The 57,671-nt window shown below is 66.9% G+C and carries 47 protein-coding genes and 1 pseudogene (2 of these 48 cut by a window edge); 26 read left to right on the top strand and 22 right to left on the bottom strand.

Annotation, left to right across the window (positions count from 1 at the left end; all coding sequences use genetic code 11):
- From KA383_03745 to KA383_03755, 3 genes are all read left to right on the top strand, one after another.
- Nucleotides 1–504: the final stretch of a cytochrome C gene (locus KA383_03745; GenBank protein ID MBP7745220.1), read on the top strand. It extends 666 nt beyond the left edge of the window; the window shows 504 of its 1,170 coding nt (coding positions 667–1,170); the start codon falls outside the window, past its left edge; its stop codon occupies nucleotides 502–504.
- Nucleotides 505–778: 274 nt separating this feature from the next.
- Complete coding sequence (locus KA383_03750; protein ID MBP7745221.1) at nucleotides 779–3,802, top strand: hypothetical protein; 3,024 nt, start codon at nucleotides 779–781, stop codon at nucleotides 3,800–3,802.
- 99 nt (nucleotides 3,803–3,901) lie between these two features.
- The gene (locus KA383_03755) at nucleotides 3,902–6,106 is read left to right on the top strand and encodes a GreA/GreB family elongation factor (protein MBP7745222.1); all 2,205 of its coding nucleotides are present in this window, start codon (nucleotides 3,902–3,904) and stop codon (nucleotides 6,104–6,106) included.
- Between the two features lie 15 nt (nucleotides 6,107–6,121).
- Here the strand turns inward: KA383_03755 and KA383_03760 are convergent, their stop codons facing one another.
- A complete protein-coding gene (locus KA383_03760) occupies nucleotides 6,122–7,069 on the bottom strand; it encodes a calcium/sodium antiporter (GenBank protein ID MBP7745223.1) in 948 nt (315 codons plus the stop codon).
- Nucleotides 7,070–7,266: 197 nt separating this feature from the next.
- On the opposite strand from KA383_03760, the pseudogene KA383_03765 reads away from it, so the two are divergent.
- The 3 genes and pseudogenes from KA383_03765 (at nucleotide 7,267) to KA383_03775 (ending at nucleotide 11,496) form a co-directional block, all read left to right on the top strand.
- A pseudogene (locus tag KA383_03765) lies at nucleotides 7,267–7,449 on the top strand (sodium:proton antiporter).
- Between the two features lie 1,505 nt (nucleotides 7,450–8,954).
- Nucleotides 8,955–11,018 carry a hypothetical protein gene (locus KA383_03770; protein ID MBP7745224.1) on the top strand — a complete coding sequence of 688 codons (2,064 nt, stop codon included), beginning with the start codon at nucleotides 8,955–8,957 and terminating at the stop codon, nucleotides 11,016–11,018.
- A gap of 121 nt (nucleotides 11,019–11,139) precedes the next feature.
- Nucleotides 11,140–11,496 (top strand): hypothetical protein, encoded by a 357-nt coding sequence (locus tag KA383_03775; GenBank protein MBP7745225.1) that lies wholly within the window; start codon nucleotides 11,140–11,142, stop codon nucleotides 11,494–11,496.
- A 90-nt stretch (nucleotides 11,497–11,586) separates the two neighbouring features.
- Here KA383_03775 and KA383_03780 read toward each other — a convergent pair whose 3' ends face one another.
- Both KA383_03780 and KA383_03785 read right to left on the bottom strand, forming a co-directional pair.
- Nucleotides 11,587–12,984 (bottom strand): hypothetical protein, encoded by a 1,398-nt coding sequence (locus KA383_03780; protein MBP7745226.1) that lies wholly within the window; start codon nucleotides 12,982–12,984, stop codon nucleotides 11,587–11,589.
- Nucleotides 12,985–13,175: 191 nt separating this feature from the next.
- Complete coding sequence (locus tag KA383_03785) at nucleotides 13,176–13,358, bottom strand: hypothetical protein (protein ID MBP7745227.1); 183 nt, start codon at nucleotides 13,356–13,358, stop codon at nucleotides 13,176–13,178.
- 285 nt (nucleotides 13,359–13,643) lie between these two features.
- Here KA383_03785 and KA383_03790 point away from each other — a divergent pair, with 285 nt between their 5' ends.
- The 4 genes from KA383_03790 (at nucleotide 13,644) to KA383_03805 (ending at nucleotide 17,096) form a co-directional block, all read left to right on the top strand.
- Nucleotides 13,644–14,006 carry a hypothetical protein gene (locus KA383_03790; protein ID MBP7745228.1) on the top strand — a complete coding sequence of 121 codons (363 nt, stop codon included), beginning with the start codon at nucleotides 13,644–13,646 and terminating at the stop codon, nucleotides 14,004–14,006.
- Entirely contained in the window at nucleotides 13,963–15,021 is a 1,059-nt protein-coding gene (locus KA383_03795; protein ID MBP7745229.1) for a hypothetical protein, read from the top strand. Before KA383_03790 ends, KA383_03795 begins: the two co-directional genes overlap by 44 nt.
- A 187-nt stretch (nucleotides 15,022–15,208) precedes the next feature.
- A complete protein-coding gene (locus KA383_03800) occupies nucleotides 15,209–15,766 on the top strand; it encodes a response regulator (GenBank protein ID MBP7745230.1) in 558 nt (185 codons plus the stop codon).
- Between the two features lie 313 nt (nucleotides 15,767–16,079).
- On the top strand, nucleotides 16,080–17,096 hold the full coding sequence (locus KA383_03805) for a hypothetical protein (protein MBP7745231.1): 1,017 nt from the start codon (nucleotides 16,080–16,082) through the stop codon (nucleotides 17,094–17,096).
- A 305-nt stretch (nucleotides 17,097–17,401) separates the two neighbouring features.
- On the opposite strand, the gene trxA is transcribed toward KA383_03805, so the two are convergent.
- From trxA to rpsB, 5 genes are all read right to left on the bottom strand, one after another.
- Complete coding sequence (gene trxA / locus KA383_03810; GenBank protein ID MBP7745232.1) at nucleotides 17,402–17,737, bottom strand: thioredoxin; 336 nt, start codon at nucleotides 17,735–17,737, stop codon at nucleotides 17,402–17,404.
- Between the two features lie 95 nt (nucleotides 17,738–17,832).
- Entirely contained in the window at nucleotides 17,833–19,560 is a 1,728-nt protein-coding gene (locus KA383_03815; protein ID MBP7745233.1) for a radical SAM protein, read from the bottom strand.
- A 135-nt stretch (nucleotides 19,561–19,695) separates the two neighbouring features.
- Nucleotides 19,696–20,910 carry a ribonuclease D gene (locus KA383_03820; GenBank protein MBP7745234.1) on the bottom strand — a complete coding sequence of 405 codons (1,215 nt, stop codon included), beginning with the start codon at nucleotides 20,908–20,910 and terminating at the stop codon, nucleotides 19,696–19,698.
- A 522-nt stretch (nucleotides 20,911–21,432) separates the two neighbouring features.
- The gene (gene tsf / locus KA383_03825; GenBank protein MBP7745235.1) at nucleotides 21,433–22,260 is read right to left on the bottom strand and encodes a translation elongation factor Ts; all 828 of its coding nucleotides are present in this window, start codon (nucleotides 22,258–22,260) and stop codon (nucleotides 21,433–21,435) included.
- A gap of 102 nt (nucleotides 22,261–22,362) precedes the next feature.
- Nucleotides 22,363–23,238, bottom strand: coding sequence for a 30S ribosomal protein S2 (gene rpsB, locus KA383_03830; protein ID MBP7745236.1), 876 nt, complete (start codon nucleotides 23,236–23,238; stop codon nucleotides 22,363–22,365).
- A 436-nt stretch (nucleotides 23,239–23,674) separates the two neighbouring features.
- On the opposite strand from rpsB, the gene fliM reads away from it, so the two are divergent.
- Both fliM and KA383_03840 read left to right on the top strand, forming a co-directional pair.
- On the top strand, nucleotides 23,675–24,709 hold the full coding sequence (gene fliM, locus KA383_03835) for a flagellar motor switch protein FliM (protein ID MBP7745237.1): 1,035 nt from the start codon (nucleotides 23,675–23,677) through the stop codon (nucleotides 24,707–24,709).
- Between the two features lie 143 nt (nucleotides 24,710–24,852).
- Nucleotides 24,853–25,422 (top strand): nitroreductase family protein, encoded by a 570-nt coding sequence (locus tag KA383_03840; GenBank protein MBP7745238.1) that lies wholly within the window; start codon nucleotides 24,853–24,855, stop codon nucleotides 25,420–25,422.
- 145 nt (nucleotides 25,423–25,567) lie between these two features.
- Here the strand turns inward: KA383_03840 and KA383_03845 are convergent, their stop codons facing one another.
- Together KA383_03845 and KA383_03850 are read right to left on the bottom strand one after the other, a co-directional pair.
- A complete protein-coding gene (locus KA383_03845; protein ID MBP7745239.1) occupies nucleotides 25,568–26,803 on the bottom strand; it encodes an insulinase family protein in 1,236 nt (411 codons plus the stop codon).
- 109 nt (nucleotides 26,804–26,912) lie between these two features.
- Nucleotides 26,913–27,308, bottom strand: a complete 396-nt coding sequence (locus KA383_03850; protein ID MBP7745240.1) for a PilZ domain-containing protein — start codon at nucleotides 27,306–27,308, stop codon at nucleotides 26,913–26,915.
- Between the two features lie 301 nt (nucleotides 27,309–27,609).
- On the opposite strand from KA383_03850, the gene KA383_03855 reads away from it, so the two are divergent.
- Together KA383_03855 and KA383_03860 are read left to right on the top strand one after the other, a co-directional pair.
- Complete coding sequence (locus tag KA383_03855; protein ID MBP7745241.1) at nucleotides 27,610–28,815, top strand: matrixin family metalloprotease; 1,206 nt, start codon at nucleotides 27,610–27,612, stop codon at nucleotides 28,813–28,815.
- Nucleotides 28,816–28,827: 12 nt separating this feature from the next.
- Entirely contained in the window at nucleotides 28,828–29,958 is a 1,131-nt protein-coding gene (locus tag KA383_03860) for a hypothetical protein (GenBank protein ID MBP7745242.1), read from the top strand.
- A gap of 10 nt (nucleotides 29,959–29,968) precedes the next feature.
- Here KA383_03860 and trpA read toward each other — a convergent pair whose 3' ends face one another.
- The 4 genes from trpA to KA383_03880 all read right to left on the bottom strand — a co-directional run bounded on the left by trpA (nucleotide 29,969) and on the right by KA383_03880 (nucleotide 35,533).
- Nucleotides 29,969–30,778, bottom strand: coding sequence for a tryptophan synthase subunit alpha (trpA, locus tag KA383_03865; protein MBP7745243.1), 810 nt, complete (start codon nucleotides 30,776–30,778; stop codon nucleotides 29,969–29,971).
- Between the two features lie 36 nt (nucleotides 30,779–30,814).
- Complete coding sequence (locus tag KA383_03870) at nucleotides 30,815–31,588, bottom strand: TVP38/TMEM64 family protein (protein MBP7745244.1); 774 nt, start codon at nucleotides 31,586–31,588, stop codon at nucleotides 30,815–30,817.
- A gap of 2 nt (nucleotides 31,589–31,590) precedes the next feature.
- Nucleotides 31,591–32,907, bottom strand: coding sequence for a HAMP domain-containing histidine kinase (locus tag KA383_03875; protein ID MBP7745245.1), 1,317 nt, complete (start codon nucleotides 32,905–32,907; stop codon nucleotides 31,591–31,593).
- Between the two features lie 160 nt (nucleotides 32,908–33,067).
- A complete protein-coding gene (locus KA383_03880; protein MBP7745246.1) occupies nucleotides 33,068–35,533 on the bottom strand; it encodes a VWA domain-containing protein in 2,466 nt (821 codons plus the stop codon).
- Between the two features lie 652 nt (nucleotides 35,534–36,185).
- On the opposite strand from KA383_03880, the gene KA383_03885 reads away from it, so the two are divergent.
- The 4 genes from KA383_03885 (at nucleotide 36,186) to KA383_03900 (ending at nucleotide 40,205) form a co-directional block, all read left to right on the top strand.
- Nucleotides 36,186–36,971, top strand: a complete 786-nt coding sequence (locus KA383_03885) for an ATP-binding cassette domain-containing protein (GenBank protein MBP7745247.1) — start codon at nucleotides 36,186–36,188, stop codon at nucleotides 36,969–36,971.
- Nucleotides 36,968–37,669 carry a cobalamin biosynthesis protein gene (locus KA383_03890; protein MBP7745248.1) on the top strand — a complete coding sequence of 234 codons (702 nt, stop codon included), beginning with the start codon at nucleotides 36,968–36,970 and terminating at the stop codon, nucleotides 37,667–37,669. The genes KA383_03885 and KA383_03890 overlap by 4 nt, the downstream gene beginning before the upstream one ends.
- A 2-nt stretch (nucleotides 37,670–37,671) precedes the next feature.
- Nucleotides 37,672–38,346, top strand: a complete 675-nt coding sequence (locus tag KA383_03895) for a Fe-S cluster protein (GenBank protein MBP7745249.1) — start codon at nucleotides 37,672–37,674, stop codon at nucleotides 38,344–38,346.
- A gap of 143 nt (nucleotides 38,347–38,489) precedes the next feature.
- A complete protein-coding gene (locus tag KA383_03900) occupies nucleotides 38,490–40,205 on the top strand; it encodes an NAD-dependent malic enzyme (protein ID MBP7745250.1) in 1,716 nt (571 codons plus the stop codon).
- A gap of 61 nt (nucleotides 40,206–40,266) precedes the next feature.
- On the opposite strand, the gene KA383_03905 is transcribed toward KA383_03900, so the two are convergent.
- Nucleotides 40,267–40,689: a hypothetical protein gene (locus KA383_03905; protein ID MBP7745251.1), complete on the bottom strand. Its 423-nt coding sequence runs from the start codon at nucleotides 40,687–40,689 to the stop codon at nucleotides 40,267–40,269.
- Between the two features lie 206 nt (nucleotides 40,690–40,895).
- Here KA383_03905 and KA383_03910 point away from each other — a divergent pair, with 206 nt between their 5' ends.
- The gene (locus KA383_03910) at nucleotides 40,896–42,125 is read left to right on the top strand and encodes a hypothetical protein (GenBank protein MBP7745252.1); all 1,230 of its coding nucleotides are present in this window, start codon (nucleotides 40,896–40,898) and stop codon (nucleotides 42,123–42,125) included.
- Nucleotides 42,100–43,473 carry a sigma-54-dependent Fis family transcriptional regulator gene (locus tag KA383_03915; protein MBP7745253.1) on the top strand — a complete coding sequence of 458 codons (1,374 nt, stop codon included), beginning with the start codon at nucleotides 42,100–42,102 and terminating at the stop codon, nucleotides 43,471–43,473. The genes KA383_03910 and KA383_03915 overlap by 26 nt, the downstream gene beginning before the upstream one ends.
- 659 nt (nucleotides 43,474–44,132) lie before the next feature.
- Here KA383_03915 and KA383_03920 read toward each other — a convergent pair.
- The 6 genes from KA383_03920 to KA383_03945 form a co-directional block, all read right to left on the bottom strand.
- On the bottom strand, nucleotides 44,133–44,738 hold the full coding sequence (locus tag KA383_03920) for a hypothetical protein (protein MBP7745254.1): 606 nt from the start codon (nucleotides 44,736–44,738) through the stop codon (nucleotides 44,133–44,135).
- 8 nt (nucleotides 44,739–44,746) lie between these two features.
- Nucleotides 44,747–45,439 (bottom strand): hypothetical protein, encoded by a 693-nt coding sequence (locus KA383_03925; GenBank protein ID MBP7745255.1) that lies wholly within the window; start codon nucleotides 45,437–45,439, stop codon nucleotides 44,747–44,749.
- Nucleotides 45,440–46,333: 894 nt separating this feature from the next.
- Nucleotides 46,334–47,371 carry an ornithine carbamoyltransferase gene (gene argF / locus KA383_03930; GenBank protein MBP7745256.1) on the bottom strand — a complete coding sequence of 346 codons (1,038 nt, stop codon included), beginning with the start codon at nucleotides 47,369–47,371 and terminating at the stop codon, nucleotides 46,334–46,336.
- Between the two features lie 228 nt (nucleotides 47,372–47,599).
- Nucleotides 47,600–48,718, bottom strand: coding sequence for an STN domain-containing protein (locus KA383_03935; GenBank protein ID MBP7745257.1), 1,119 nt, complete (start codon nucleotides 48,716–48,718; stop codon nucleotides 47,600–47,602).
- 10 nt (nucleotides 48,719–48,728) lie between these two features.
- Nucleotides 48,729–49,385 carry a hypothetical protein gene (locus KA383_03940; protein MBP7745258.1) on the bottom strand — a complete coding sequence of 219 codons (657 nt, stop codon included), beginning with the start codon at nucleotides 49,383–49,385 and terminating at the stop codon, nucleotides 48,729–48,731.
- Between the two features lie 40 nt (nucleotides 49,386–49,425).
- Nucleotides 49,426–50,022, bottom strand: coding sequence for an RNA polymerase sigma factor (locus KA383_03945; GenBank protein MBP7745259.1), 597 nt, complete (start codon nucleotides 50,020–50,022; stop codon nucleotides 49,426–49,428).
- A 559-nt stretch (nucleotides 50,023–50,581) separates the two neighbouring features.
- Between KA383_03945 and KA383_03950 the strand changes: the two genes are divergently transcribed.
- Nucleotides 50,582–51,499, top strand: coding sequence for a hypothetical protein (locus KA383_03950; protein MBP7745260.1), 918 nt, complete (start codon nucleotides 50,582–50,584; stop codon nucleotides 51,497–51,499).
- Between the two features lie 22 nt (nucleotides 51,500–51,521).
- On the opposite strand, the gene KA383_03955 is transcribed toward KA383_03950, so the two are convergent.
- Nucleotides 51,522–52,604 carry a hypothetical protein gene (locus KA383_03955; GenBank protein MBP7745261.1) on the bottom strand — a complete coding sequence of 361 codons (1,083 nt, stop codon included), beginning with the start codon at nucleotides 52,602–52,604 and terminating at the stop codon, nucleotides 51,522–51,524.
- A 68-nt stretch (nucleotides 52,605–52,672) separates the two neighbouring features.
- On the opposite strand from KA383_03955, the gene KA383_03960 reads away from it, so the two are divergent.
- The 5 genes from KA383_03960 to KA383_03980 all read left to right on the top strand — a co-directional run.
- Complete coding sequence (locus KA383_03960) at nucleotides 52,673–53,680, top strand: amidohydrolase family protein (protein MBP7745262.1); 1,008 nt, start codon at nucleotides 52,673–52,675, stop codon at nucleotides 53,678–53,680.
- 83 nt (nucleotides 53,681–53,763) lie between these two features.
- Nucleotides 53,764–55,923 carry a S9 family peptidase gene (locus KA383_03965; protein ID MBP7745263.1) on the top strand — a complete coding sequence of 720 codons (2,160 nt, stop codon included), beginning with the start codon at nucleotides 53,764–53,766 and terminating at the stop codon, nucleotides 55,921–55,923.
- Between the two features lie 169 nt (nucleotides 55,924–56,092).
- Complete coding sequence (locus tag KA383_03970) at nucleotides 56,093–56,770, top strand: hypothetical protein (protein ID MBP7745264.1); 678 nt, start codon at nucleotides 56,093–56,095, stop codon at nucleotides 56,768–56,770.
- A gap of 35 nt (nucleotides 56,771–56,805) precedes the next feature.
- On the top strand, nucleotides 56,806–57,411 hold the full coding sequence (locus tag KA383_03975) for a hypothetical protein (protein ID MBP7745265.1): 606 nt from the start codon (nucleotides 56,806–56,808) through the stop codon (nucleotides 57,409–57,411).
- A 217-nt stretch (nucleotides 57,412–57,628) separates the two neighbouring features.
- Nucleotides 57,629–57,671 carry the start of an aldo/keto reductase gene (locus KA383_03980; protein MBP7745266.1) on the top strand. 944 nt of this gene lie beyond the right edge of the window, so the window shows 43 of its 987 coding nt (coding positions 1–43); the start codon lies at nucleotides 57,629–57,631; its stop codon lies off the right edge, out of view.

Here is a 57,671-nt window from a genome sequence, read left to right on the forward strand (position 1 = left end):
TTCAACACAACGGGCAAGTGTGCGCTCTGCCACCTCAGTGATGGCCCGGCACCCTTGTTCACCGACTTCACGTATGACAACCTCGGCGTTCCGCGCAACGGCGAGAATCCGTTCTATACCATGCCGCGGCGCTGGAACCCCGACGGCTGGCTGTGGGTGGACATGGGCCTGGGCGGGTTCCTCGAAGCGGCCGGCTATCCGCCGGAGATGTTCGAACCCGAGCTCGGCAAGCACAAGGTGCCGACGCTCCGCAACGTCGACCTGCGGCCCTACCCTGACTTCGTGAAGGCGTTCGGGCACAACGGCTACTTCAAGTCGCTCGAAGAGATCGTGCACTTCTACAATACGCGTGACGTCGAGCCCTGGCCGGAGCCGGAAGTGCCGATGAACGTCAATAGCGACGAGCTCGGCAACCTCGGACTGACGCAGGACGAAGAGGCCGCGATCGTCGCGTTCATGCGGACCCTCTCGGACGGGTATGTGGAGACACGCCTGGCAGAATGACGCCTGGCACGCTCCGCGGGGTGGCAGCCAACCGGCTGTCTGGCGCGTGGATCGTGTATCGACGGGGTGCGTAGCGGCGGCGGTGAGTCGGCGCCTTGGGCGCCGCGAACCGTCGCCGCCCGTTTTGCCGCGCGAAAAAAGTCCTGTCGCACAGCGGGGCCCGCTGGTTGTCTGCGGGCCGCGCCAGCAGGTCGGGACATGCCGTGTACGCCATGCGCCGGCGACCGTTTCGTGCCGGCCGGGTTCATGCTAAAGTCTCCATAGCGAGGCCGCGATGTACCTGTTGGCGCTGTTGCGCTTTGAGACCCCCGGCTATCTCGCCCTGCTGGCGGTGCTGCCGCTGCTGGTCGTGTGGTCGTATCGTTCGCTGGCCGGGCTGGGGCCGGTGCGCCGCGTGCTGGCGATTGTCGCCCGCTGCGTGGTGGTGGTGGTCATGGTGCTGGCGCTGGCCGGCGCCCAGCGCACGCAACGCATCGACGACCTCTCCGTCATCTTCCTCGTTGATCGGTCCAAGAGCATCCCGCCCGACCTGCAACGCCGGGCGTTTGAGTACCTGCAGCAGGTGGGCGCGAAACGCGCGGGTGACGACCGCATCGGCGTGATTGCGTTCGACGGGTCGGCCGATGTCGAGCAGTTGCCGATGGCCGCGTTCGCCGTGGATACCCCCGGCGCACCCGTAGATCCGGACCAGACGAACTTGGCCGCCGCGGCGCGCATGGCCTTGGCGCTGCTCCCCTCGGACACCGCCGGCCGGCTGGTGCTGATCACCGATGGCAACGAGAACGCGGGCGACGTGCTGGCCGAGGTGGGCCGGCTGGCGGCCACAGGCATTCCGATCGACGTGTTGCCGATCTACTACGATCATACCCACGAGGTCGTCTTCGAAAGCCTCAAGGCACCGCCCACCGCGACCGCCGAGGAGACGATCAACCTGCAGATGGTGCTGCGCGCCCAGCAGCCGACCGCCGGCAAGGTGCTCCTGTGGCACAACGAGACGCTCGTCGATCTCAACGGCCCCGCAGCCGGCACGGGCTACCCGGTGGAATTGACGGCGGGGCCAAACCGGCTGGCGATTCCCGTGCCACTGCGGGTGGCGGGCGCGCATCGCTTCCGCGCGCAGTTCGTGCCGGACGTCGCGGAGGCCGACGCGATTGAGGACAACAACACCGGCCAGGCCTTCACGGTCGTATCGGGGCAGGGCAAGATCCTGATCCTGACGACCACGAAGGACCTGAGCAGCGCCCAGCCTTCGGCCGAGATACTGCAGCGCGCCCTGGAGTCGGAAAAGCTGGTCTGCGACATCGCGGTGGCCGGCCAGAGCGTGCTCGACCAGGTGCGGCTGCTGGAGTATTCGGCCGTAATTCTGTCAAACGTGCCGGCCGGCGACCTGCGGGACGATGAGAAGACCGCGCTGGCGGTGTACGTACGCGACCTGGGCGGCGGCCTCGTGATGGTGGGTGGCGACGATTCCTTCGGGGCCGGCGGCTGGCTGGGCAGCGCGGTCGAAGAGGTCATGCCCGTCAGCTTCGACATCAAGCACAAGCGGCAGTTCCTGAAAGGCGCGCTGGTGCTGGTGATGCACGCCTGCGAGATCGAACAGGGCAACTACATCGGCGAGCGCTGCGCGATCGAATCGGTGAAGACGCTCAGCAGCCGCGACCTGGTCGGCGTGCTGGCGTGGCAGTGGCTGGGCGATCAGCAGGGTCACTGGGCGGTGCCGCTGCAGGAGGTCGGGGCGCGGACGCCGGTGATCAACGCCATCAAGAAAATGAGCATGGGCGACCTGCCCGACCTTGACGCGGTCATGCGGCCCGGCGTGGAGGCCCTGCTGGGGCGCAGGGACGTCGGCCCGAAGCACATGATCGTCATCTCCGACTTTGACCCGTCGGCGCCGCGCGACGACCTGCTGAAGGCGATGAAGGACAACGGCATCACCTGCTCGACGGTGGCCATCGGCTATGGCGGGCACTTCGTCGACGACGCCAAGGCGGACGGAATCGCGCGGGCGACCGGCGGGCGCTTCTACCGCGCCAATGACTTCAGCAAGCTCCCACAGATCTTCATCAAGGAGTCACGCGAAGTCCGGCGTTCGCTGGTGCAGGAGACGCCCTTTCAGCCGCAACTGGTGAACCCGCTGTCGCCGGTGGTGCCAGGGCTGGCGGGGGATGGCGTGCCGGAACTGGGCGGGTTCGTGCTGACGACGGCCAAGCCGCTGGCGGACGTGCCGCTGGTGCGCAAGGCGGAGGAAGGCAGCGACCCGGTGCTGGCGCACTGGCAGGTGGGACTGGGCAAGACCGTCGCGTTCACGAGCGGCCTGTGGGCCCAGTGGGGGGCGAACTGGGCCGAATGGCCGAAGTTCAGCAAGTTCTGGGCGCAGGTGGCGCGCTGGACGTCGCGGCAGTCCGAGGCGGCGGCGTTCGACGTCACCACGACCGTGCATGGCGGCAAGGCGCGACTGCGGATTGACGCCCTCGACAAGAACGCGGACGCGATCAACTTCATGGAAGTCGCGGGCAGCCTGGTGGACCCGGGGCAGCGGGCCCAGCCCCTGCGGCTCGTGCAGACCGGGCCGGGACGGTACGAGGCGGAGTTCGATGCCCGTGATCGGGGCAACTACATCGTCAACCTGGCGTACCGGATCGGACAGGGCGCGCAGACGCAAAGCGGCTCACTGCGTACGGGCGTCTCGGTGGCCTATTCGCCGGAATACAGCCGGTTGCAGCCCAACCTCGCGCTGCTGGACGAGATTCGCACACGCACGAAGGGTCGCCAGCTCGGCGTGGAGGACGCCGCGACCGTTTTCGACCGGGCGGGGCTGACGCGGACGGAGGCGCGCCACGCGCTCTGGGAGACACTCGTCCAGTGGATGCTGGTCCTGTTCATTCTGGATGTCGCCATCCGGCGGATCGCCATCAACCCGCTGGAGGTTTACCGCCACGCGCGGCGGTTCCTGGCGGAGCTGGCGGGCCGGGGGCGCCCGGCGAGCGAGGCGGCGGCCGTGCTCTCGACGTTAAAGGGGGCGCGGGACCGCGTGCGCGAGGAGCAGCGCGCGACACAGGCCGGCGCGGAAGGCGGCGGCCCGGCGCCCGGCACGCGCTACGAGGCGCGCACCCCGGATACCAAGGCCACGGAGGATCTGAGCCGCGCGCTGGGCGGGGCCACCCAGCAGGATGCCCCGGTCGTGGCGCGTCCCACGGGCAGGAAACCCGCCGTTTCGGAGGGTGAATACACGTCCCGGCTGCTGAAGGCGAAACGGCGGGCCCGCGAGGACATGGACAAGCGGGACGATCAGGGGTAGGGTGCGGAGCTTTTCCGGCGAGGCCGGCTCGGTCAGCAGGGGGCGGGCGCCGCCAGCCCCGAGGCGTTGGGATTTTGTGTCCGACGAGGTACGGTGTTTATGCCTGTCTCGGAATTGTTGGAATTGGCCCGCTCGGGCGGCTACGACCGTTTCGAGAGCCGCTGTCTGGAGTTGCTGGAGAGCGGCACGCTGACGCTGGGGCAGCTTGTCGGGCCGTTCGAGGAACTGGAGCGGGCCGGCCAGGCGGAGCGGCTGGCAACGTTGACCCAGATGGTGCTGGAGAACGCGGACGCGACGCGCGATCCGGCGGCCGCACTGGCTCTGGTGCGCGTCGCCCTGATCGCCGCGCCGAAGAACGACGACCTGCGCCGCACGACGATCGAGCTGTATCGCCGGCTCTATGGCCAAACGCCCGGGTTCGAGGTGGTGCTGGCGGCATCCGGCATCAACGGCGGGCGACCGGTGCGCAATGCGCTCAAGCTGCTCGACCTGTGTTTGTCGCTGCAGCCGGGGGACACGCTGATCAGCCGCATGGACGACCGCGTGGTCGAGGTGGCCGAAATCGATCGTGAAAAGGGCCTGTTCACGCTGCGGCGCGAGGGACGAACGACGACCGTCCCGGCGCCCGAGGTGACGCGCGAGTATGACCGCATCGCCCCCGACGACTTCCGCGTGCTGCGCCAGCTGCGACCGGAGCAGCTCACCAGCAAGATCGAGGACGACCCCGTGGGCGTGGTCATCGGGCTGATCCGTGCCCACGACGGACACATTGACGCTGATCTGCTGAAGCACGAACTCGTGCCGAAGTACATCGAGACACGCGACTGGTCGCGCTGGTGGACCAAGGCCCGCGGACTGCTGAAGCGTTCGCCCCACGTCGTCATCGAGGGCCGCGCACCGGTCATTCTGTCGTACTGCGCGGCAGGCCAGACGCACGAGGAGGAGACCTGGGACGCCCTGCAGGGCCAGAACGACCCCATCGAGTGGATGAGCACGATTGAGAGCTATCTGCGCGAAAAGGCGTCACGCCACGAACCGCCGGACGAGGCTTTCCTGCGCCGTTTCCACGAGCACGTGATCAAGTACATCGCGGCCGTGGAGAGCCGGCGACCGGCCGAGGCGTTGGCCGGTGCCCTGGTGGTGGAGCGACTCAGCGAGAAGGGGCTACCGAGTGACGACGCGTCGCGCGGGCGGGCGGTGGCCATGCTGCGGGCCGCGGCCGATCCGGGCTTGCTGCTGCGCGGCGTGGAGCACGAAGGACTGCGCGAGCGCGGGCTCGATGCACTGCGGGCCGCACGCCCCGACGACTGGGCGCAGTACGCCCTCGCCTGGCTGCCGACCGCGACCGCGGGGTTGCTCGACAAGATCGTGGCGGCGGCCGTGGCCGCCGGGCATGCCGACGTCGTGCAGACCTTCATCGACACGGGCCTGAGCAACCCGGTCGCGCACCACGAGCTGCTGTACTGGCTGTGGAAGGGGCCGAAGCAGAAAGACCAGTTGCGGTTGCCCAGCGATGACGAGTTGTTCCGTCTGATCCTCGACGAACTCAGCGCGCTGGGCCGCACCGTCACCGCGGCGCCGGAGGTGGTCAAGGCGTTCCGGCAGCGCATGAAAACGGCGCTGGCCATCCGCGACTACGACAAGGCGCGGCAATGCCTGCAGCGCGCCAGTGAAGCCGCCGCGATCACGCTGCGACGGCAGTTGCAGCGGCTGGAGGGCCTCGGCGAGAACGTCCCCGCCAAGCTGCTCGACCTGCTGCGCGACGTGCATCCGCAACTCTGGGTGGTGCAGCGCCAGCAGGTCGCGCCGTGGGAAGATCGCGAGACGCTCTGGTGCACCTCGGAGGGCCTCGCGCGCCGCACCGCCGAGCGCGACGAGATCGTCAACGTGAAGATGCCGGAGAATGCGAAGCGGATCGGCGAGGCGGCGTCGCATGGCGACCTGAGCGAGAATTCGGAGTACAAGTTCGCCCTCGAGGAGCGCGACCTGCTGCGTGCCCGCGTCGCCGCGATCAACGATGAGCTCTCACGCGCCCGCACGCTGACACCGCACGACGTGCCTCACGACCAGGTCGGCATCGGCTCGCGCGTCACGGTGCGCGCCGTCAGCGATGGACGCGAACGTGTCATGACGTTCCTGGGGCCGTTCGAGACGGATGTGGAGCGCGGCATCTACAGCTACCTCGCGCCGGTCTCGCAGAAGCTCATGGGCCGGCAGGTGGGGGACCGCGTCGTGGTCACCGCCGATGGCGCCGACACCGAGTGGGAACTCATCGGCCTGGCCAACGCACTCACGACCCATTGACGTGGGTCACGCGACTCAGCCGGCGTGCAGCCCGGTCCAGACCAGGTAGCCCGCGTACGCTGACAGCAACAGGAACCCCTCCCAGCGCGTCACGCAGCGCCCCGTGCCGGCCACGATGTAGAACAACACGCCGGCGGCCATCATCAGCGGACCATCCCACCAGAGCACCGCGGCGCTGACCGGCAGCGGCTGGATCAGCGCCGCCAGTCCGGCGACGAAGAGCACGTTGAAAATGTTGCTGCCGACGACATTGCCGATCGCGATGTCGGGCTGCCGTTGGCGCGCGGCGGCGACGCTGGTCGCCAGTTCTGGCAGGCTTGTGCCGACGGCGACGATCGTGAGGCCGATGGCGCGCTCGCTCACCCCCAGCCACCGGGCGAGGCCGACGCCGCCGTCGACCATCAGCCGCGCCCCGCCGATGAGCGCCGCGATGCCGAGCACGACCAGCACGACGTTGTACCACGCGTGACGGGCGTACCCGGTGACCGGTACCGCCTCGACCTGGTGCACATACGTGGCCCGTCCGAGTCGATAGGTGGAATACGTGTAGATGATCAGCCCGAGCACGAAGCACGCTCCGACGGCCCGGCCGATTCCGTGCGTGGCCCACGCGACGGCCAGGAATGCGAGCGACGTGACAAGCATCGCCGGGCCATCGACGCGCAGCAGGTTGCCGGCCACCGTCAACGGCCGGAACGCGGCCGCGAGCCCGATGATGAGCAGGACATTGCAGATGTTGCTGCCGACGACGTTGCCCACGGCCAGGTCGGGGGCCCCCTGACCGGCCGCCAGAATCGTCACGGCGGCCTCGGGCGCGGAAGTCCCGAAGGCGACAACGGTCAGGCCGACCACGAGGGCCGACACGCCCAGGGCCCGCGCCAGGCGCGCCGCGCCGCGGATCAGGACCTCCCCGCCGATCGCCAGCACGACCACGCCGCTCACGAGTAACAGTGAATGAATCAGCCAGGACATCGACACCACACTCTCCGGGCCCGCGGCACGCCGACCCGCCTTGGCAGCGAGCGCACAGCATCGACGCGACCAGCGCGCTTGGCAAGCGCCCGGGCCGGGTTGCCGCGCCGGGGCATTGCGGTAGAATCCTCCCCGCCTGATCCTGGCGCGGTTGGCCGGCGCGCGCCCGCGCGCCGCCGCACGCGGCAATTCGCGAAGGAACGCAAGCCGTGGCTCTGATCCTGTCTGAAGCACACTCGTATGCTCCGCACATCTTCTGGGTCTGGCCGTTCGTGGCGATTCTGCTCGCCATCGCCATCCTGCCGCTCGTGCACCGCGCGGCTCACTGGTGGGAGCACAACCGCAACAAGTTGCTCATCGCGCTGGTGCTCGCGGCCATCACGCTCCTCTATTACGGCTTCCGTGGCCAAGGCGTGGTGAAGCACGAGAAGGAGCATGCCGCTAGCCAGCCAGTGACGGAGTCGATCACGTCCCAGCCGGAGAGCCTGCCCCACGCGGCGGCGCCCGCGCACGCGCGCACGGAGAGCGGCCTGCCGACCGTCGGAGCCGTGCTGCATCACGCCGTGCTCGCCGAGTACATCCCGTTCATCGTGCTGCTCTTCAGCCTGTACGTCATCGCGGGCGGCATCGTTGTACGCGGCGATATCCGGGCGACGCCGGCCGTCAACACCGCGATTCTCGCGACCGGCGGGCTGCTGGCGAGCCTGATCGGCACGACGGGCGCGGCGATGGTGCTGATCCGCTTCCTGCTGAAGACGAACTCGGAGCGGACGCGCAAGGTCCACACCGTCGTGTTCTTCATCTTCATCGTGGCCAACATCGGCGGCTCGCTGCTGCCGATCGGCGACCCGCCGCTGTTCCTCGGCTACTTGATGGGCGTTGATTTCTTCTGGACGCTGCGGCTGTGGAACGTGTGGCTCTTCATGCTGGCGCTGCTGCTGGTGATCTACTGGTGCTGGGATACGTGGGCCTACCAGCGCGAGCCGGCCGCGGCCCTCGCGCGCGACGAGACCCAGATCCAGCCGATGCACGTGGCCGGCCTGCTCAACATCGTCTGGCTGCTCGGCGTGGTCGTCGCCGTCGCCACCCTCGACCCCAGCAAACCGTTTCCCGGGACGAACTGGCACGCCTTCCCATACCTGCGCGAGATCGTGCAGCTCGCGATGGCGGGGCTGTCCATGCTGACGACGGCGAAGGCTCTGCGGCGGGAGAACCAGTTCAACTTCGTCGCGATCGGCGAAGTCGCGTGCCTGTTCATCGGCATCTTCATCACGATGCAAGTGCCGATTGAAATCCTGCAGACGAAGGGGCCGGAGCTGGGCCTGACCCAACCGTGGCAGTTCTTCTGGGCCAGCGGCGTCCTGAGCAGCTTCCTCGACAACGCCCCAACGTACGTCGTGTACTTTGCCACCGCCGGCACGCTGGCGCCGCCGGGCATGACGCTCATGCACGGGGTGCAGACGGCGACGGGCTCGATTCCGGTCGAACTGCTGATCGCAATCAGTTGCGGCGCAGTGTTCATGGGCGCGAACACCTACATCGGCAACGGCCCGAATTTCATGGTCAAGGCCATCGCCGAGCAGTCCGGCGTGAAGATGCCGAGCTTCTTCGGCTACATGGCCTACTCGTGCCTGATCCTGATTCCGCTGTTCGTGCTGGTAACGGTCATCTTCATGCGGCTGTAGAAGCAGGCACGAAGGCACGCAGGGGGGTGGAATGCGCCAAGCCCGCAGCCACGCTGGCGAAACAAAGTCATCGTTGCAGCGGCAGGGGGTGAATGGGTACCATGGAAATGAGGTCGCGACTCGCGATCAATCGGGCTGGACGATCAGCCCGTGGCGGCATTTCCAGGCCTCGGATACGTGGGAGACAAATCATGAGAGCGTTGCGTTGGCGATGGGTGCTGCTGGGCACCGGGCTGGCGGTCTTCGTCCTGGTCGGCGCGGCTTGCACGCCACCCGCCACGGATGACGCGAATGACCCGGCGGGCGACGACGCGAACAGCCCGCCGGCGAGCCTGGCGGAGATCCTGGGCGTCGATGCGGCAAACGTGGACCAGGCCTTCGTGGATGACGTGACCACCCGCTTGGCCACGCTGGCTGAAACCGACACTGCAGTCCAGGCCATCTTGCAGGCCGATGGAATCGACGCGGCCCGCGACCAACTGTTGACTCTGCTCGGAGAGCAAGCCGACATCGCGCAGGTGATCGCGACGGCGGCGGGCGTGTCGATCGAGTACACCGACGGATTGCGCGCCGAAATCGTGCTCGACCAGGGTGACCAGGATCCCAATATCCAGGAAGCCGCAACGGCGCGCGGGCTGCAACCGGCGATGCCGATCGGCAAGGATCTGGCCGGGCGCGCCAAGGTCAAGCCCAACTCGAAGAAGACCGTCTACCTGTGCCCGCACTACTGGGAGCGCGAACCATGGGCGGACGACGTCATCGCGACGGCGAATGCGCGTTTCGACGCCTGCCAGCTCGACCGCTTCACCGTGTATACGGGGGAGCAGTGCACGATGAGTCGGTTTCTCAAGTTGGCCGATTATGGCGTCGTCCACATTCACTCACACGGCACCCCCTGGCCCAGCGAGAAGAACGTGGAGAAGGTCTACCTGATGACGGGCGAGATCGCGGACCCACTCACGATCGGCCTGCTGAAGCTGGCCGGCATGATCCCGGACGAGGTGATGGTCAGCCGGTGCGAATACCTCGAGCCCGGCCGCCGGGAAATCCTGATCAAGCTGAGCGCCGCAGGCTTCAAGCGCGGCAACAACTTCACGACCAGCCGGCCGCTGGTCTGGCTCGGCTTCTGCTACAGCGGACAGGGCGGCTGGCCGGACGCCGTGTCGCTCGACTGCGGGGCACTCGCGGTGCTGAGCTTCAATGACGCGATCGACGCAGGCAAGAACACGGACTGGGCGAAGTCGATGTACAACATGCTCGGCGACACGACCTACTGGGCGCCGGTAGAGGTGGGGTTCTGGTTCGACAACACGGATCACGACTACTGGACCCCGATCGATCCGAACGCGGCGGACCCGGATTTTAAGAAGGTCACGCTGCAGCTCACCGGCGTGCGCTCGACGGTGCTGTGGGAGGAACTGCAGCCGGCACTCATCGCCGACAACTGCCTGGAGCGCGCGGTGCGCAACGTGCTGAACAAGCCCGACGGCGAGCTCACGACTGCCGACCTGGAGCAGGTGACGTACATCAACGCGCGCAACGTCGGCATCAGCAGTCTTGCCGGGCTGGAGGCGTGCAAGAACCTCGACTACCTGAACCTCGGCAGCAACGAGATCGAGGACCTGTCGCCGCTGGTCGGCCTGACCAAGCTGACCGGGCTCATCCTCGACGACAACAACATCACGAACATCAGCCCGCTGGCGGGCCTGACGACGCTGGTGAATCTGGACCTGGCGCGCAATCACGTCACGAGCGTGACGCCCATCGCGGGACTAACGAAGTTGGCCGAGCTGCGCCTCCACTGGCAGCGCAACCGGGAGCTGGCGAGTGCGGTCGGGGTCGAGAGCATGACGGAGCTGACCTGGCTGAGCGTCGACGGCAACAGCCTCACCAGTCTGGGCCCCGTGTCCGGGCTGACGAAGCTGCAGACCCTGAACGCGGGCTACAACGAGATTGCCAGCGTGGCCGATGTCACGGCCCTGGCGAGCCTCATATCGCTCCGCCTCGATGAGAATCCGATCACGGACATCGGCCCGCTGCAGAGCGCGGCGTTCGCGGGGCGCTACATCTACATCACGCTGAACTGCTGCGATCTGGACGAAAACTGCGACCCGGCCCAGGGCGACACCGCGGATTGCCAGGTCGTGGAGGCCCTCGAGGCCGGCGGCGCCTTCGTCTCCTGGGGCGACCGCGACTTCTGCGGCACCGACCCGCCGCTAAGCTGGCCAGACCCGAAAGAGCCCTGCTCCCCGTAGAAAAGGGGTCGGGAGTCTTTCTGCCGCGCGCACTCGCCGCCGCGGGGCGAAGTGCGACCGTGGCCGGTCTTGACCGGCTGGCTCCTGATAGCCGCCACCCGGGAGAGACGGACGACAGCGCATGTATGGAATTCCAAGCGACGCCGACTGGAGCTTCCTGGTCGGCAAGGAACTTCTCCAGGTGTGCATTGGCCTCCATCAAGTAGCGCTGCGGTTCGATGGCGAAGTCGCGGTGAACATCGAGTGTGACTTTGAGCACCTCCGGCCAGCAATGGACAAACACAGCCAAGCAGCCCTATCCACGCAGGCCACGACGCTCGTGTCACTGCTTGGCTCCCGAATTGAGAGAGCGACCAGCGAGGCTAATCAGACGCTGGCGTTGTCGTTCACGAACGCCGAAGTCCTCAAGGTCCACGACGATAGCGCGTCGTATGAATCATTTCAGGTGCTTGCGCCAGGGATACAGATTATCGTCTGATCTAGCTGTGGACCCGCTCGCTCGCGCTCGGGGCTCTGATTGGCTGCGCGGCCCCGCGCGCTGCCGCTCGGGGTTCTGGTTGGGCGTGGGCTATAGCGACCAGACGTGCACCACCGCCGCGTTGGCTTCGCCTTCGCCCAGGCCGCGCTCGACCATGAAGAGGCGCCGGCCCGCCGCGTCGAACGCCATGCCGCCCATGTTCCAGCACGGGGCCGTTTGCAGATAGAACTCCGTCGGCCGCCAGATCGTGTACGGCACGACCACCCACGGATCCTGCTCGCCCTGCGCCGATTGGCCGATCGCATGCACGTCGTAGAAGATGACCTGCCGCTCGTACGGCTGGCAGTGATAGCCGTGGGCCTCGCTGCACGGATCCTCGCAGTCCACCGGCGGCTCGTCGTAGCAGTTCGAGCCCAGCCCTTTGTAGCCCAGTAGCAGAATAGCGCGGGCCGTCGCGCTCTCGACGAACGCACCGCCCGTCCAGTCGTCACACATCGTGAAGTCGGGGTAGTCGCAGTTATTCGGGTCGCCGACGTTGGGCCCGCCGCAGTCGGGAAACGCCACGCGATAGTACAGCATCGGCAGCGCGTCGAGGTTGCCCGTCGCGGTGTCCGTGTCCCACGCCTCGAACGCGAAGAGTGTCGGCCCCTGCGAGCCGCCGTCGATCGAAACGGGGTTGGTGCCGGTGAGCGGCGTGCCGCGCGACCGCCCCGTGACCAGCGTTCGACCGCCGAGGTACTCGTCCGCGTACCACGCCGGCACGGTGAACAGATAAGCTCCCATCTTGCGGCCGTGATACGGCGATTCGTCCGGGCCGACCTGGAACATGCCCTGCGGGCTCGAGCCGTCCAGGTTCGCCATCCAGATCGTGGGGAACGTCGCTTCGCCCACCACCCCCTCGGCGTACCAGAGCACGAGCGAGCCATACAGCTTGTCCTGCGTCTGCGAGCCACGCCGGGCCACATATTCGATATCAGCGATGTAGGTGTATTCCCGGTGCACCGTGGCCGCGAGGCCGCCGTCGAACGCCGTCAGCGCCGTCAGGATGGTCGCTTCGGGCAGGTCCTCCCAGTTGGCCGCCGTGGCGAGCGCTGGAATCGCGACTTCGCCGTAGTACGCCCGGCAATTCCAGGACGCGTCATAGCACGACTCGCCCGGATGGGCCGGGTCGGACGGGAGCTCGAAGCCGGTGACGAGCAGCGAGCCCGCGCCACCGTTGCCGAGCGGATAGTAGGAGACGCCGTGTGCGCCCCAGTTGAAGTCCGCAGGCAGACGGAACGCGCCCTGGTACGTGAAGTCAGCGGGCTGGAGCCGCTCTGCCGGCACGCTGCCATCATCGGCGGGCGTATTGTTGTCCGTCGGATTGTTGTTGTCGCCGGTGGGTGTGTTGGCGTCGCCGTTACCAGCGGGTGGGCGGCAGGCGAGCGACGTGCCGAGAGTGACGATCAGGGCGAGGCACAGTGCGGCCATGAACTGCGCACGGGGCATGTTTCGACCTCCCTGCGGTTTCGAGCTGGCGGCGGTCTGCCGCGATCGACGACGGGATGGCCTCGGAGTGAAGCACCGCCGGCGTCGGCGCGCGCATTGTATCAGCGCGTGGGACGCTCGGGGTGGTGCGCGTCAGCAATTACCCGCGTGAGACCTACGCTGCGGCGTGTGAACAAGGCTTGGACCGCGGCCTAATCGTCGTTGTCGTCGTCGAAGTCGAACGGGTCGATGATGATGTCGCCGTGGTCGGTGGAGACGTCGATGCCGATCCAGTCCAAGGCGGCAGTAACCGGTCGCCAACAGCCATCGAGGTCGACGAAGATCGCGGATAGCACAAAGGGCAGGACAAAAGCCTTGCGAGTGATGCGGTTCATGCGCGCGCTCCTTTAGCGGTATAGATGCCAGGCTGCCGGCGACGTTAGGGCAGCGCATTTACAAAAGCGCCCGTAAGCGCGCACGGCGACGGTCGCGGCACCGGGCTCCGGCGGGCGACGCGCTTCCGCGGCGGCGGTAGGATGCCGGTGTGGAGGTTGGCCGTGCGTCGCCACGCTCTGGGCGCCATGGTGCTTGTTGGATGGCTGGCAGTTGCCCTGTCCGGGGGCTGTCAGACGCCGCCTACACGAACCGGCGTTGGCGCAGAGCAAGCGTGGGCGAGGTGCATGTTGCTGATCCCGCTCGCGTACAACGATGGCGCCGCGGTGCCGGCCGAGGTGCAGACGCGGCTCCTGGACCAGTTGTACGCGCGGTTCGGCGGGTACACCATGGCCGGCGTGGTCGCGGGTGCGTATCGCATGGCGGATGGGTCGCGCGCCGACGAGCGCTCGCTGGCGATCTGGGTTGCCGTGCCGCCGGAGCGGATTGACGAGGTCCGACAGGCGGCGGCGGAGATCGCACGCGAACTGCGGCAGGAGAGCGTATACTTTGAGGTTACGCGCGGGACAGTGGAATTCGTGGAACCGCGCGATACGGAGAGAGTGTATGACGTCCAGAGAGATCGTCCGGCGGGCGATCACGTTCGCTGATCCGCCCCGGTTGCCCATGAAGTTCGATATCGTCGGCGTGAATGACTGCTACGACGTTTGGACCCGCGACGCGGCGGGCTGGACGTGGGGCTTTCCGGGCGACCGCATGGCGGACGAGTGGGGCTGCGTCTGGGGCAAGACCGCCGTCGCGAACTCGGGCCAGGTGGTCGCGCACCCGCTCCGCGACGTGACCAAGCTGAAGGACTACCGCTGGCCCGATCCGACCGACCCGCGCCGCTACGTGGATTTTGAGGACCAGCTTTCGCGCGCCGGCGACCGCTTCGTCATGTTCTGCTTCGGGCACGGCCTGTGGGAGCGGCTGCACATGATGCTCAGCATGGAGCAGGCCATGCTGGCGCTGACGCGGCACAAGGACGAAGTCCATGAAATCCTGGACCGCATCCTGGACTTCCATCTCGTCGTGCTGCGCAGGTGCCAGGAGATCGCGGGGGGGCGCATCGACGCGGCGGCCATGGCGGATGACTGGGGCGTCCAGGATCGCGCGTTCATCAGCACGAAGATGTTCCGCGAGTTCTTCAAGCCGCGCTACGCCAAGTGGTTCGCCGAGATCAAGGCCCTGGGCATGCACACGTGGATGCACTCGTGCGGCAAGATCAACACGATCGTGCCCGAGCTGATCGAGTGCGGCCTCGAGGTCATCAACAACCAGCAACCGGAGACCGTTGGACTGCGCGAGTTCGGCGACGCGTTTCGCGGCAAGATCTGCTTCGAGGCGATCGTGGATACGCAGAGCACGCTGCCGCGCGGCACCTACGACCAGATCCGCCAGCAGGCCCGCGATATTTGCGAGTACTACGGCACGCCGCATGGCGGCCTGATCGCGAGCGACTATAACGACGCGGAGGCCATCGGCGTGACGACCGACCGCCGCTACGTCATGTTTGAGGCCTTCGCGGAGCATGGCGGCTTCCCGGACTACGAGGAAACCCTCGCGCAAGTGCGCCGTGGCGAGCGCAAGCCGCTGCCGTCGTGGGGTCGCCAGGCGGAACAGTAGGGCATCCGCGTCTCCAAAGCGCAAAGACGAGTGTTTCAGAACTGAATCACAGCGTGCCTGAACGCGGCGCGCTGGGGCGGGAGGGTATGCGCCCGCGCGAACTGAATGCCGATAGGTGTCACCGTAGCGTGTACGCCGCCCGACGTGGGCGCGGACTGGCGGAGCGGGCAACCGGAGCAGGACGGGCATGATGACACCGGCACTGAGCGGGATGCACCTGCTGATCATTGACGACGACGCCGATTTTCGCCGGGTCGTGGTCGCGCAGTTGCGCAGCGCCGGCTGCGCGGCGTCCACCGCCGCCTCGTACGAGGAGGGGATTCGAGTTCTCGAGGGCGATGACTCCATCAATGCGGTCTTGCTGGATCACCCGACGGTCAGCAGTCGCGTCGTGGGGGTAGTCGACACGCTGCGGCGCGCGCGGCCGAGTGCGGCCATTGTGGGCAACAGCGGCTCGGATCGCCGACGCGAATTCGCGCTGGCCGGCGTGAGTCGCTATCTGCAGAAGCCATGGCGCCTCGATGACTTGGCGCGCGTGCTGAGTACGCGCGTTGAGGCGTGCGTGACCTGCGGCCGACGGTTGCCACTCCGGCTGCCGGTGCCGGGTGAGCAGGGCGAGAGCTGGGTGTGTGCCTCGTGCGGTGCGCGGTACTTCGCGCTACTCGATGAATGCGCGCCGGAGGAGTTGCGGCCATACGCGACCCGCGCCGATGCCGTCGCGCCGCAGCGGTCGGCTGGGCCCTGAGGCCGCCGCGACGCGCGGGAACTGCCGACCGAGGTTGTGGGCGCGGAGACTGCGGGGGCTCGCGTGGCAAAACCCCGGTACGGGCGGGTCTTGCGCCCGGCGGCGGGGTGCGGTAGGTGGCGCATGTCCTCAGACTTTAGAGTACCGGGCATGTCGGAACGCCGCGGCGGCGGAGAGGTCTGCTTGCAGGGTTGATATTATCGGTCGTTTTAAAAAACGTCGTGGATCGGCTTCGCTCTCGGCCGCAGGTATTCGATGAATAGGCTAGATGCATAGATTTCGCGCATGCGCCACCGGCGGGTGAGGTGCGCCCATGAAACCCGTCCTCTTCATCATCTGCTTCACGCTGGGCGTTAGCCTTATGATCTTCAGCGGCTACGTGCCCCAGTCGGCCAGCGCGCGCGGCAACGGCGACGCGACGGAAAATGCGTCCGCGCGCGCGGGCCATGCGGACGGGCAGGAATTCGTCCGCACGGTCACGCGCCGCGTCGGCACCAGCGCGCCCGGCGGCGAGACTGAAGAAACGGGCGTCACGGGCGCCGCTGATGACGTATACGCCGCTCCCCCCGAGCCGGTGGCAGCGCAAGATCAACCGGCCGCCGAGAATGGAGAGCCGGCACCAGATCTGCCGGAGCCGCCGCCCACGCCGGAGCCGGACGCCGGGGACGCGTCCGACGAGCCGGAGTCCGAGCCGCCGCCGGAGCCGGACGTGGCGCCGCTGTTCGCGGACGCGGGGCCGGATCGCGTGATCTGGCTGGGGTGGGACGAATTGCCGCTGGACGGCAGCGCGACCACGGGCTCGGGCGTCACGTGCGAATGGCAGCAGGTGAGTGGGCCGGCCACTCTCGTCATCGAGAATCCGGCCGCGCTGGTGACGGTGGCGCGCGGACTGCGGGCGGGGCAGCGGGCGAGCTGGCGCGGCGTGACATACGAGTATGAGTTGACGGTCACCGACGCGGCTGGCGAGCGGGACGTGGACACGGTGAAGTACATCGTGCAGGCCGCCCCGCCGTTGAAGATCAAGCCGACGCCGGAACGCCGCTTCGAGTGGCAGGACGGATTCGAGTTGGCGTACTTCACGGCGTGGATCACGAACCTCGAGAGCTACGAGGCGGTTTTTGAGGTCACGTCGCCGACGGAACTGCGTTTCACGCGGATCACGGGGGGGCTGGCGGAGCTGTCGGGGCGCAAGTCGGAGGGCGTGTTCGTCTATCAGTTCACAGTTTATGCGCAGGCCGGCGAGGCCACCTCGTGGGTGGAATACCTGGCAGACACGGAGGACAAGGTGCCGGCGGTAGTGCAACTGGGCGTGAATTGGGAAAGTCCGTAGCGGAGGCACGGACGCCGGGCGCGGAGCAGGTGGTCGTCGTGAGCATGCTGCTGTGGTTTGTGGGCTTCGGGCTGATGCTGGCGAGCTTTACGTTCCTGTTTGGCCGGTCGGAGGACGCGGACCAGCCGCGCATCAGCGTGGAGCCGTGGTGGCCGGAACAGGACCAGCGCTGACCGGCGGCGCGGGGGACGGGGATTCACGCGGCACGGCAGGCGCGCCGGCGGTTCCGCCGAGTTGGGCGGCAGGCCTTTGCGCACGTGGGCCGTGGCTGTGGCCGTGGGAGGGGGTTTTCGGCGTGGCGTGGGCTACTTACCGATCTGGGCGTCGAGCGCCGCCTGGTAGTCACGCTTGTGCTTGGCTCCGACGATCCGCTCTTTCTGCTCGCCGCCGTTGAAAATCAGCACGGTCGGGATGTTCTGGATGCCGTACAGGCTCGCGAGGCCGGCCGCCTGGTCCACGTCGACCTTGCCGACCTTGGCCTTGCCCGCGTACGCCGTGGCCAGCTCATCGATGGTGGGGGCGAGCATCAGGCAGGGTCCGCACCACTGGGCCCAGAAATCGACGAGCACGGGCACGTCAGACTTCAGCACTTCGGCTTCAAAATTGTCGTCGGTGAACGTCAGCGTGTTTGCGCCGGCCATGCTGTGTTCCTCTCGTTCGCACCACGGTCTGTGCCTGGCACCTCGGGACCGATTCTAGGCCCCGTTAGCGGCTTGTCAAACCGCCGGCGCAGGCCTCAGGCACGCGGCCGATCCGCGACCCAGGTCGTCTTACAGCCGTCGTAACCGCGGACCGCCACGGGAGCGCCCGGCGGTGCGGTGGCGGCGCCACGCAGCACCAGCTCGTCCCAGTGCTTCTCGTTGAAGATGCAGCCGGGATCACCGGCGTTGATCGTGCCGTAATAGCTGTCCGCCCGCGCCCGGCAGCCGCCGCAGTAGTTCTTGAAGCGGCAGACCTCGCAGTGATGCGTCAGCTTCGTCCGGTCGCACAGCAGCTCCCAGAACTCGTTGTGGCGGAAAATGTCCGCGAACCGGCGACGGCGGATATTGCCCAGGACGCGCTGCGGCATGTATACGCAGGGCGTGATGTCGCCGTTGGGTTCGATGCAGACGTACGTCCGCCCAGCGCCGCAGCCCCCGAGGTACTTCGCGACGACGCGCGCCTTCCATCCGCCGCCCGAGCCGGCGTGCGAGCACGATTGCCGCCCCTCGGGCGCGGAATGCACGAGGCACACGCGGCCGAGTTGTGGGGCGGTGGAGATGACGCCGATGCGGCCAGACTGCATCCACGTGTTGAATGTGCGCAGGAGCCATTCGCGCTGCGGCGGCGTGAGATCGCCCTCCGTCATTTCCAGGCCGCGGCCGACGGGGATAAAGTTGAAGTGCGCGATGCAGGACGCGCCGATGTCGACGGCGAACTGGAGCATGTCCTCGACTTCGTCGAAGTTGCCCTGGTGGACGCACATCGCGATGCCGAGCCGCAGGCCGGGCTGCTGGACGACGGTGCGCATGCCGCGCACGGTGCGGTGCCACATGCCGGGCTGGCCGCGAAAGGCGTCGTGCTTCTCCGGGTGCACGGAGTCAAGCGAGATTTCGATGTAGCGAGCGCCCGCGTCGGCCAGCTCCGCGGCCAGCCGCGGCGTCATTGTGCCGCCGTGTGTGGCGACGCTGACATGCAGCCCGTATTTCTGGCAACGGCGGAGCACCGGCAGCAGGTCCGGGCAGATCGTGGGCTCGCCGCCGGCGAAGGCGATCATGGGGACGTACTCGGCGGCCATCTGGTCGACGAGGTCGAACTTCTCGTCCAGCGTGAGCTCGTCCGCAAGGGCGCTGTGGGCGCTGTCCTGGTAGCAGTGCCGGCAGCGCAGGTTGCAGCGGTTGGTGAAGTTCCACACGCTGAACAGCGGCGCGGAGAAGCGCTGCGGCACGGTCAGGCCGAACTCGGCGACGCTGCGCGCGGTGGCAACCAGGCCGCGGACCGTGCTGCTGTGCTCACTGACGCGGGTGCGAAACGTCTCGATGGACGTCTGGCCGCGCATGCGGTCGATGAACCTGTGCAGCGGCCAGTACTTGAGACGCTGTGACCACGGCGCCTGCGGATTGCCATACGAGGCGAGAACTTCCTCGATGATGGTCTGGCCGCCGCCGCGGGGACGCGAAACCCAGCGCAGCAGGCGACGGGCGAAGTCGCGCCCGAGCCAGTCTTCGAGCGGGTGGTGAAAGTTCAGGTCGATCGCGCGGGTGTGCTCGGCGGGGCGCTGCAAAAAGCTGCCGCCGCACGCGTACTGCTGCGAGGAGATGTGCCCGTCGTCAGCGCGGCCGGCGTTCTTGTTCGGATTGTCCGAGACCGCACCGGTGTCCAAATAGGTCTTGTGAAGCCGGGACGCCGTCGTGTGCGCAGCGGTCTCCGTGCGGCTGTCGTAGCCTGCGGGACCGGCGAAGGGCAAGTCGTCACGGTGCGGCATGCATGGCGTCCTTGTCTACGCCGGTGCCCGGTGACCGGCGCCGCGTCATAAGATGCTCACTATACGGTTGACCTCCAATAAGGGCGAGTGGTTTGGCCGGCGGTTCGGGGGCGAACGCACAACGGCGTGGGGGAGCTATTTCCGCGCCTCCGCCCGCTTCTTGCGTCCGGAGCCGTGGGCCACGACGTCGAGGCGCGGGCGCGCCGGCCAGCCGGAAAGGTGGATTTCGCTCCGGCCATCCAGCAACTCGACCAGCCGGCGGCCGATGAACTGCTCGCGCCAGCCGGTCAGCAAGGCTGGGCGCTCGGTCCTGTGCCCGGCCTGGAAGTCCATCAGATCCCGCAATCGCTGCGTGCCACCCAGCAGGTTGCGGCTGAGCTGCTCCTCGTGACAGATGGCCTGCGTGACGGCGGAAAGCAGATCGAGCGTCGCGATCGCCATCGGCGAATCCTCGCGATGCTCGTAGGGCTGCGGCCACTCGCTCGGCGGTGTTCTGGCCGCCTCGGCGATCAGGTCGAGCAGCTCGTGGATGACCTTGTGGTTGCGGGCCTGCGGGAACCCGCGCATGACTTCGAGGTCGGATTCGTGTTGTGGTCGGCGGCGGGCGATCTCGACGAGGATGTCATCGCGCATCAGCGCCCGCAACGGGCGATTGCGCGACTGTGCCCATTGGTCCCGCCACTCGACGAGCCGTTCCAGCACGACGAGCCCCAAGCCGTCCAGCTTCTTGCTCCCCTTGAGGCGCAAGGCCCGGTCCTCGACCGGTGCCCGGTAGAATTCCGCCTGCTCGAAGTCCCGCATCTCCTCCGCCAGCCAGGTGGTGCGCCCCGCCCGTTCGATCTCGCTGGCGAGCTGAGCCTGTATGGCCGGCAGGTAGATGACATCCTCGACCGCGTAGCGAATCTGGGCGGGTGTCAGCGGCCGGCGCAGCCAGTCGGTCAGGGTCTGCCCCTTGGAAATGCGACGCTTGAGGACGCTCTCGACCAGTCGGACGAGGCTCAGCGGATAGCCGCGACCGACAAAGCCGGCGGCCACCTGCACATCAAAGACGTTGCGCGGCACCTGGCCGGTCGTGCGCAAACAGACCTCGAAGTCCTCCTTGCCGGCGTGGACGATCGTCATCACGGCCGGGTCGGCGACAAGCTGCCAGAAGACGCGCACGTCGACGTCGGCCGTGGGGTCAATCAACGCGGCCGTGCCGTCGGTGGTTACCTGGATCAGGCACAGCGTCGCATCGTAGGTGTCGTCGCGGATGAATTCGGTGTCGAACGCAAAGGATCCGGCCTTGCGCCATTCCTCGCACCGGGCATCGAGCGTTGCCTGCTTGCTGATGATCTCGGGTGGTCGCATCCTGCACTCGTTCACGCCCGTTGCACGGGGCAACCCGCCGGCGTGGCGCCTGCAGGCCGGTCGGTTGACAGTCGCATGGGAGAAGTAGGTACACCGAACCCGGGAGCGTGTCCAGTCATCGCGCTGGTGTCGCCTGCGTGAACCAGGCGCGCTGGGCCGCAGGCGAGGCGCGCCGCACGGCCAACCGCGTCGTGGTTGAGACTTGGTGGGCGAGGGGCAGATTCGCTGCACCAGGCGTCCGTGCCCGGCTACAGGAACCGCGGCAGACCGCAATCCGCCGCCACGCGCCCTCGCGCGCCAAGGGTCGTGCCCTCCATGGCACATCTGCCGGCTAGGGAGCCCGTGCCGGCATGGCTGTTATCGGCGGTGCGGAGAGTTACCCATGAGGGCGCGTGAGACGTAGCTGCTGAACCGCGCAGGCTATGCGCGGGGTCTACGGTTGCGCCGCGCGCGGTAACTGAAAGCCGTCAGCGGGAATGCGCCCGGCACACTCGGGACACGTGGGTAGGGCGATCGCGTTGCCTACGCCTCGCCGATCTCCAGGCGGAAGAAACGCTTGACGGAGAGGTCCGGCGAGTGGCGGCGGAGGTAGTCGCCGACCGACTGCTTGTCGTCCTTCACGAAGGGCTGTTCGAGCAGGACCATTTCGCCGAACCAGCGGTTGAGCTTGCCGGTGACGATCTTCTCGATCATGTTCGCCGGCTTGCCCTGGACCTGTTCCGTGGCGAACTGCCGCTCCTTCTCGATCAGGGCGGCATCGACCTCTTCTCGCCGGGCGAACGGCGGCCGCATCGACACGACGTGCATGCACACGTCGGCGGCGACCTCCGCGGGGCAGGGAGCGGTGAACTCGACGAGCACGCCCTTGCGGCGGTCATGGTGCAGGTAGTGGCCGAAGTGGCCGGAGACGGCGGCGACGCGCCCGATCTTGATGTTCTCGCGGATGCGGTTCACGGCGTCATGCAGAAGGTCACTGACCTTGCGGCTGGTGTCGCCGGGCACCGGCTGCGCGAGGATGGCCTCGGGCGTGGGCGCAGCGAGTTTGACGGCGACCTGGCCAGCGGCCTCGGCGAGCTTGATGAAGTCCTCGGTGCCGGTCACCGGCTCGGTCTCACAGAGCACCTCGACCAGCGCCGCGCGGCCGGCAGCCGAGTCGATCTGGCAGACGATGCGCCCGTGGGCCGTCTCACGCCCCGCGCGTTTCTCCATTTGCGAGTGCCCCTTCTTGCGGAGCAGCTCCTGGGCCTTTTCCATGTCGCCATTGGCCTCGACCAGCGCGTTCTTGCACTCCATCATCGAAAGGCCAGTCTTCTCGCGGAGGGCCTTCACCATGGCCGCGGTAATTTCCATCGCCGGACTCCTGTTCTATGAACCGCATGCCCGGCCGCGGCAGGCGGCCAGGCCTTGGCGGGGGGCAAACTAGGCTGAGCAACCCGAATCGACGCGTGCGCGTTAGGCCGGCGCGGCGGCATCACCCGGCGCCGGCAGGTCGGCCGGCGCGCTGGTCGGGACCACAAGCGTGGCCGGCGACGGCATTTCGCCCTCGTGTGGCGCGGGCAGATCCGGGCCACCGCGGCGCGGCCGGCGACCACGGCCGGGGCCGGGGCCTTCGCGCGTTTCGGCGGCCTCGACCGGCTCGGGCCGGGCCTTCTTGCCTTCCTCGACGGCGTCGGCAATCTCACGCATGACCAGCTCGATCGCCCGCATGGCGTCATCGTTACCGGGGATGGGGATGTCCGCCAGATCGGGATCGCTATCCGTGTCGAGCAGGCAGATCGTGGGAACGTCCATGGCGCGCGCTTCGCGGACGGCGTTAATCTCTTTCCGCACGTCGACCATAATGCAGGCGGCGGGCAGCCGGTTCATGCGCCGGATGCCATCGAGGTTGCGCCGGATTTTCTGCAGCTCGCGCGAGAGCATCGACTTCATCTTCTTGGAGTAACCGGTTTCCCACTCGGGGCTGGCAACGAGGGCTTCCAACTCCTCGAGCCGCTGCAGGCGCGAGCGGATCGTGCGGAAGTTCGTAAGGGTGCCGCCGAGCCAGCGCTCGGTGACGAAGTGCATGCCGCAGCGCCGGGCGTGGCGCTCGACGATCTCGCGCGCCTGGCGCTTGGTGCCGATGAAGAGCACGTCGCCGCCGCGCGACACGACCTGCGCGACGAATTTCTTGGCCTTCAGGAGCCCCCGGAGCGTTTCACGAATGTCGATGATGTGGATGGCGTTGCGTTTGCCGTAGAGGAAGGGGGCCATTTTCGGGTTCCAGCGACTGCAGCGATGACCGAAATGGATGCCCGCATCCAGGAGTTCGCGGACCAGAGAAGAAGCCAAACATCACCTCCGCTCCCCGGGCAGGGAGCCAACGTACAGCCCTCTGGGCGACCCCCAGGGCTTCTCGAATCAAGTTTCCACTGCGCCCGACGCGGGCACACGTGGCCGCAGACGCCCATTCCGCAGACCCATCATGGTAGTGGGCGGGCGGCCCGGCCGTCAAGCAGCCGGCGCGGGCCGAATCGCGCCGCCGCCGCGGCCGGGCGACAGTCCTGTAACTCAGCAGCGGCGCGAAGGTTGCGCCGGGGCGTCTATGGGCGGTCGCCGAGGTCCGTGCGCAGCCCTTGCCGGGTCGCGCACGTCCGGGCGTGCCGGAGGCGTTCCGGGCCAAAGCTCGCCCCGGCAGCGTTCCGATAGCGTGAGTAGCAACCACCGTCGTGCCGCCTGTGGCGGGCGCGCCGCGCCCGGCCCGGGGTGGTTGGCGTGCAAGGTAACCATGGGCGACGTTCTCGACCAAAGCGAAATTGACGCGCTGCTGGCCTCGGTCGCCGAGGAGGCCGCGGGCACGCCCGAGACTCCAACTACGGTCGCGGTGAAGCCGCCGCCGGGGCTGGACGCGACCGCGGGCTTCGCGCGCCACGACGTCAGCACGTACGACTTCAAGCGGCCAGAGCGCGTCAGCAAGGACCATATTCGCGCGCTGGGCTCGATTCACGACGGCTTCGCGCGGAATTTCGGCGCGACGCTGTCGGGGTTCCTGCGGACGATCATTGACGTGCGGGTGGTCGGCGTCGAGCAGCTCACGTACAGCGAGTTCATTCACTCGCTGCCCAACCCGACGTGCTTCGTCATCGTCCAGGCGCCGCCGCTCGAAGGGCAGATGTGCGTCGAGATCAGCCCGTTGATCGTCTATCCCATCATTGATCGCCTGCTGGGCGGCAGCAGCTCAGACATGTTCATTCCGCAGCGGCCGCTGACGGCGATCGAATGGCGGCTGATGCGCCGGCTGATCAACAAAGCGCTGGAGCACTTGTCGGAGGTATGGCGCAATCTCGTCGAAGCGAAGTTCGATGTCGTTGACACCGAGAGCAACCCGCAGCTCGTGCACATCGTCGCGCCGACCGAAGTGGTGGTCTTCATCACCTTCGAGATCAAGATGGGCCAGTGCGCGGGCACGATGAGCATCTGCATCCCGTTCAACACGATCGAGTCGGTGCTGAGCAAGCTCACCACGCAATCGTGGTTCGGCTACGCGCGCAAGGGCGCGACGCAGACGCAGCGGCAGCGCATCGTCCGCAACCTGACGCATGGCAAGGTCGGGCTCACCGCGTTCCTCGGCCGCGCGCAGGTGCGGCTCAGCGAGCTGCGCGCCTTGCGGCCCGGCGACATCATCCAGCTCGAAAAGCACGTCAAGAAGGAACTCCTCCTTCAGATCGAAGGCCGCAATAAGTTTGCCGGCGTTGCCGGCCAGTACCGCGGCCGCCGCGCCCTGCGCATCACGCGCCGGGCGGAGATCGACGAAGCCATTTAGCGTGCTACCGCAGCGCATGTGACTCGAAACAGGGGTGGCGCGGGGGTCCTGCCGGCCGCGCGAACGGCAAAACGCCCATCGTACGCATGTTGGAGCAATTGCGCGGCGCCGTACAATGCACGCCGCTGGCCTAGGCGGGCCGCATGCCACACGAATGTCAGGAGCGTGCGATGGACGTGTTTGACGCATTGGCCCAGCGTTACAGCTATCGCGGCCCGTATCGTGCCCAGCCGGTGCCGCGTGCCGACCTGCGCCGCATCGTGCAGGCCGGCTTGCAGGCACCCTCGGGCAAGAACGGGCAAACGACCCGGTTCATCATCGTGGATGATGCCGAGCTATTGGCACAGATCGGGCGGCTGCATGCGAGCAATACTGCCGTGCAGCAGGCCCGCGCCATGATCGCGTGCCTCGTGGACCGGCAGCCGCCGCCCATCTACGAGGGGTTCAGTTTCCAGGTCGAAGACTGCGCGGCGGCGGTCGAGAACATGCTGCTGGCGATCACCGCGCTCGGCTACGCCTCGGTCTGGATCGATGGCTGGCTGCGCATCGGGGACCACGCGGCGACCATCGGGCGCCTGCTCGGCGTGCCGGATGAAAAGGTCATTCGTGTACTGTTGCCGATCGGCGTGCCAACGGAGCCGGGGCCGCGCCGCGACAAGCTGCCGTTCGAGCAGCGCGCGTGGTTCAACGCCTACGGGCGGGCGGAGAGTTAGCCTTCCGCCGGCCAGGTGATCTCAGGTTGGTGGTGCGGTGTGCCGTTGCTCTCGAGCCGTGCAGTCTGCGAGCAACACTGCCCAACCGCAGGGTACGCAACTGCGCTCGAGCGCGGTGGCAAACGGCGGCCCGGCCGCAGCGGGGCTACGGCCAATCGCGGGGGCCGCACGACAGGAGCAGACCCTCACCGGTGATCGGGTAGCGCTCCAGGTATCCGGCAATGCTCTGCACCGTCACGGCCTCGACGGCAGCCAGCCGCGCGTCGGCGGTCCGCAAGTAGCCGTGCGTCTCGATGTCGTCGACCAGCTGCATGACGCGCGTGCGCGGGTTCTCCGCTTCCAGCGCGAGATGCGTCCGCCGTTGGTTCTTCACCCGCTGCACCTCGTCCGGCCGCACGCCGTGCTCGGCCACCTCGCGGGCCTGCGCGCGCAGCGCGGCGAGCATTTCCTCGCAGCGCTTGGGCTCGCCGTCCGCGTACAGGGCCAGAATGCCGCAGTCCTCGTACGCAATCCACGCAGCACCCGCCTCCGTACAAATGCCCTTCTGCACAATGTTCCAGTAGCACCGCGAGTTGTGCCCGCCGAACAGGCCCGTGAACGCCTCGAGGCTCTCCTCGTCGGCATGGCCGCGCGGGACAGCCGGAAACACCAGCATCACCGACTGCTGCTTGAAGCGGTCCAGCTTCAGCTTGCGCACGCCGGTGGGCAGTGGCGGCAGCGGCTCGGTCGGCAGATGGCCATTCCCGCCACGCCGCCAGTGCCCGCAGCAGCGACCCGCGGCCGCGAAGACCTCTTCGGGCTCGACCGCCCCGGCGGCGATCAGGCAGACGTTGTCGGCGGCATAGCGGCGGGCGTGATAGTCCAACATGGTCGCGCGCGGCAGTCCCTGGATCGTCTCCTTCTCGCCAAGGACCTCGTGCCCCAGGGGATGCCGGGCGAAGGCGACTTCGTGCAGGAAATTCCACACCTGCCGATCGAAGCCGTCGTCGTTCATGGCGATCTCTTCGAGGATGACTTTTCGTTCCGTCTCGAAGTCGTCCGCCGGCAGGCTGGGGCGAAGCATGTCCGCCAGCAACTCGATCTGCGCGGCGATCCGCCGCCCCGGGAGCCAGCCGTAATACACGGTGTGCTCTTTGCCGGTGTAGGCGTTGTAGATGCTGCCGAGCTCGTCGAAGCGAATGTTGATGTCGCGCCACGTGCGCGTGGCCGTGCCCTTGAAGCACATGTGCTCCAGGAAGTGGCTCACGCCGTGCTCGGGCGGCGTCTCGTGCCGGGCGCCCGTGCGGGCGAGAAACGCCGCGGCGGCGGAACGCACGCGCGGCAGGACCTCACAAACGACACGCAGGCCGTTGGGCAGAGTGTGTTCGACGAAGCATGACATGGCGGGGATTGTAGCGGGGGGGCGGACGCGGCTGTAGCTACGTCCGAAAAACGAGCGGCCCGGACGGACCGCCCTGGCTGACGCTGCGCATCCCGCCGGCGACCGGGCATCAGCGCTTGTCGGTGTCGGTCTCGTCCTCGGGATCAAACGTGAATTCGACGCCGATCAGGTAGCCCACGTGGGCGCGCGTGCAGTGCCGCACAATGCCGGTCCCATAGCAGCTCTGGGCCGGCTGGTGGATCGCGAGTGAAATCACGGTGTCCTTGGCGATCGGCCGGCGGGCCCGCATGGCCAGACCGTGCGTGCTGAGGTTATGCAGCGTGGCGAGGATGTGCCGGTCGCCGTACGACCCCTCGGGCAGCCAGACTTCCACGGTGCCGGGGAAGGGCCAGCGCTCCTCGCGGCGGAGGCCCGGCGCCTGCTTGGGGACCGCGTCGACCCGGTGCATGTCGATGAGTCCGCGTATTGCGTCCGGCGTCAGTTTGACGATTTCCTCGGCATCCATCCTGCGACCTCAAGCACGGCGATAGATATCCCGGTGGGCCGGGTGTCTCGCACCCTCCTTACATCGGATCGCGTCCCCTGTGGCATCAGTGCCGTGTGGTTTTCGCGAGACGCAGCGCGCTCACGCAGCCGGCCGCGGGGGCGGATTTCTCGGACGCGGGCGGAAAACCCGAAATTTCTGCGCATCGTTCTTCGCCTGCCGCCGAATCGATTTGGATAGTACACGCAGCTTTCCGTCGAACGTGTCGGGTCTTGTCCGGCCCGAGCCGCCGCATGTTCAACGCCAGATGGGGAGAGATGACATGCGGCTTCCTTGGCTCTGGCTGGCGCTGCCAGCCACGGTGGTGCTTCTGGGGGGCTGTCCGGTCGCGACCGACGACGTGGCCGGTGACAGCCTGATCACGGCGGTGGCCGGGATCACGGAATCCGGGGCATCCAACCCGGACGAGACGACGTCCAAACCGCCGCAGAGCACCGCGTACGCGGGCTCGGTGGCGGGAAGCGGCGACTACCGACTGATCGAGATTGGAGCGGCTGCGGCCGGCGAGCGCTGGACCGTGTCCGACGGCTCCGGGCTGCTGAGCGGGTCGTCGTTCCTGGTCGTACTGCTGGACGAGAATTTCGACCTGCTGCAGCGGCAGGTCGTCTCGTCGGGCGCGCCGCTGGTCCACGTCGTGCGCGCCGACAGTCCGGCCGTCTACCTTGGGGTGAGCAACTCCTACGGCCGCGCGGGCGGCGAATTCCGCTTCTCAGTGCGGCTGGAAGCCGGGCTGAGCGTGCCGCCGCCCCGGCGGCAGGTCGTGTGGCTGAACTTCGACGGCGAAACCGACCTGAGCGTGCACGGGCGCGACGGCATCTCATTTGCGCCGTTCGACGCCGCCATGCTGGGATCGCAGTACGACGGTGCGACGGACGCGATCAAGGCGGCGATCGTGGCGGCGATGCGGGTGGATTACGCCGGCTACAATGTAAAGATTGTCAGCTCCGACGACGGGCCGCCGCCCGACGGTGCTTACGCGACGGTGCATTTTGGCGGCGTGGACAACCGGCTGCTGGGGCTGGCCGACAGCGTGGACCAGTACAACGCGGACCCGTATCAGCACGCGATCATCTACGTGGAGAGCTTCGCGGACTTCGGCGTGATGAACCTCAGCGACGATGAAATGGGGCAGATGGTGGGCAATGTGGCCAGCCACGAGTTCGGCCACCTGCTCGGCCTGTTCCATACGCAGGTGCCGGCGGACGTGATGGACACGACCGGAACCGCGTGGGACCTAGCGGCGGACCAGAGTTTCCTGCGCGGGGAGCTGGAAGAGAGTGTCTTTCCGTTCGGCTATGAGAATTCGCCGAAGCTGCTGGGCCGGATTGTCGGCACGACGGGCGAAAAGGCCGAGGACTTGGCAAAACCCTTGGGGACCGCAAAAATGATGCGTAAGGCCGCATTGCGGGCCATGGTGCGCGACACGTTGCGCCACCGTTGTGGAAACTGCGCGGATCCCGACGACTAAGGAGTGACGCCGATGGGTGGCTGCTCGGCGAGTGGGCGGTGCGGTCAGGTCCTGCTGGCATGCCTGGTCGTGTCGCTGCTGCTGTGCTGCGGCTGCCCATTTGTGCCAGCCACGTCGGACCCCAACGATCCGCTCGACAGCAACAGCTCCATCGACACGGGCGACAACAGCTCCTTGCGCACCGCAACCGCGCTCACGCTCAACTCGACCGGGCAACTGAGCTTCACCGGCGTGATCGACTCGCGCAACGACATCGACGTGTACTCGCTCGGCACCCTGTCGCGCGGCGATCGGATTTACGTCGACGTGCAGCGGCTGAACGGTGACCTCGATGCGCTGGCGGCCATCTTCGACAGCCGCGAGTACCTGATCGCCTGGAATGACGATCGCACGCCGGACGGCAGCGTGCTGGATCCACAGCTCGATTTCACGCTGGCAGGCGACACGGATACCTATTACCTGGCCATCATCGCGTACCCGGGCGATGCGAGCTACGGGCAATACCTGGTGGAGATTCAGATTACGCGCGCGGCCGGCGCGCCCACGCCGTACCAGCAGATCGTCTACCTCAACTGGGCGGGCGGCGACCGGGTGGTCGTGCGGAATGTCGGGGTGTACAACCTGCCACCCTTCAGCGCCATCGATGTCGGTTTCTCGTCGAGCCGGACGGCCGCGCTGAAGCAGCGCGTGCAGGAAGTCGTCGAGCAGCGCTATGCCGAGTACGACCTGCTGGTGCTGAACTCGGATGACGATCCCGTGCCGAGCGTGGCGTACTCCACGGTCTACTTCGGCGGGGCGGACTACCAGGCGTTCGCGATCTCGGAGCAGATCGACGCATACAACGAGGACCACGGCGACGACGCGATCATCTTCACGCAGAGTTTCCAGGGCGCCTTTGCGCAGCCCCCCACGTTTGAGGAGATGGCGCAGGCGCTGGGGAACACCGTGGCGCATGAAGTGGGCCACCTGCTCGGGCTGGTCCACACCGCCGACTGCGACGACCTGATGGACACCACGTGCTTCAATGACCGCTTGCTGTCACCGCAGGAATTCTCGACCGCGCCGCTGGACACTTCGGTGTTTCCCTTCGGCTACCAGTCGGCGACGGAGTTGCTGTCCTGGGTGCTGGGGCTGGCTGACTGAGCGCCGCGCGCTACGCAGGCAAAGCGCGGGCCAATTCACCAATGAATTCCGTAACGTCAGTGGCCAGCGCCGCGGTGTCCGCGCCGCGGTCGACCGCCAGATTCATCCGGCGCACCAGCGCGCTGCCGACGATCGCACCGTCGGCGACGGCGCACACGGCGGCGACCTGCGCCGCCGTAGCAAGGCCGAAGCCCACGCAGATCGGCTTGCCGGTCTCGGCGCGCAGCTCGTTGACGTGCGCGGCCAGGTCCGCCGGCAATGTGCTGCGCTCCCCGGTGACGCCGGCCAGCGACTGGTAGTAGATGAAAGGCGTGGATAGCGCGGCGATGCGCTGCCGACGCGCCGTGGCGGTCGTGGGGGCGACGATCATGATCAGCCCGCAGTCGTGGGCGCGCGCGGTCGCGGCCAGCTCGTCCGCCTCCTCGAGCGCGAGGTCCGGGACGATCAAGCCGTCGATGCCGGCTGCGCGCGCGGCGGCGACGAAGGCGGCGGGCGTGCGGCGCTGCACGATGGAGTAGCTCACCATCGCCAGCAGAGGGACGGAGATTTCGGCCCGCCGCCGGTGCAGCGTCGCGAAGAGCGTGTCCAGCCGGAAGCCGCGCTCCAGCGCCCGCGCGAATGAGGTCTGGATGACCGGGCCGTCGGCGATCGGGTCGGAGAACGGAATTCCCAGCTCGACCGCGGCGCAGTGGCGCGGATCGATGCGGCGCAGAATCTCGACCGTGGCATCCGCATCCGGATAGCCGGCGGTGATGTAAGGCAGCAGTGTCGTGCGGCCGGTGGTCTGGAGATCGGCGAAAGCGGCCTCAAGTCGGTTCATACGCACCTTCCGGCGAACGTGCCGCGGGCGACGTGCTCACGCGCGTTCACGTTCCGATCCTCCTGCCACACGGGCAACGGCCTTGTTGGCAATGTGCCCGATGATGAAGACGACGATGATGGTCAGCACGAGGCTGGCAATCCACAGCACCCGTTTGTGCGGCGTGGGATCGGTGACCGCCTTGAGGCCGACCGCGAAGAGCACGACGGCGGCGGTGCGCGGCGCAATGCCCAGCAGCGTGCCGAGGGCGTAGGCGACCGCATTCACGCGCGTGGCTGCCATGACGAGATTGGTCAGCGCGAACGGCGACACGGCGAGGCGCACGAGCGTGACGATCGCCAGGGCGCGCCAGAATCCGCTGCCGAGGAGCGCGTCGTAGACCGCACGCCACTTGGGCTTTTCCGTGATCAGTTGCACCACGCGATCGCCGGTGGCCCGCAAGGCGATTACATAGCCGAGTAACGCCGCTCCGAGGATGCCGGCGAGCGCCGCGGGCAAGCCAACGCCGAAGCCGAACGCCCAGCCGCCCAGCGCGGCTTGGATGTGCGTCGGAAAAATCGCAAGCCCCGCGCAGCCGGCGAACCCCAACACGTAGATCAGCACACCGAGCCCGTCGTGGGCGCGCAGCCAGGGTCCGAGTGTGTTGAACAGGAACGCCAGCGTGACGAAGCCGATCATCGGCAGGGTCGCGGCCAGCAGCGCGAGTGGGCCGCCCGGTCCGAGCCGCCGGAGCAGTGTGCGGGTGTGCGCAGCGACCTCACCGAGCGTGGGTTCGTCGGTCGTCGCGGGTGGGGGGGCAGGTTCGGGCATATTCATCCTTGTGCGGCGGGCGCGCTGGTCAGCGGCTGCGGGATTTCGAAGCGGAACTCGGCCCAGTGGCCGTGCTCGGAAGCGGCGCGAATGTGCCCCTCGTGCAGTTGCACGATCCGCCAGACGGTGAACAGGCCGACGCCGGTGCCGGGCTGGCCGCGGGTCTCGGGTGTCTGCAGCCGCGAGAAGCGCCGGAACAAGCGGTCCTGCTCGCTCTCGGGCCAGCCGGCGCCCTCGTTCCACACGGACACGTTCAGGGCGGTGCCGGTGTGTCGCGCCGACAGGCGCACCTCGCCCTCGTCGCGGCCGTACTTGGCCGCGTTGTGCAGCAGGTTGATCAGCACGATGCGCAAGAGCTGGGGATCGAGCTGCACGCGCGGCAGGTCGGGTGGAATACTGATCACCAGTTCCATGTGCCGGGCTTCGAGTTGCGGGCGCACGATCTCGCTGGCCGGCTGCGCCACGTCGGCGGCGAAGTCGACGTCGGCGCGCGGCGTGGCCTGCAGCGCGCCGCCTTCGATGCGGGCGAGATTCAGGTAATCATCGACGAGACCCAGCAGGTGCCGCCCCTTGCTGACCATGCGCTCCAGCCGCGCCCGCTGCTCGGCCGTCAGCTCTCCGACGTAGCCATCCAGGAGCAGGTTCGCCTCGGTCAGCATGGCTCCCAGCGGACTCCGCAGCTCGTGCGAGACAAAGCCGAGCATCTCGGCGTACGCCTGGTTCGCCGACGTGAGCTGGGCAATGCGATAGGTCTTCTCGACCGCCTGGCTCAACCGCTCGGCCACGAGCTTCTGCAGCAGGACCTGGCGATCGTCGTAGGCGCCGGGCCGGCGGGCACTGCGGAACAGCAGGCCGACGACGCGGCCATCGACGCTCAGCGGACAGGTCAGGCTGGAGCGCACGCCTTCGGCCAGCAGCAGCCGCGTAGACCGGCTCTCCGGCCGCAGCTCCGCATAGCGCTGCAAGTCGTTGATGATCCGCGGCACGCCGCGCCGGAGCACCGTCGCCAGCGAGCTGCCGGCCACGTCCTCGGCGTAGCCCGGTCGGAGGCGGATGGGTTCGTAGAACGCGCGGGTGTGGTGGGCGACGATACGCCGCCCGTTCTCCGCGACGAAGGCGATGCTGTACCGGTCGCACGGGCTGATGTTGCGCGTCGCGTCCGCGAAGAAATCGACGACGCCTTCGAGCGTCTCGCGGGCCCCGATCTTCTGATTGACCGCCTCCAGCATGGCCTGTTCGGTGCCGGAGAGCGTGAGCGTCAACGGCGTACTGCCGCCGAAGTCGACGTAGCGGACGATATCCTCGGGCAGGTCGGCCATACGCGGCCCTCTGTGGCTCTGGACGCTTGATGGTAGTCACAGCCGGCGAGGAATGTACCCGGCTGCGGGGCGGCGCACCACGGGCCTGGCCTGGAAACAACGCCGGCCTGCCCACTCTCGCGAGCGGACAGGCCGGGTGGGCAATCGCCCCCACGCGGTTCTACGGGGCTACGACCGGCTGCACCCGGAGTACGCTCTCCAGGGCCGCCAGATCAGCGAGTTTGCGCACGTCGATCGAACCAATTCGCAGGGCGACGGTCTTGCTCTCAGCGGTCTGCTCGAAGCCGAGGGCCTTCAGGGCGTTGAGCGTCTGTTCCGACGCGTCGCTCAGGTAGATCATCACGTCCACGCGGTAGTTGACGACCTTGAGCTTGCCGACGGTCAGCGTGCCGTCCTGGCCTTCCTTGGCAACCTTGTCCGCCAGGTCGCGCAGCGACTCGGCGAGCTTGAGTCGCGCACGTTCACCGGGCGGGAGCTGCAGTACGACCACGCCGTCACCGTCTTCATCCTGCTCCCGCACCTCCACGGTCGGCGATGTCGGCGGCGCTGGCGTCAGCGTCACCGGGACGCCGGCGGCGGCCGGCCGGGCGCTCTCGCGGAACAGCGCGCGGCCGCCTCTAGCGACACCAAGGTCATACCTGTACTTCAGCACGCCCTTCGCTCGCATATCCCCGCCTTGACCGCCACCGAAGACACCCTCGTAACTCACGCCTTCCGGTATCTCGACCGGCACCGTGATCTTTGTCGGCTCGCCGCCGGCGGTCACCATTAGCTCCTCGACCGCGACAAAGCTCGTGAATTGCGTCATCAGACGATACTCGAGCCCCAGCGCGGTGATCTGTGCCTTCAACTCTTCCGGGAAGCTGCCCTGCTGGAGCGCGGCGTAGTCCTGCATCATCAGGTCCGCCACCTTCGCGCGGGCCCACAGCGAGGCGAGCGCGACGTGCGCCGGCGGAGTCGTGGGCCAGCGGGTCTCGATCCGTTCCTCATAAGGCCCGGCGCCGGTGAGGCCACGCAGCGTGATCGTGCCGGCGGCCGGACCCGTGAGCCGTCCGTGGATCATGATCGGCTTGGCGCTGAACAGGTCGGGAATCTGCACCGGATACACGTCCGCGACCGGCAGATCGCCCCAGTCGATCGTGATGTCCGTGAGCACGGGGGCGAGCAGACGCTCGTGGAAGCGCTTCATCGACGCCTCCGCGTCGCCGTCCAGCGGCACGTATTCGACTTCGCCGCGCCCGGCCTGCGCCATCCCGTCGAGCAGAAAGCGATTCACGCTGCTGCCCACGCCGAAGCTGAACACGCGCGTCGTGCCGGCGTGCTTCTTCACCGCCCCGATGATCTCCATGTCGTTGCCGACGTAGCCGTCCGTCATGAAGCAGACAATCCGCACCGCTGCGGCCGAACTCGTCTTCACGAGCGCCGCCTCGATGGCCTTCATCATCTCCGTGCCGCCGCCGCCGCGCCGCCCGGACAGGAACTTCTGCGCCTCGGCGATGTTTGCGTTGGTCGCCGGCCGTGCTTCCTTCCACAGGACGCTCGTCTCGCCCGAGAACGTGATGAGGTTGAACGTGTCGGCGGGCCGCATGGTGTCGATCAGGCGGGACATGACTTTCTTGGCCGCTTCGATCGGCAGGCCGCTCATCGAGCCGGAAGTGTCGAGCACGAAGATCAGCTCGCGCGCGACGACCTGGGTGGGGGCAACGCGCTGCGGCGGCTGGAGCACGAGCGTGAAGTACTTGCCGCGCTCGTCCTCGTGCACCAAGAAAGCGTCGCCGATCGCATCGCCGGCGAGCCGGTAGCGGAGGACAAAGTCCTTGTTGGGAATCTGCACGGCGTCTTTCAAACTGACACGCACCGGGCTGTCCGGCCGCGCGTCGAGGGTCACCGCGTCGATCTCGTGCTGCACACTGCGGAGATCATGAATTGGCAGGCCGCCGTCGATCGTGACCGTCAGGCTGATGTCATGGCCGGCACGCGTGCCCTCCGGCGTGACCGGCGGCGTGATCTTCGAGGCGTCCGGAACCTGCGGCGTGTCCTGCCCCGTGGTCATGGGCGCGGGGGCGCTGCCGCCGCCCGGGATGTAGCGCGGCCCGACGACCATTGGAAAGACCCACTCGTAAACGGCGTCCTCGTACTTGAGCGTCTCGGTGTAGCTGATCTCGATCACGACCTCCACGCCCGGCTCAATGTTCGCGACCGACTGCGTGAAGATGTTCGGGCGCTCCTGGTCGAGCAGGCTCGCCACGTGCCCGGCGGCCTTCGCGGCCTCGTAAATCTCGCGGGCCTCTTCGCGCTCCTTGATCTGCCCGACGATCCGGCGGTCGCCGACCTGCATGAGCATGTCATCGACGGCGGCGTCCTGCGGCAGCGGAAAGATGTAAATAGCCTCGATCTTCTGGTCAGTGGGGTTCTGGAACGTCTGCTTCACCGTGACCCGGCCGACGAAGCCGGTGATGTCGGCGGTGACGTCGGTGTGCTTCAGCGGGCACACGCCGGAAGTTACGCCCTCGCCGAGAATCTGGAGCTGGCCGCCGGGTATGGGGGGCGCTTCCTGGGCGCGTGCGGTCGAACATCCCGCGAGGACTACGGTCACCAGCATCAGGCTGCGTGCGAAGGGATTCATGTTGGTCTCCTGGACTGCGGTGTACTTACGCTGCATTGGACGCGGCGCGGCGCGGGCGGTTCCCCGTTCACGCAAACTTAATGCCGCCAGCACGGGATCCACAAATTGGGGCGCAAAATCCGGCCTGTTCGCTTGACTGCTGAAAGAAATGATGTACACTCTTATAAGAGTGTTTCAGGAGCTTCCAAAGAGTGCCTCGATGGCCGCTTGTGTCAGCAGGAGACGTGGATGGCCAGACCGTGTTGCGTCCGGCGGGTGTTTCATCCCCGCCCGCCGGACGCCGTTCAAGAGTGGAGCGTCTCGCGTCGCGGCCCAATCCACGCCGGGGCGCCGGAGGTAACACACGTGAAGGGACCCACGAAACGTGCCGCGGCGGCGGTGTTGATGTGCGTGCTGTTCGTGAGCGGGGGGTGTGCCTCCCGGCAATGCCGCCCGTGCGACATGTGGTGTGGTGTGGACAACCCGTCTGTCCGGCAGTCGACGGCGAGTTCGCCAGCACCAGACGCCTCCACGCACGCCGCACACAGCGGCGAGACGCCATGACCTCGACGTCAAACGGGTGAGCGCGGTAGCGGGTCCGGGCAGTTGATGCTGTCGGCGAGATAACCGGGTGGCGCGCCGGTGCTGCGCGCGGGGGCTGCGGGAGCAGGGCATGGTTGAGCGGATTACGTTGCTGGGTGGGTGTGGCAAGTCCGGCCAGCGCGAGCCGGTGGCACGCGTCGACTTGAACATGGGGCAGGTTGTCAGCATTGTCGGGCCGACCGGTTCCGGCAAGACGACGCTGTTCAACGACATCGAGCTGTTTGCGGACGGCAGCACGCCGACGAAGCGCCGCGTGTTGATCAACGATAGGCCCCCAGGGCCCGAGTATCGCGATGATCCGTCGCGGAACCCGATCGCGCTCATCACGCAACATACAAACTTCCTGTCCGATCTCCCGGTCCGCGAGTTCCTGGCAATCCACGCGGAGATCCGGCGATCGGACGACGACGCGGCCGAGGCGGTCGTCGGCCGCACACTCGCGTTCGCGAACCAGCTCACGGGCGAGGCCGTCCTGCAGCACTACCGCATGACCGAGCTGTCCGGTGGCCAGACGCGGGCGCTGCTGATCGCCGACGCGGTCATCATCGGCAACGCGCCGATCGTGCTGCTCGACGAGATCGAGAACGCGGGGATTCACCGGATGCGGGCGCTGGAGCTGCTGCGGCGGTATCGCAAGATCTTCGTCTTCGTCACCCACGACCCGTACATCCCGCTGCTCTCCGACTTCCGCATCGTCATGGCCAACGGCGCGATGACGAAAGTCATCCACAGCGGCGACGCCGAGCGCAAGCTGGCACAGCACGTCCGCGCCGCCGACGACCTGCTCTCGCACTTCCGCGAGCGCATTCGGTCGGGCGGGCGCTTCAGCGCTGATGAGTTGGAGGCGCTGGCATGAAGCTCGCCATCTGTGCTGGCCCGGCGACGTCGGGCAAGACGGCGGTGCTCCGCCACGTCGTGCGCAAACTCCTCGCCCGCGATCAGCGCGTCGCGTTCCTGAAGATCGACGTCCAGTTCGCGGCCGAGGACGAAGAGCTGGCGACCGAATTCGGCATCGCCACGCGAAAAGTCTATTCCGGCGAGTTGTGCCCGGACCATTGCAGCGTCCTCGTGCTTGGAGAGGCGCTCGCCTGGGCTGGACGGCAGAACGCCGACGTGCTGCTGGTGGAGACCGCCGGCTTGTGCCTGCGCTGTTCACCCTATGTTGATGGGGGGCTGGGCATAGTCGTGCTCGAAGCGACGAGCGGCATGAACCTCCCGCGCAAGATCGGGCCGATGCTGAGCCTCGCGGACGTCGCGGTGGTGACCAAGATCGACCTGGTGTCGCAGGCGGAGCGCGAGGTCTTTCGCGCGCGCATTCTGGACGCGGCGCCGGGGGTGCGCGTGCGCGAGGTGAACGCCCTGCACGGCATCGGGATCGACCCGCTCGTGGATCAGGTACTGGCGGTCGGTGACGCTTCGCGTGAGCTGCTGCTGCGCGGCAACCCGCCCGTGGGGACGTGCACGATCTGCGTCGGCAAGAAGACGATCGGCTGGCAGTCGCACTTCGGCGTCGTGCGGCCACTGGAAGACCAGACTTTCTACCGCGGGGAGTGAAGATGGCGATCAACGCGAGCCTGCCCGGACTGGATTGTGGCCTGTGTGGCTTTCGCAGGTGCAATGACCTCGCGGACCGCCTGGCGGAGGAACCGGCGTTGCTGGAACGGTGTGTTCACCTGTCCGCAGCCACGCCGACCCTGGCGCGGCGCGAGTCCCCGGTGTCGACCGGCGTGGCGCTGCCAACCGTGCAGGCGGAGCCCGAAGTCACTTGGCAGGACAGCCTGGGCCGCGAGTTCGATTTCTACCTGGAGCATTTCCCCGAGGAGCCCGGCCCGCGCGAGTGCATCCTGCCGCACAACCCCATGATCACGCGCGAGCTGGACATCCAGCCGGGCGAGCTGCTCATCGGCCGGCCGCTGGGCATGTCCTGCGGTTGTCCCATTACACACTGCGGCGTCGTGATGAACGTGGACCAGCGCACGGGCGTGATCGACTGGTGCGTCACGGGTCCGCTGCGCGTGCGGCAGGAAGGCTTCAAGGATCTCGGCTACTACATCGCGGAAGCCTACGACGGCCTGATTCGCACGAAGCGCACCGACATCCGGATCGGCTGCCGCTACTACTTCCAGCCGCGCATGTGCATGCTGCAATGGCGCCACAGCGGCCTTGTCAACTACATGAACCAGACAGAAGCCGGGCTGCAGGTACGGCTGGAGGGGCTCTGGATCGGTTAGACAGCGCGGCGGGGGGCTGTGGTGCCTGGCGCTGTCGCGCACCCGGCGGCTTTGCGTGGGACGGGGGCTTGCGGGTATCCTATCGGGTCTGTCAGTTGGGTTGTACAAGCAGTCCCACACCCGCGCAACAGGAGCGAGTCGCGATGAGCAAGCCGTGCTGTCAGGCGTTGAAGATCAAGAACGGTAAGGTGCAGGTCCCGATGTGCGGGCGGAATCTTTTGCGCAACCCGCTCTACAACAAGGGCCGGGCGTTCAGCGAGGCGGAGCGTGACGAGTTCAACCTGCGCGGCCTCATGCCTGCGCGCGTTCTCACGATCAAGGAGCAGGTCGATCTCGAGCTGGAACACATCCGCGCCAAGGGCACCGACCTCGAGAAGTTCATCGGTCTGGCCGCCTTGCAGGACCTCAACGAGACGCTGTTCTATCGCGTGCTCGTCGAGAACATGGCCGAGATGATGCCGATCGTCTACACGCCGACCGTCGGCCAGGCCTGCCAGAAGTTCAGCCACATCCTCCGCCGCACGCGCGGCTTGTGGATTACGCCCGACGACATCAACCGCGTGCCGGACGTGCTGCGCAACGCCGGCGAGACGGACATCCGCCTGATCGTCGTGACGGACAACGAGCGCATCCTGGGCTTGGGCGATCAGGGCGCCGGCGGCATGGGCATCCCGATCGGCAAGATCGCGCTGTACTGCGCCGGGGCCGGCATCCATCCGGCCCAGACGCTGCCAATCAGCCTCGACGTCGGTACGGACAACCCCGAGCTGCTCAACGACCCGTACTACATGGGCTGGCGGCACAAGCGCCTGCGGGGCGAAGAGTACGAGGTCGTCGTCGAGGCCTTCGTCAACGGCGTGCGCGAGGTCTTCCCCCGGGCCCTCGTCCAGTGGGAAGACTTCCACAAGAACATCGCGTTCATGGTGCTCGACCGCTATCGACGCCGGCTGCCCTGCTTCAATGACGATATCCAGGGCACGGCGGCGGTGGCGCTCGCCGGCCTCTACGGCGGCCTCCGCGTAACCGGTGGCAAGCTCTCCGAGCAGCGGATCGTCTTCGCGGGTGCCGGTGCCGCGGGCGTGGGCATCGGGCGGCTGGTGCGCGGCGCGATGGAGATGGAGTGCACCGACCAGGAGAAGATCCATCGGGCGACGGCGTTCATCGACTCGGTGGGCCTGGTGCACGACGGCGCGCCGATCAAGGACACGCAGAAGCGGCCGTTCGCGCTGACACAGGCCGAGTTGAAGGCTTACGGCTTCAAGGGTGAAGGTCCATTCAGCCTGTTGGAGGTCATCCAGCGCGTGAAACCGACCATCCTGCTCGGCACGACGGCCCGCGCGAATACGTTCACCGAGGAAATCGTCCGCGAGATGGCCAAGCACGTCGAGCGGCCGATCATCTACGCCTTCAGCAACCCCACGTCGAAGGCCGAATGCACGCCGGCCGACGCGCTGAAATGGACGGACGGCCGCGCGCTGGTCGCGACGGGCAGCCCGTTCGCCCCGGTCGAGTACAAGGGCAAGACGCACGTCATCGGCCAGGGCAACAACGTGTTCATCTTCCCGGGCGTCGGCCTGGGCGCGATCCTCGCCGAAGCGTCCGAAGTCCCCGAGTCGTTCTTCATGATCGCCGCGCAGACGCTCGCCGAGTGCATCACGCCGGACCGACTGGAAAGCGGCGCGCTGTACCCGGATCCGACCATGCTGCGTGAGATCAGTGGACGGATCGCGGCCAACGTGATTCGCGAGGCGAAGCGGCTGAACATCGGCCGGATGATCCCGGACCGCGACATCGACCAGCTCGTGAAGGACTCGATGTGGTATCCGGATTACATGGAGTACGAGCGCGTCGCCGAGTAGGCCCCCGCGCTGGCGATCGTCCTCCGGCCCGTGGCGTCGCGTGCTGCCGCGGGCCGGCTGGTTAATCGGTGGGGGGCGGCGGCGTCTCGGCGTCGGCGGCGCCCAGCAGGCGGGCGACGTGCGGAAGATCAAATGGCTTCTCCACCCGGGCGTGCCACCACGCCGCGCCCTGCGCGTCGGCGTCCGCGGTGGCCATGAGGATGACGCGCGCCGGGGAACTGGCCTGGTGTGCCAGGCCCGCCAGCGTCTCCGCCGCCCGACCGGGAAGCTGGTCCGAGACGATCAACGCCGCGACCGGGTGGTCGCGCAGCAGCTTCTCGGCTTCGACGCTGCAGTGGGTGGTCTCGACGGTGAACCAGCGCCGCAGGTACTCAGCGAGCGACCACATCGTGAGGCGGTCGGGCTCGACGATCAGGAGCCGGGCGCGGGACGGCTGCGGACAGACCGCGGTCATTTTGGGGCGGGACTTACGGGGCGTCACCATGCGACTCCGACGACCAGGATGCATATGCACACGGCGTGCCAGCGCACGGCACGAGCTCGTGCTGCGGCACCGGCGTCGGCTGCGCCGCGTACCGCTGGCGTAGCCGTCACCCGCGCGGCCAGTGGGCCAAAAACCGCACGGATGGGGCAGTTGCCACAGTGTCCGGCAGCCTGACGCGAGACGCGGCGGCGGGGTAGAATCACAGGATGCCCGAGGGCGTGTTCGAGGACATGAAGGCGTACATCGCGTTCAGCGACGAGGACGCGAAGAACCTCGCTTCGCTCGCGGAGCCGATCGGGCCGTTGCTGCCGCGCGTCGTGGATCGCTTCTATCGGGTCCTGCAGGCCCACCCCGGCGCGCGACAAGTACTGACCGGGGGAACCACGCAGGTGGAGGCGCTCCGGCGCTCGCTGCTGACGTGGTTGCGCGGGTTGTTCGTCGGAACCTATGACGCGGACTATTGCCGGGAGCGCGCCCAGATCGGTCGAACGCATGTCCGGGTCGGACTGCCGCAGCACTACATGTTTGCCGCGATGGAAGTGCTCTGGGAGTCGCTGCAGGCGGCGGTGGACACGCTGCCGATCGCCCACGCGCAGGCCAAGCTGGCCTCGCTCCACAAGCTGCTGACGATCGAGATCGGAGTCATGCTGGAAACGTACCGCGAGAGCCAGACGGCTCAGATCCGCCAGGTCGAGCACGACGCCGTGCAAGCGCGCTTGCGCGAGGCGGAGCAACTGGCCCAGATCGGGCAACTGGCGGCATCGCTGGCGCACGAGATCAAGAACCCGCTGGCGGGCATCAGCGGCGCGATCCAGGTCATTCGCGCCAACATGAAACCGGCGGACCCGCACTGGCCAGTGCTGGGCGAGGTGCTGCGCCAGATCAACCGGCTGGACCGCTCGGTGAAGGACCTGCTGGTGTACGCCCGGCCGAAGCCGCCGCAGTACCAGCGCTGCGATCTGCCGCGCGCGATCGGGCGTGTGCTGGATCTGCTGCGCAAAGAGCCGGAGTTCGAGCGCGTCCGGTTCGAGTACAGCGTCCCGCGCAACTTGCCCACCATCGCCGCCGACGAGCACCAGATCGAACAAGTGCTGATGAACCTGCTGCTGAACGCGGCCCAGGCTTCCTCCACGACCGGCCTGGTGAAGCTGGTCGTCACGCCGGGCCGCGAAAGCGTCCAGATTGTGGTGGAGGACCGCGGGCAGGGCATGACGGTGGACGTGGCCCGCCGGGCATTCGAGCCGTTTTTCACAACCAAGGCGCGGGGCACTGGACTCGGGCTGCCGATCTGCCGCAAGATTGTCGAAGCGCACGGCGGGCGGATTTCGCTTCGCAGTACGCCGGGCGAGGGCACCGCCGTGACGGTCGAGCTGCTGGAGCGCCCGCCGGCCGTCGAGGCAGGAGCTGTGGATGAGCGTTCGCGTACTGATCGTTGAGGATGAGAGCCTGATTCGCTGGTCGCTCCGGCAGAAGTTCGAGGAGCGCGGCTATCAGGTGCTCGAAGCCGAGACCGGGCAGGCGGCGCTCGACGCGTTCGAGGAGGGGCTCTTCGACCTGATCATGCTGGACTACAAGCTGCCCGACATCACCGGCCTGGACGTCCTGCACGGCCTGCGGCAGATCGACCAGGACGCCGTCGTGATCATGATGACGGCGTACAGCACGATCGAGACGGCGGTGGAGGCGATCAAGCTCGGGGCGTTCAACTACATCGCCAAGCCGTTCCAGATGGAGGAGCTGCTGGTCACGGTCGACAAGGCGCTGGAGACGACGCAGCTCCGGCGTGAAGTGCGTGAGCTGCGCCGCCATCTGCGCGAGGAATTCGGCATCAACGCCATCATCGGGCAGGATGCGTCGATGCTGCGACTCTTCGAGACGATCAAGCAGGTAGCCCGCACCGGCGTGTCCACGGTCTTTCTGCGCGGCGAAACCGGGACGGGCAAGGACCTCGTGGCGCGCGTGATCCATCACAACTCCGACCGCGCGACCAACCCGTTCGTGAACATCACCTGTACCGCGCTGTCCGAATCACTGCTAGAGAGCGAATTGTTCGGACATGAGCGCGGGGCGTTCACCGACGCGAAGCTGCAGAAAAAGGGGCTGCTCGAAATGGCCGAGGGCGGGACGGTCTTCCTCGATGAGGTCGGCGATATGCCCGCCGCGCTGCAGGCCAAGCTGCTCCGTTTTCTCGAGGAGCGCAAGTTCCGGCGGGTCGGCGGCACGAAGGAGATCGGCGTCGATGTCCGCGTAATCGGGGCGACCAATCGCGACCTCGAAAAGGCCATCGAACAAGGGCAATTCCGCCGCGATCTGATGTACCGGCTGAACGTGGTGACGATCACGCTGCCGCCGCTGCGGGCGCGCGGCGACGATGTGCGGCTGCTGGCACAGCACTTCATGGCGCGGTTTGCGCAAGAGTTCAAGAAGCCGGTCGCGCAGCTTACGGATGACGTGCTGGAGATGTTGCGGAGCTACGGTTGGCCGGGCAACGTGCGCGAGCTGCGCAACGTGATCGAGCGGGCGGTGCTGCTGTGCAAAAACAACACGATCACGCGTGATGATCTCGTGCTCGGCCGCACGGAGCACCAGCCGTGGGAGTGGGACATCGAGAACATGGCCCTGCCGCCGGAGGGCTTCGACTTTGACAAACTCCGCCGGCTGGAAAGCCACCTGCTGCGACAGGCGCTGGATCGCACCAACAGCAACCAGACGCAGGCGGCGAAGCTGCTGAATCTCTCGCGCGACCGGCTGCGGTATCGGCTGCAGAAGCATGGGCTGCTGTAGGAAGCGGTCAGCACTCAGCGGTCGGCTTTCAGCCGGATTAGGCACGGAGGCAGGCAGGGGAGGGATCCAGGGAACGAGGGATCAAGGGATCGAGGGTCGAGAGGGAACAGGGAACTGGGGACAGGGAACAGGTAACGGAGCCCGAAGCGCCAGCGAGGGCCCGGCGCAGCGCGCGGGGTGGAAGTTCTTCGCCCGTAGGGCGCACGACGGTAGCCAGGGTCTTCAGACCCTGGACGGTGAAGCTCGCAATTCCTCTCCTGCCTTCCAGCCCGGAGGGCTGGCGAGGCGTGAGGATTGAGCCGGTTCCCGCGGGCGCGCACCCGAGGCCACTGACAGACGTCCGCTGCGCGGGCTGAGCAATGTTGAGCCGGACCTGAGGGACCGCAGGTCAGCGGACGCGTCGGCGGCGCCGAGCGTGTGCACCCGGCGCCGCCGTTCGGATTCACTATCGCGCGCAGCGCTCACGCTGCGGGAGCTTGTGGAGACGCCGCTACTCCGTCAGCGCGCCGTAGACCGCGAGCCAATATGCGCGCTGCACCTCGTCCCAGGCATTTTCGAGCGCAAAGCCCACCCAGCCGGGCACGCCGGCGCCCGCTACGAATTCCCGTCATCAGTTGTCCGACTTGGCTGTCCCCACACTACGGATAGACTATCTAGAATTAATGGCTGTCCCTCTTTCCAGACAGCGTAGCGATGGAGATGCTGCTATTGATATTTCGTGCAACGAAGCTGCCCGCGAGCGCACCACCGACCGTCAAGCCGCCCGTGACGTCCTGTGTGATTTTGACCTCGTTGAGCACACCGCCCCCGATGGTGAGCGTGCCGGCGTGATCGGCCCATAGCGGCCCCAATTCGCCCACGTCGGAAACGACGTCGAGTGCGTCGAGAACGTTCGTCTCATCGCTGTTGGACTTGAGGTCGAGCGCCTTCACTGCCGCCGCACCGCGCGTGTGCCCGGCGCTCGGATCGCCAATCACGCTCAGGTGAATGCCGCCGACCGTCACGCCGTTGGCGATCTTGATGTAGTTGATGTACCCAGGCAGATTCGTAGCGCTGTCGTAGGCCTCGAATTTCCACGGCTCGGCTGGCATGCCGTTCGACCAGATCGTTACACCAATATCGTTGCCTTCAATGTCCTGATCGATAGTGAATTCCACTGGCGCGTTGTGCGCGCCCCACTCGACGATGACGTTGCGCGCAACCACAACCTGCGCGAAGACCAGACTCAGACCTACTGCAAGGAGAGCTCTCGTTGTCCCCATCACGTGTCCCTCTATTGTTGTGTATTTCGCGTTCCTATCACATAGCGTCTTGGGAGCCGAGCGCCCAAGATCGCAACCAACATGCAAGCACAAGCAGACGGCTCAGGCACGATGCCGCAGTTGACCCAATCCCACTCCGCCAAACTGCAGCTCGATGTCATGTCGCCCCAGCCCACACCTGGTGCACCGGGGAGACCTTCAAAGAAGGTCCCCTGCAATGCCGGCGTCCCATCGATATACAGGCTGAAGGCGCGCATGTCCGCAGATTCGAAGACGAACTCGTGGAACTCACCAGGCACAAAGGGCGCCCAGCCACCGGGTGGGGTATCACAATAGACGCCATTGGTCGCCAGACTCAGATGCACCGTGTAGTAATCGTCGAATCTGATGAAGACTGCCGGATCGGAATGGATTGCCTCGTCGACTCGCACTCGCCATGACATGACAAAGTTCTGCCCGGGCCCCACGCTCATTTCCCCTGATCTTAGCTGACCGTAAATGTCGTAAATGCCCGGGGCGGCGCGCGAGTCGATGAACAGCTTTCCGTCCTCCAACCATCGCTCCGCCGGCGGGTCAGACGAGTAGTGACTCCAGCCCTCGGTCTCCGGGTACGTGTCACCGTCCCAACTGACCCACCACGGGCTCGCCCGGGCGGCCGTCACCGCCAGCAGCAATGTCACCGTCACGTTCAACAGACGCAGCATTCCGATCCTCCTTGCTCTGCGCGCCAGCCGCGCCGGCATCCCCAGCCGGCCGGCCGCGCGCTGCCTCATGCTCTGCCACGACGCCGGGACAAACACGCGTCTCGTCGTCGCGCTCCTGCGCCCGCCACGGACGCGCAATGCGAGCACCAGCAAACGAGTTGCCCTCAATCACTTATAGCCCTCCAGCACTGGCCGCCGCCAACGTGGCGACCGTCCCCCCCGACCCCGCCGTCAATATCCCCGCCACGCAACACGCCGGGCGCGATTTCGTCGCCCCTGGGGTCCCGTCGTCATGCGGCCAGCAGCACGCAGGCAGTGCCGACCGATAACCACGAGCATTCTACATCGCACGCGCGGCATGGACAACAGAAAAGGAGCGGCAGCACCGAAATACCGCAGATGCTGGCGAGCAACTGTCAGCCGCGCTGCGCTACGCGCTCTGCTCGGCGCGCTGCGCGCCAAACACGATCGCGACAAGTCGCCCCGGCGTACGCGGCCGGCGTTCACCGTCCAGTCGGCTACGGCCCGGCGACAAAGCGCGGTCGTGCCACACGCGCGGGGGGCAGGCGAAGACCCGACAAGATCCGCCCGATGGCGCCGATATTTAGCAATCCTAGTACCTCTCTGCGTTCTCGGCGTCGTCCGCGGCTATCCTGGCAATGGAGGGTGGCATGTCCCACGTGCCCGCATCGAACGCCGCCGCTCACATTGTCACCATGCTGCCAGTGGACCTTGTCACGCTGTTCCTCTGGCTGACAGCTTCATCGTCCCATAACAAAGGTGCGCAATTAGGCAGCGCGCGAGCACGCCATTTTGATCACCTTTGGCGGATTCGCTCGGAAGGGCGGTTTTATGCGGACGTCGCCCGATCAAGGGTCAGTTTGCACAGCGCCACTAGCGGCGTTTGGCTTTCGCCGCGGGCTTGCGCGCCGACTTCGCGGGCGTCTTCTTCACGGGCTTGGCAGTCTTCTTCGCGGATGACGCCGGGGCCGCTCTGCCGCCCGCGATCAGGACCATCAGCGCGTTCTGCGCGTGCATCCGGTTCTCCGCCTGGTCGAAGATCGCCGAGTTGGGCGTCCGGGCGGCGGCGTACTCGATCTCTTCGCCGTAATGCGCCGGCAGGCAGTGCAGCACGATCGCGTCGGGCTTGGCCAGGCCGAGCAAACGCATGTTGATTTGGAAGCCCTGGAACTTTGCCTTGCGGGCCTCCGCTTCGGCTTCCTGGCCCATCGACGCCCACACGTCCGTGTACAGCACGTCCGCCCCGCGCGCGGCTTCCGTCGGCTCGTTCAGCACGCGAATCTCCGCGCCTGTCTTGCGGCCGATCACCTGCGACTCGACCAGCACTTCCGGCTTCGGCTCGAAGCCCGGCGGCGTCGCGACGGTCATGTGCATGCCGACGAGCGCGGCGCCGTACATGAGCGAATGCGCTACGTTGTTGCCATCGCCGATGTAAACCGCACGCAGGCCTTTCAGCGTCCGCCTGCGCTCGCGGATGGTCATCAAGTCCGCCAGGATCTGGCAGGGGTGCTCGAAGTCGCTCAGGCCGTTGATCACGGGGCAGGTCGCGTACTTGCCGAGATCGACGACGATGTCGTGGCCGAAGACGCGGGCCATGATGAGGTCGGCGTAGCGCGACAGGACAAGCGCGATGTCCTCGGTCGTCTCGCGCTGGCCGAGCTTGATGTCGGACGGGGCGAGGTAGATCGCGTGTCCGCCGAGCCGCGTCATGCCGGTCTCGAAGGAGACGCGGGTGCGCAGCGAGGGCTTCTGGAAAATCATGGCGAGCGTCTTGCCGGCGAGCGGCGCGGCGCGCTCGAACTTGGCGCGGTTCGCCTTGAGGGCATCGGCCTGGTCGAGGATGGCGCGAATCTCGTCGCCGGTGAGGTCTTTCATCGAGAGCAGGTTGCGTCCGCGTAGGTTTACTGGCATGGTGCCGGTCTCCGTGTGGGGCGGCCTAAAGGGGCGCCCGAGCCTGTCGTCAGAGTCGCGACAGTGTAGCGGCAGGGGGGTGAATGGAAAATGGCGCGCGGAGCGCCGCGGCCTGGCTGCGCCAGATCGTGCCACCCCGACGGGCAGTGCTCGCATTGTTACCTTGTTACCTGCACACCTTGTCACCCCCACGGCTTGGCTGCGCCAGACCGTGCCACGCGCGCGGGGCTATTGCGCGAGCTGCTTGCGGAGAATCTCGATGACCTCCGGCATCTTGCGGTCGCGCAGAGCTTTGAACTCCGCCGGCAGTTCGTCGGCACGAATCAGGAAGTCGATCGTGGTGCCGTCGGTGCCAACCGGTACGCGGACGATCGCCACGACCGGGGAACGCGTCTCACCGCCCGGTGCGGCCCCGCCTTGGCTCGGCCGGGCACCCACCATGACGCCATGCTCGCCCACCTCGTACCATAGCCCAGTGCGGCCGGAGATCAGTTCCAGGACCTGGCGGGCGGTCGTGTCACGCTGGATGAGGTCCACGAAGCGGTCCTGCGCCGCGACGCGCTGCAGCGACCCGGGCTCAAAGTGGATCGTGATGCCGATCCGGCGGCCCAGATCCATCAGCAGGGCGTCGAGGGCCACGCGCTGGTAGTTGAGATCGAGCGGCCGGTCGAGCCGTTGCTGAATGTCCTCGCCGCGGCTGTAAATCACGATCGTCTTGCCGGACAGAACCCACAGGCAGCCCATCTGCTGCGTGACGGTTTCGAGTTGCGTAAGGGCATCGGCCGGCGGGCCGGCCCGCATGGCCTGCTCGAACATCTGCTGCGGATCGGTCTTCCCCGCTGGCGGAAGGCGAAACTCGACGGTGAAGGCATCGGGTCGAATGTGGGCCCACTGCTGCCCGGCGAGCGTCTGCAGCAGCGTGACTTCATCGACGGTCAGGCGGCGGCCCAGCCGTTCGAGCACCGGCGCCGGTGCGACCACGACGTGATTGTCGCCGATACGCAGCGCCAGCCCCAGGCCGGCGAAAATCTGCTCCAGCGCCCGGCGCACCGACATGTGCTCGATCACGATCGAAAGGCGGGTCTGCTCACCATACGGCATGCATTCCAGCGCGGCGGGGTCAATCTCGAAGTGCAGGCCGGTCGGCTTCTCCAGTTCCGCTAGCGCATCGCGGATCGGACGCTCGGAAATCTCGATCCGCTGCGTGATCTGCTGGTCCAGCGCCGCCTCCACGAGGTCACGCATGCCCTGCGCGCCGGCCAGCGGCACGATGGCCGCCAGCGACAGCAGGCCGGCAAGGCACGTCGGGAGGTTCGAGCGTCGATGGATGACGGTTGAGGTTGGCATGGAGATGGCCTCAATAATACCCGGCCGTCTCTACGGACGGCTCGGCCGGCATGATGAGGGGATCGACCACGAAGAGACGCTGCGGCGCGGCCGCCGTCGCCGAAGGGGCGGAAATGCGGGCAAACGCCACGCCGGCGTCGGCAGTGGACCGCGCCGTGGCGGGCGGAGAAAGTGTGACGCGCACCAGTCCGGCGGGTGCGGTGGGGGGAGCGCCATGCGGCAGAAGCGCGAGGAGCAGGGCGGCGGCGGCCGTCAGCGAAGCCGCGGTGGCCGCAAGCCCGGTGTAGAGCCGACGTCGTCGCGCCGCCGTTCCCGTACTCCGCGCCACGGCTTGGGAGATCCGCCCGTGCAGACGGGACCAGTCGATGCGGGCATCGAGCGAGGGCAGGTCGCGCAGCACGGAGTCGAGGGCATCATCAGGCTCTGCGTCGATCGCTTGGGGCTGATCGAGATTGGCGACGATGCGGTCCTTGAGCCGTGGCCAGTTGACATTGGCCGGCGTGGACCAGCCGCGGGCGAGGAGCGCATCGAAGCGGCGCCATTCGTCGAAGATGGCGGCCAGCTCGGGCTGGGCGGCGAGCGCGGCATCGATCTGCGCCCGCAGGTCGGCGCGGTCGGGCTCGCTGAGCCACGCGGACACGAGTTGTTCGAACGCGAGGCGGTCCATCGCGGTCACCGTCCGGCCAAGTCCATCGTCGGGCGCGGGCTTACATGAAGTCCGCGAGATACTCTTTCATCTTGCGGCGCGCCTGGAAGACGTGCCATTTCACCGCTTCGATGCTGCAGTCCAGAATCTGTGCCACGTCCTTCTGCGGGAGCTGCTCCACGCTGAAGAGGACGAGGGCGGCCCGCTGCTGGGGTGGCAATTGCGCCAAACCGGCCTGCACGCGCTCCTCCAGCTCGGTCGCCGCGAGCCGCGCGCCGGGGCGATCCTCGGAATGCGGGCTGTCGGCGATCCGCTCCTCCCGCGACGTGTCCTCGGACAACAGACAGTCCTCGAACGAGAGTCGCGGGCCGCGCGAGCGGCGGTAGTTCAGCGACAGGTTGGTAACGATCCTCAGCAGCCACGGTCCAAACCTTGCGGGGTCTTCCAAGGCGTCCAATTTCCGATACGCACGAATGAAGGCATCCTGACACACTTCCAGGGCATCGTGGATGTTGCCCAGCAGCCGGTACGCCACGGCGGTTGCCCGCCGCTGGTAGCGTTCGATCAGGTCATCGAACGCCGCCTTCCGGCCAGCCAGCGTCGCTCGCACCAGCTCGGCATCATCCGGCGTTACTGGGGTCGAGCGCTGGGCTGCCACGTGCTCTCCTGCCTTCAAGGACACCGTGAGGGGCCAAAGGTTGGGCCGATTTCGGTGCTAGCTCGTCTCGTTCGACGGCCGGGGCCCGATCATTATTCACGTGCTGGGCGGGATTTGGAAACGGGCGCCGGCGCGGCAACTGCGCGGTCCGGTATGGAGCGCGGCCGGGTGGGGACGGGGCGCTTCTAACTCACCTGCTGGCAGTTGGTTATGAGACGTTCACCCGGGTGCCAGCGGCTGCGGTGGGCGTCTCCGATTGTTGGCGGAATGCCGTCGCCGTATGATGGCGCTGTCCAAGAGCTTGTGCGGACACGGTCACCGACCGCGCGACGGTGTTTCCCGGCCGGCGGAAGGAAGTTCGGGGTTAGAGGGTCATGTCAGCGTCCCACGGATCAAGGAGTGAGCCATGTTGCGGAAGCGCGCCGTGTTTCTTCGGAGATCTTGCGCGATTCTCATGGGATGCGTGCTGACGGCGCGGGCCTTCGCCGCGGAGCGCGTGGTGTTGGCGGAGTATTTCACCTCCGTGACCTGAGCGTACGACGTCTACGCCCGTGCGGCGATGGAGGCGCTGCTCCTGGATCCGAACGACGTGGTGGCGGACGGCACGCTCGCGCTCGTCGAAATCCACATTCTGGACAACTACGTAACCGATTGGGCGCAGCAACGCGCGGAGTTTTACGACGCGACTGGCACGCCTATGGTCTGGTTTGACGGAACCGTCGTGGTCGCAGGTGCAACGAGCTTCCCATACACCTACATGACTTACCTGACGCGCTACAACCAGCGCCGCGCGGTTCCGACGGACGTGACACTATCGGTCACGGCCGAGCAACTCAGCGGCCCGACGTTCACGCTCCGCGCGCGGGTTGGCGTGGAGGCCGGCGGGACCGGCAAGACGCTGCGTGCATACATGGTGGCGGTCCTCGCCCATTGGCCGCCAATACCCGCGGATTCGCACAACGCGTTTCGAACGGCCGCCACCACCGCAGACGTGACGCTCCTGCCGGGCGAAATCGCGGTGGTGGAGCGCGAGTTGACGTTCGACGAAATCGCCTGGGCTGCGCCCGAGGACATTCGGATCATTGCCTGGGCCCAGGAGCCGCAGGGCAGCGCGTCGCCGAGCGACCCTGCGACGGTGTACCAGGCCGCGGTCCTGCCCTGGCCATTTCCGCCGGACTGCAATGCGAACGGCGTCGCGGATCCGCAGGACATCGCGGACGGGACCTCCGCCGACGTCAACGGCAACGAGATCCCCGACGAGTGCGAGGTCTGGGTTGGCGATCTGAACTGCGACAGTACCGTCGACTTCCGCGACATCAACCCATTCGTGCTCTATCTCACCGACTTCCCGGCGTGGCAAAGCGCGTTTCCGGAATGCAACGCCGCCAACGGCGACATCAACGGCGATGGCACGTACGGGCAGGGCTCGTTCGGCGACATCAATCCGTTCGTCACGCTCTTGATGGGCAAATCCTGATCGCCGGCTTCCGAGGTGCAGGTTACGGCGCGGCGGGCTCGGCCACCGGCGTCGCCATGGCGGGGATGCGGACGGTGAAGAGCGATCCGCCGGCGTCGCCGGGCGAGACGTTGATGGACCCGTGATGGGCGTCGACGATCCGGGCGGCGATCGCGAGGCCGAGGCCCGTGCCCTTGCCCCCGGTCTTCGTCGTGAAGAACGGCTCGAAGATGTGCGGCAACACGTCGGGCGCAATGCCCGTGCCCGTGTCGGCCACGTCGATACAGAGGGCGTGGGCGGGGGTGTCGCCGGGGGCACCGAGTGTCTGGACCTCGCGGCGGACGACCACGCGCAGGTCGCCGCCGTCTGGCATACTGTCGGCGGCGTTGAGCATCAGGTTCACGAAGACCTGCTCCAGGAGGGGCTGATCCGCGAGCGCACGATCGTCGTCAGTGTGGATCTCACGGGTAAGGCGGATCCCGCGACCGTCGATCTTCGGGGTAACGACCTCGATCGCCCGGTTCACGACATCGGAGAGGCGCGTCTCCGTGCTGCGCATGGCCTGCTCGCGCGCGAGGGTCAACAGCCGACGCACGATGAGCTCGATGCGCTCCAAGCCACTGTCGATCAAGTCGAGCATCTGGCCGGCGCGCTGCGGATCGGCCAGCGAGCGACGCAGGATGCGCGTGCAGTTCTGCACGCCGTCGAGCGGGTTGTTCACCTCGTGGGCCACGCTCGCAGCCAGTTCACCCAGAAACGCGAGCCGCTCACGGCGGCGCAGTTCCTCGTGCAGGCGCGCCTGCTGGCGGCTGGCCTCGGTCAGGCGCGCGGCGAGGACGTTGACGGCGGAGATGAGCTTGTACATGTCGTCGCCGGGCTGGGCGTCCAGCGTGATCGCCGGCCGGCCGTGCCCGATGTCGTCGGCTACGCGTCTGAGCCGGCCGAGCGTGGCGTGCAGGTAGTAGCGTGCGACGCGTCCGCAAATCAACGCGGTCAGCAACGAACCGAGCGTGCAGATCAGGATGACCTGCCAGGCGGACGGCTCGAGCAGCAGGGCGATGGCCCCGCTGAGCAGGATGCCCGCGTGCAACAGCAGCAGCAGCTTGTGACGAAAGCGCCGAAACATCCTATGCTCTATTATCCGGTACGGCGGCCGGGCCACAAGCCGGCCGGGTCCGGTCCACAGGAGAACCCGTGAGCCAGCATCACGACGACGAAACGCCGACGACCGCGCGCCGCTCGCCAGCGAACCGGCTGGGCCTGCCATACCGCCCGGCGCCGCCGCGCCGCCTGCAAACGCCCATCATCGACGTGCACACACACGTGCGGCACATGGCCAGCGCGGCGCAGTTCTTCGCGGCGGCGGATGCGTACGGTGTCGGCCACATCGTGACGATGACGCCGCTCGACGAGGTCGAGGCGTTGCGGGCCGCGTATCCGGAGCGGCTGTCGTTCATTGCGGTCCCGCGCTGGCGTGATCTGTCGAGCTCGAATGCGTTTCAGCGGCAGTGGCTGGCGGATCTGGAGGCGTTTCGCGCATTGGGAGCGCGGCGGATGAAGTTCTGGCTGGCGCCGCCGATGCGAGGCGAGTACGGCCTGCGACTGCAAGACGCCTTCTTTGCCCCGCTGATTCGCCGTGGCGTCGAGCTGGGCTATGACTTCATGGTCCATGTCGGCGACCCGAGCGAGTGGTTCGCGCCCGGGGGGCGCTACGCCGACGCGGCACGCTTCGGGACGAAGCACGAGCAGTACACGCAACTCGAATTCCTGCTGGAGCGCGTTGCGCCGCGGACGGTGATCGCGGCGCACATGGGCGGTAACTGCGAGGAACCGGAGTTCCTGGAGCGGCTGCTCGACCGCTATCCAAATCTATACCTCGACAGCAGTGCGACGAAGTGGGTCGTGCGCGCCGTAGCCCGGCAGCCGGACGCGCTGCGCGACTTCATGATTCGCAAACAGGACCGTGTACTGTTTGGCAGCGACCTCGTCGTGGGTGGCGACTACGGCTTCGAGCATTACGCCAGCCGGTACTGGTGCCACCAGGTGATGTGGGAAACCGACTACCGCGGCGAGAGCCCGATCGAGGATCCGGACGCCGACGATCCGCCGCGGTTGGCGGGGCTGGCGCTGCCGGATGAGGTCCTGCGCAAACTGTACTACGACAATGCCGTGCGGTTGGGGCACGGGCCGCTCGACGGCTGAGAAGCGGGGGTGACGATTGGCGGCCGGGGGGCTATCATCGACCGCACGGCAAGGGCTCGAAAACGCTGATCATGGAGTAACGCATGTACACGCGCATGTTCCTGGTTGTCACGTCGATTCTGGGATTGGCCACTGTCGCGAGTGCCCAGAATGCAGGTGCGGGAGAGGCCGCACTAACCTATCCCAAGGTCAAGACCGTCGATCAGGTCGACGAACTGCACGGCGTGAAAGTCGCCGACCCGTACCGCTGGCTCGAAGACCTCGATTCGCCGGAGACCGCGGCCTGGGTGGCGGCGCAGAACGAGGTCACGTTCAGGTTCCTCGGCGAGATTCCGGCGCGCGAGCGAATCAAGGAGCGCATGACGAAGCTATGGGACTTCGAGCGCTACGGGTTGCCGTTCAAGGAGGGTGGCCGCTACTTCTACTCGAAGAATGACGGGCTGCAGGCGCAATCCGTCTTCTACGTGCTCGATTCGCTCGACGGCGAGCCGCGCGTGCTGATCGACCCGAACAAGCTGTCCGAGGATGGGACCGTCGCGCTGGCCGGCCTGTCGATCAGCGAGGACGGCAAGCGGATGGCGTATGGATTGTCGACCGCCGGCTCGGACTGGGTCGAGTATCGCGTGCGCGACATCGACACCGGCCGGGACCTGGACGACCATCTGAAGTGGATCAAGTTCTCGGGGGCATCGTGGACGAAAGACGGCCAGGGGTTCTACTACAGCCGGTTCGATGAACCGAAGGGCGACCAGCTCAAAGATACCAATTACTACCAGAAGCTGTGGTATCACAAGCTGGGCACGGCGCAGGTCGATGACAAACTGGTCTACAGCCGGCCGGACCAGAAGGAATGGGGCTTCGCGGGCGAGGTCACGGAGGACGGCCAGTACCTGGTCATCACCATTACGCAGGGCACGGAACGCAAGAACCGCGTTTACTTCCAGGACCTCGCAACGGGCGACGGCCAGACGATCGAACTGCTGAACGACTTCGACGCCCAATACGGGTTCATCAACAACGACGGCCCGGTGTTCTGGTTCTTCACCGACCTGGACGCGCCGCGCGGCCGGGTGATCGCGATCGACACGCGCCAGCCGGAGCGCGCCAACTGGAAGGAAATCATCCCGCAAGCCGCGGAAACGCTCGACGGAGTCACGCTCGTCAACGACACGTTCATCGCGCACTACCTGAAGGACGCGTACACGCAGGTGCGGATGTTCGACCTCCGCGGCCAGCATGTCCGCGACGTGGCGCTGCCGGGGGTGGGCACGGCGGGCGGCTTCGGCGGCAAGCGCCGCGACACCGAGACCTTCTACTCGTACACCAGCTTCAACATGCCGAACACGATCTACCGCTACGACATGCCGAGCGGCGCGAGCACCGTGTACCGCCAGCCGCAGGTCGATTTCGACCCCGCGCAGTACACGACGCAACAGGTCTTCTACAACAGCAAGGACGGCACGCGCATCCCGATGTTCATCACCCACAAGAAGAACATCCAGCTCGACGGCCACAACCCGACCATGCTCTACGGCTACGGCGGCTTTAACGCCTCGATGACGCCGTATTTCTCGATTTCACGCCTCGTGTGGATGGAACTCGGCGGCGTGTTCGCGCTGGCCAACATCCGCGGCGGCGGCGAATACGGCAAGGCCTGGCACGACGCCGGCCGCCTCGCGAACAAGCAGAACTGCTTCGACGATTTCATCGCGGCGGCGGAGTGGCTGATCGCGAACAAGTACACCAGCGCACAGAAACTCGCGATCAGCGGGGGCAGCAACGGCGGGCTGCTGGTGGGGGCCTGCATGACGCAGCGGCCGGACCTGTTCGGGGCGTGCCTGCCGGCGGTCGGGGTAATGGACATGCTGCGGTTCCACAAGTTCACGATCGGGTGGGCGTGGACTTCGGACTACGGCTCGCCGGACGAGCCCGAGGCGTTCAAGACACTCCTGAAGTACAGCCCGCTGCACAACCTGAAGCCGGGCACGTGCTATCCGGCGACGCTGGTGACGACGGCAGATCACGATGACCGCGTGGTGCCGGCGCACAGCTTCAAGTTCATCTCGGCGCTGCAGGCGGCGCAAGGCTGCGGCAACCCCGTGCTGATTCGCATCGAGACCAAGGCGGGGCATGGCGGGGGCAAGCCGACGCAGAAGATCATCGAGGAAATCAGCGACCAATATGCGTTTCTGATGCGCGTGCTGGACGTCAAACCGGCGGGCACAGCGGCGGCAATGGACTGAGGCGCGGACCGGCCGCGCGACGATGCGCGAGAAAGTCGCACGCAAATCTTTGTCGGAAGCGGTTCCGGCCGTTTAGACTCTTCTTAGGCAAGAATTGCGCGTCGCCTGTGCCTATGGTGCCGGCCGTGGGCAGTGTGGTTGGATATCAGGGGCGCGGAGGAGCGTCGTGATGGTGGGACGCTGCGGTTTGTGCCTGCTGATTCTGATGGGGGTCGCAACCCTTGCAGCTATGGGGCCGGCAAGCGACCCGCCCGGAACGCTCGCCGAAGGGACTGGCCCGCGTGACACGTGGTCGCCGGGCGATGTGAATTGCGACGGCGCGGTCAGCTTTGGCGATATCAACGTGTTTGTCCTCGCGCTTTCAGACCCCACGGCATACGCGACGCAGTATCCCGGTTGTCCAGTGAGCAATGCAGACCTGAACGACGACGGCGCGGTCGATTTTCGTGATATCAACCCGTTCGTCGCACGGCTCGCCAGCGGCCCGCCGCACATCGGCGAGAGCTCGCCGGGTGAGTGCATCATGCCCACGGGTGGCCGCGGCATCTTCTGCCCGGAAGACGTCGTCACATTCTGGGTCACGGATGGCGTGCTGCACATGCAGCACGAGAACGCGGAGTACAACTGCTGCGCGGACGACATCGAGATATCGCTGCTCGTCGCTGGTGTGGTCGTCCACCTGGAGGAACAGGAGATCCTGCTGCAGGTTCCGTGTCCTTGCCTGTGCTGCTACGAACCGACGGCGACGGTCGTTGGACTGCCGCCGGGCACGTACACGGTGGAACTGTGCTGGCTCGACGCGGACAGCGGGTGGACGTGCCACGTTGAGACGATCGTTGTGCCCTGAGCGGACGGGCCAGGTGTACGAAGGGAGTGCGGAAGATGTGCACTGCGGTGACAGCCGTGTGGGTGACCTTGTCCATTCTGCCGGTCTGGGCGGCTGGGGACATGAACTGTGATGGGGTGCTCGATTTCGCCGACATCAACGCGTTTGTTCTGGCCCTCGCCAACCCTGCGGCCTACGAAGTGGCGTATCCAGACTGTCCTCGGAACAACGCCGACCTCAACGGTGACGGCGCGGTCGATTTTCGTGATATCAACCCGTTCGTCGCACGGCTCGCCAGCGGCCCGCCGCATATCGGCGCGACGTCGCATGGCGACTGTGAGCTGCCCGGGGGCGGCCGCGATGCGTTCTGCGACCCCGATGTGGTGGCGTTCTGGGTCGCCGACGGCGTGCTGCACATGCGGCACGAAAACGCGGAATACAACTGCTGCCTGGACGACATCGCGATCACGCTGACTGTCACGGGCAACGTCGTCCACCTGGAAGAGGAGGAAATCCTGACCCTGCCGTGTTACTGCCTGTGCTGCTACGAGCCGATGGCGACGGTCGTTGGTCTGGCACCGGGGACTTACACCGTCGAGCTGTGCTGGTATGACTACTTCGACGGGTGGACGTGCTTCACGGAGACCGTCGTCATGCCTTGAGCGGAGGGGATGCGGGGGTTGGGGTGCAGAGTCCGTGTTCCCGGGCGCGCGTACCTATTCGCCCGGCGAACCGGACTCTGCCCTTTTTGTGAATGGCACGCGCGGCCTACAATCACGCGTGCTGCCTGACGGGCGGCGCTGCGCGCCAACGTGCGGCAACGGCCTGGCGCGGCTGACGCTGCCCGGTGTGACCGACCTCTGACGTAAGGAGCTGCACATGCAAATGCGTTCTCTCGGCCGCGGTGGCTTGCGCGTCTCGG

It is taken from the genome of Phycisphaerae bacterium (assembly GCA_017999985.1).
In the GTDB taxonomy this organism is placed as follows: Bacteria; Planctomycetota; Phycisphaerae; order UBA1845; family Fen-1342; genus JAGNKU01.

Coding starts and splice junctions, on each gene's coding strand:
- KA383_03845 (MBP7745239.1), bottom strand. CDS start 26,803: ATGTCATGCTTCGTCGAACACACTCTGCCCAACGGCCTGCGTGTCGTT.
- KA383_03815 (MBP7745233.1), bottom strand. CDS start 19,560: ATGCCGCACCGTGACGACTTGCCCTTCGCCGGTCCCGCAGGCTACGAC.
- KA383_03840 (MBP7745238.1), top strand. CDS start 24,853: ATGCCACACGAATGTCAGGAGCGTGCGATGGACGTGTTTGACGCATTG.
- KA383_03855 (MBP7745241.1), top strand. CDS start 27,610: ATGCGGCTTCCTTGGCTCTGGCTGGCGCTGCCAGCCACGGTGGTGCTT.
- KA383_03755 (MBP7745222.1), top strand. CDS start 3,902: ATGCCTGTCTCGGAATTGTTGGAATTGGCCCGCTCGGGCGGCTACGAC.
- KA383_03750 (MBP7745221.1), top strand. CDS start 779: ATGTACCTGTTGGCGCTGTTGCGCTTTGAGACCCCCGGCTATCTCGCC.
- KA383_03780 (MBP7745226.1), bottom strand. CDS start 12,984: ATGCCCCGTGCGCAGTTCATGGCCGCACTGTGCCTCGCCCTGATCGTC.
- KA383_03770 (MBP7745224.1), top strand. CDS start 8,955: ATGAGAGCGTTGCGTTGGCGATGGGTGCTGCTGGGCACCGGGCTGGCG.
- KA383_03940 (MBP7745258.1), bottom strand. CDS start 49,385: ATGGACCGCCTCGCGTTCGAACAACTCGTGTCCGCGTGGCTCAGCGAG.
- KA383_03895 (MBP7745249.1), top strand. CDS start 37,672: ATGGCGATCAACGCGAGCCTGCCCGGACTGGATTGTGGCCTGTGTGGC.
- KA383_03915 (MBP7745253.1), top strand. CDS start 42,100: ATGAGCGTTCGCGTACTGATCGTTGAGGATGAGAGCCTGATTCGCTGG.
- KA383_03870 (MBP7745244.1), bottom strand. CDS start 31,588: ATGCCCGAACCTGCCCCCCCACCCGCGACGACCGACGAACCCACGCTC.
- KA383_03910 (MBP7745252.1), top strand. CDS start 40,896: ATGCCCGAGGGCGTGTTCGAGGACATGAAGGCGTACATCGCGTTCAGC.
- KA383_03850 (MBP7745240.1), bottom strand. CDS start 27,308: ATGGATGCCGAGGAAATCGTCAAACTGACGCCGGACGCAATACGCGGA.
- KA383_03975 (MBP7745265.1), top strand. CDS start 56,806: ATGTGCACTGCGGTGACAGCCGTGTGGGTGACCTTGTCCATTCTGCCG.
- KA383_03965 (MBP7745263.1), top strand. CDS start 53,764: ATGTACACGCGCATGTTCCTGGTTGTCACGTCGATTCTGGGATTGGCC.
- KA383_03820 (MBP7745234.1), bottom strand. CDS start 20,910: ATGCGACCACCCGAGATCATCAGCAAGCAGGCAACGCTCGATGCCCGG.
- KA383_03875 (MBP7745245.1), bottom strand. CDS start 32,907: ATGGCCGACCTGCCCGAGGATATCGTCCGCTACGTCGACTTCGGCGGC.
- tsf (MBP7745235.1), bottom strand. CDS start 22,260: ATGGAAATTACCGCGGCCATGGTGAAGGCCCTCCGCGAGAAGACTGGC.
- KA383_03905 (MBP7745251.1), bottom strand. CDS start 40,689: ATGGTGACGCCCCGTAAGTCCCGCCCCAAAATGACCGCGGTCTGTCCG.
- KA383_03785 (MBP7745227.1), bottom strand. CDS start 13,358: ATGAACCGCATCACTCGCAAGGCTTTTGTCCTGCCCTTTGTGCTATCC.
- KA383_03970 (MBP7745264.1), top strand. CDS start 56,093: ATGGTGGGACGCTGCGGTTTGTGCCTGCTGATTCTGATGGGGGTCGCA.
- trxA (MBP7745232.1), bottom strand. CDS start 17,737: ATGGCCGGCGCAAACACGCTGACGTTCACCGACGACAATTTTGAAGCC.
- KA383_03860 (MBP7745242.1), top strand. CDS start 28,828: ATGGGTGGCTGCTCGGCGAGTGGGCGGTGCGGTCAGGTCCTGCTGGCA.
- fliM (MBP7745237.1), top strand. CDS start 23,675: ATGGGCGACGTTCTCGACCAAAGCGAAATTGACGCGCTGCTGGCCTCG.
- KA383_03790 (MBP7745228.1), top strand. CDS start 13,644: ATGTTGCTGATCCCGCTCGCGTACAACGATGGCGCCGCGGTGCCGGCC.
- trpA (MBP7745243.1), bottom strand. CDS start 30,778: ATGAACCGACTTGAGGCCGCTTTCGCCGATCTCCAGACCACCGGCCGC.
- argF (MBP7745256.1), bottom strand. CDS start 47,371: ATGCCAGTAAACCTACGCGGACGCAACCTGCTCTCGATGAAAGACCTC.
- KA383_03955 (MBP7745261.1), bottom strand. CDS start 52,604: ATGTTTCGGCGCTTTCGTCACAAGCTGCTGCTGCTGTTGCACGCGGGC.
- KA383_03885 (MBP7745247.1), top strand. CDS start 36,186: ATGGTTGAGCGGATTACGTTGCTGGGTGGGTGTGGCAAGTCCGGCCAG.
- KA383_03880 (MBP7745246.1), bottom strand. CDS start 35,533: ATGAATCCCTTCGCACGCAGCCTGATGCTGGTGACCGTAGTCCTCGCG.
- KA383_03935 (MBP7745257.1), bottom strand. CDS start 48,718: ATGCCAACCTCAACCGTCATCCATCGACGCTCGAACCTCCCGACGTGC.
- KA383_03775 (MBP7745225.1), top strand. CDS start 11,140: ATGTATGGAATTCCAAGCGACGCCGACTGGAGCTTCCTGGTCGGCAAG.
- KA383_03900 (MBP7745250.1), top strand. CDS start 38,490: ATGAGCAAGCCGTGCTGTCAGGCGTTGAAGATCAAGAACGGTAAGGTG.
- KA383_03950 (MBP7745260.1), top strand. CDS start 50,582: ATGGAGGCGCTGCTCCTGGATCCGAACGACGTGGTGGCGGACGGCACG.
- KA383_03805 (MBP7745231.1), top strand. CDS start 16,080: ATGAAACCCGTCCTCTTCATCATCTGCTTCACGCTGGGCGTTAGCCTT.
- KA383_03795 (MBP7745229.1), top strand. CDS start 13,963: ATGACGTCCAGAGAGATCGTCCGGCGGGCGATCACGTTCGCTGATCCG.
- KA383_03890 (MBP7745248.1), top strand. CDS start 36,968: ATGAAGCTCGCCATCTGTGCTGGCCCGGCGACGTCGGGCAAGACGGCG.
- KA383_03925 (MBP7745255.1), bottom strand. CDS start 45,439: ATGCTGCGTCTGTTGAACGTGACGGTGACATTGCTGCTGGCGGTGACG.
- KA383_03800 (MBP7745230.1), top strand. CDS start 15,209: ATGATGACACCGGCACTGAGCGGGATGCACCTGCTGATCATTGACGAC.